This is a genomic window from Streptomyces sp. NPDC104307 (assembly GCF_055584045.1).
In genome coordinates this window covers 814,441-871,231 of the sequence record NZ_JBVJMU010000001.1, presented here as the reverse complement: position 1 = coordinate 871,231, position 56,791 = coordinate 814,441, and the positions used below count along the sequence as shown (strand labels likewise).

The 56,791-nt window shown below is 69.8% G+C and carries 53 protein-coding genes (2 of these 53 running past the window's edge); 32 read left to right on the top strand and 21 right to left on the bottom strand.

Translation table 11 applies throughout. From position 1 onward, the window contains the following. Positions 1–216, top strand: the 3' portion of a protein-coding gene (locus ACZ601_RS03575) for a winged helix-turn-helix transcriptional regulator (RefSeq protein WP_440575592.1). The gene continues 171 nt to the left of window position 1, outside the view; 216 of the gene's 387 nt are visible here — the last part of the coding sequence; its start codon lies off the left edge, out of view; it ends in the stop codon at positions 214–216. Positions 217–231: 15 nt separating this feature from the next. Here ACZ601_RS03575 and ACZ601_RS03570 read toward each other — a convergent pair whose 3' ends face one another. From ACZ601_RS03570 to ACZ601_RS03545, 6 genes are all read right to left on the bottom strand, one after another. Then, on the bottom strand, positions 232–2,304 hold the full coding sequence (locus ACZ601_RS03570) for an MDR family MFS transporter (protein WP_469532490.1): 2,073 nt from the start codon (positions 2,302–2,304) through the stop codon (positions 232–234). Positions 2,305–2,359: 55 nt separating this feature from the next. Further along, complete coding sequence (locus ACZ601_RS03565) at positions 2,360–3,187, bottom strand: ATP-grasp domain-containing protein (RefSeq protein WP_469532488.1); 828 nt, start codon at positions 3,185–3,187, stop codon at positions 2,360–2,362. Between the two features lie 114 nt (positions 3,188–3,301). Further along, the gene (locus ACZ601_RS03560; protein WP_469532486.1) at positions 3,302–4,531 is read right to left on the bottom strand and encodes an acyl-CoA dehydrogenase family protein; all 1,230 of its coding nucleotides are present in this window, start codon (positions 4,529–4,531) and stop codon (positions 3,302–3,304) included. Positions 4,532–4,535: 4 nt separating this feature from the next. Then, complete coding sequence (locus ACZ601_RS03555; RefSeq protein WP_440575588.1) at positions 4,536–5,009, bottom strand: SCP2 sterol-binding domain-containing protein; 474 nt, start codon at positions 5,007–5,009, stop codon at positions 4,536–4,538. Between the two features lie 91 nt (positions 5,010–5,100). Further along, the gene (locus tag ACZ601_RS03550; protein WP_440575587.1) at positions 5,101–5,364 is read right to left on the bottom strand and encodes a hypothetical protein; all 264 of its coding nucleotides are present in this window, start codon (positions 5,362–5,364) and stop codon (positions 5,101–5,103) included. Positions 5,365–5,581: 217 nt separating this feature from the next. Further along, positions 5,582–6,796, bottom strand: coding sequence for a PucR-like N-terminal domain-containing protein (locus ACZ601_RS03545; RefSeq protein WP_469532484.1), 1,215 nt, complete (start codon positions 6,794–6,796; stop codon positions 5,582–5,584). Between the two features lie 884 nt (positions 6,797–7,680). On the opposite strand from ACZ601_RS03545, the gene ACZ601_RS03540 reads away from it, so the two are divergent. From ACZ601_RS03540 to ACZ601_RS03460, 17 genes are all read left to right on the top strand, one after another. Then, positions 7,681–8,298 carry a hypothetical protein gene (locus ACZ601_RS03540; protein ID WP_440575585.1) on the top strand — a complete coding sequence of 206 codons (618 nt, stop codon included), beginning with the start codon at positions 7,681–7,683 and terminating at the stop codon, positions 8,296–8,298. 129 nt (positions 8,299–8,427) lie between these two features. Beyond that, positions 8,428–9,894, top strand: a complete 1,467-nt coding sequence (locus ACZ601_RS03535; RefSeq protein WP_469532482.1) for a DUF6801 domain-containing protein — start codon at positions 8,428–8,430, stop codon at positions 9,892–9,894. 78 nt (positions 9,895–9,972) lie between these two features. Then, positions 9,973–10,926, top strand: a complete 954-nt coding sequence (locus tag ACZ601_RS03530) for a hypothetical protein (RefSeq protein WP_440575583.1) — start codon at positions 9,973–9,975, stop codon at positions 10,924–10,926. 560 nt (positions 10,927–11,486) lie between these two features. Next, the gene (locus tag ACZ601_RS03525; protein ID WP_389206724.1) at positions 11,487–12,482 is read left to right on the top strand and encodes an ABC transporter ATP-binding protein; all 996 of its coding nucleotides are present in this window, start codon (positions 11,487–11,489) and stop codon (positions 12,480–12,482) included. Beyond that, on the top strand, positions 12,479–13,342 hold the full coding sequence (locus ACZ601_RS03520) for an MlaE family ABC transporter permease (protein WP_469532479.1): 864 nt from the start codon (positions 12,479–12,481) through the stop codon (positions 13,340–13,342). Before ACZ601_RS03525 ends, ACZ601_RS03520 begins: the two co-directional genes overlap by 4 nt. A gap of 3 nt (positions 13,343–13,345) precedes the next feature. Then, positions 13,346–14,149: an MlaE family ABC transporter permease gene (locus ACZ601_RS03515; RefSeq protein ID WP_073734361.1), complete on the top strand. Its 804-nt coding sequence runs from the start codon at positions 13,346–13,348 to the stop codon at positions 14,147–14,149. Next, complete coding sequence (locus tag ACZ601_RS03510; RefSeq protein ID WP_469532476.1) at positions 14,149–15,462, top strand: MCE family protein; 1,314 nt, start codon at positions 14,149–14,151, stop codon at positions 15,460–15,462. Before ACZ601_RS03515 ends, ACZ601_RS03510 begins: the two co-directional genes overlap by 1 nt. Next, the gene (locus tag ACZ601_RS03505; protein WP_440577433.1) at positions 15,459–16,490 is read left to right on the top strand and encodes an MCE family protein; all 1,032 of its coding nucleotides are present in this window, start codon (positions 15,459–15,461) and stop codon (positions 16,488–16,490) included. The genes ACZ601_RS03510 and ACZ601_RS03505 overlap by 4 nt, the downstream gene beginning before the upstream one ends. Further along, positions 16,487–17,506, top strand: a complete 1,020-nt coding sequence (locus ACZ601_RS03500; RefSeq protein ID WP_469532474.1) for an MCE family protein — start codon at positions 16,487–16,489, stop codon at positions 17,504–17,506. The genes ACZ601_RS03505 and ACZ601_RS03500 overlap by 4 nt, the downstream gene beginning before the upstream one ends. 1 nt (position 17,507) lies before the next feature. Further along, complete coding sequence (locus ACZ601_RS03495; protein WP_469532472.1) at positions 17,508–18,623, top strand: MCE family protein; 1,116 nt, start codon at positions 17,508–17,510, stop codon at positions 18,621–18,623. Further along, positions 18,620–19,783 (top strand): MCE family protein, encoded by a 1,164-nt coding sequence (locus ACZ601_RS03490; RefSeq protein WP_469532470.1) that lies wholly within the window; start codon positions 18,620–18,622, stop codon positions 19,781–19,783. Before ACZ601_RS03495 ends, ACZ601_RS03490 begins: the two co-directional genes overlap by 4 nt. Further along, on the top strand, positions 19,780–21,045 hold the full coding sequence (locus tag ACZ601_RS03485) for an MCE family protein (RefSeq protein ID WP_469532469.1): 1,266 nt from the start codon (positions 19,780–19,782) through the stop codon (positions 21,043–21,045). Before ACZ601_RS03490 ends, ACZ601_RS03485 begins: the two co-directional genes overlap by 4 nt. After that, positions 21,042–21,563 (top strand): hypothetical protein, encoded by a 522-nt coding sequence (locus tag ACZ601_RS03480; protein WP_469532467.1) that lies wholly within the window; start codon positions 21,042–21,044, stop codon positions 21,561–21,563. The genes ACZ601_RS03485 and ACZ601_RS03480 overlap by 4 nt, the downstream gene beginning before the upstream one ends. After that, positions 21,560–22,258: a hypothetical protein gene (locus ACZ601_RS03475; protein ID WP_469532465.1), complete on the top strand. Its 699-nt coding sequence runs from the start codon at positions 21,560–21,562 to the stop codon at positions 22,256–22,258. Before ACZ601_RS03480 ends, ACZ601_RS03475 begins: the two co-directional genes overlap by 4 nt. A gap of 75 nt (positions 22,259–22,333) precedes the next feature. Then, positions 22,334–22,864, top strand: a complete 531-nt coding sequence (locus ACZ601_RS03470) for a hypothetical protein (protein WP_440577439.1) — start codon at positions 22,334–22,336, stop codon at positions 22,862–22,864. Positions 22,865–22,905: 41 nt separating this feature from the next. After that, positions 22,906–23,646, top strand: a complete 741-nt coding sequence (locus ACZ601_RS03465) for a hypothetical protein (RefSeq protein ID WP_469532462.1) — start codon at positions 22,906–22,908, stop codon at positions 23,644–23,646. Between the two features lie 22 nt (positions 23,647–23,668). Further along, positions 23,669–24,907, top strand: coding sequence for a lytic transglycosylase domain-containing protein (locus tag ACZ601_RS03460; protein WP_469532460.1), 1,239 nt, complete (start codon positions 23,669–23,671; stop codon positions 24,905–24,907). Between the two features lie 16 nt (positions 24,908–24,923). Here ACZ601_RS03460 and ACZ601_RS03455 read toward each other — a convergent pair whose 3' ends face one another. After that, positions 24,924–25,991, bottom strand: coding sequence for an ATP-dependent DNA ligase (locus tag ACZ601_RS03455; protein ID WP_469532458.1), 1,068 nt, complete (start codon positions 25,989–25,991; stop codon positions 24,924–24,926). Positions 25,992–26,088: 97 nt separating this feature from the next. Between ACZ601_RS03455 and ligD the strand changes: the two genes are divergently transcribed. Both ligD and ACZ601_RS03445 read left to right on the top strand, forming a co-directional pair. Further along, positions 26,089–27,099, top strand: a complete 1,011-nt coding sequence (gene ligD / locus ACZ601_RS03450; RefSeq protein ID WP_469533817.1) for a non-homologous end-joining DNA ligase — start codon at positions 26,089–26,091, stop codon at positions 27,097–27,099. After that, on the top strand, positions 27,096–28,214 hold the full coding sequence (locus ACZ601_RS03445; RefSeq protein ID WP_469532456.1) for an ABC-2 transporter permease: 1,119 nt from the start codon (positions 27,096–27,098) through the stop codon (positions 28,212–28,214). The genes ligD and ACZ601_RS03445 overlap by 4 nt, the downstream gene beginning before the upstream one ends. Before the next feature lie 20 nt (positions 28,215–28,234). On the opposite strand, the gene ACZ601_RS03440 is transcribed toward ACZ601_RS03445, so the two are convergent. Then, entirely contained in the window at positions 28,235–30,478 is a 2,244-nt protein-coding gene (locus tag ACZ601_RS03440) for an OmpL47-type beta-barrel domain-containing protein (protein WP_469532454.1), read from the bottom strand. Further along, positions 30,475–32,964 carry a ThuA domain-containing protein gene (locus ACZ601_RS03435; RefSeq protein WP_469532452.1) on the bottom strand — a complete coding sequence of 830 codons (2,490 nt, stop codon included), beginning with the start codon at positions 32,962–32,964 and terminating at the stop codon, positions 30,475–30,477. Before ACZ601_RS03435 ends, ACZ601_RS03440 begins: the two co-directional genes overlap by 4 nt. A 263-nt stretch (positions 32,965–33,227) precedes the next feature. Here ACZ601_RS03435 and ACZ601_RS03430 point away from each other — a divergent pair, with 263 nt between their 5' ends. After that, positions 33,228–34,283, top strand: coding sequence for a multicopper oxidase domain-containing protein (locus ACZ601_RS03430; protein ID WP_469532450.1), 1,056 nt, complete (start codon positions 33,228–33,230; stop codon positions 34,281–34,283). A 48-nt stretch (positions 34,284–34,331) separates the two neighbouring features. On the opposite strand, the gene ACZ601_RS03425 is transcribed toward ACZ601_RS03430, so the two are convergent. Then, entirely contained in the window at positions 34,332–34,943 is a 612-nt protein-coding gene (locus ACZ601_RS03425) for a restriction endonuclease (RefSeq protein ID WP_469532448.1), read from the bottom strand. 297 nt (positions 34,944–35,240) lie between these two features. Then, entirely contained in the window at positions 35,241–37,466 is a 2,226-nt protein-coding gene (locus ACZ601_RS03420; protein WP_469532447.1) for a DEAD/DEAH box helicase, read from the bottom strand. Positions 37,467–37,651: 185 nt separating this feature from the next. Here ACZ601_RS03420 and ACZ601_RS03415 point away from each other — a divergent pair, with 185 nt between their 5' ends. Beyond that, positions 37,652–38,437 carry a VOC family protein gene (locus tag ACZ601_RS03415; RefSeq protein WP_469532445.1) on the top strand — a complete coding sequence of 262 codons (786 nt, stop codon included), beginning with the start codon at positions 37,652–37,654 and terminating at the stop codon, positions 38,435–38,437. 100 nt (positions 38,438–38,537) lie between these two features. Further along, positions 38,538–38,792, top strand: coding sequence for a WhiB family transcriptional regulator (locus tag ACZ601_RS03410; protein ID WP_469532443.1), 255 nt, complete (start codon positions 38,538–38,540; stop codon positions 38,790–38,792). Between the two features lie 85 nt (positions 38,793–38,877). On the opposite strand, the gene ACZ601_RS03405 is transcribed toward ACZ601_RS03410, so the two are convergent. The 4 genes from ACZ601_RS03405 to ACZ601_RS03390 all read right to left on the bottom strand — a co-directional run bounded on the left by ACZ601_RS03405 (position 38,878) and on the right by ACZ601_RS03390 (position 42,214). Further along, a complete protein-coding gene (locus tag ACZ601_RS03405) occupies positions 38,878–39,795 on the bottom strand; it encodes a chitosanase (RefSeq protein WP_469533814.1) in 918 nt (305 codons plus the stop codon). A 93-nt stretch (positions 39,796–39,888) separates the two neighbouring features. Next, complete coding sequence (locus ACZ601_RS03400; RefSeq protein ID WP_440576362.1) at positions 39,889–40,863, bottom strand: acyl-ACP desaturase; 975 nt, start codon at positions 40,861–40,863, stop codon at positions 39,889–39,891. 298 nt (positions 40,864–41,161) lie between these two features. Continuing rightward, the gene (locus ACZ601_RS03395; protein ID WP_406457269.1) at positions 41,162–41,353 is read right to left on the bottom strand and encodes a hypothetical protein; all 192 of its coding nucleotides are present in this window, start codon (positions 41,351–41,353) and stop codon (positions 41,162–41,164) included. A 9-nt stretch (positions 41,354–41,362) separates the two neighbouring features. Continuing rightward, positions 41,363–42,214, bottom strand: coding sequence for a Scr1 family TA system antitoxin-like transcriptional regulator (locus tag ACZ601_RS03390; protein ID WP_469532442.1), 852 nt, complete (start codon positions 42,212–42,214; stop codon positions 41,363–41,365). Between the two features lie 154 nt (positions 42,215–42,368). Here ACZ601_RS03390 and ACZ601_RS03385 point away from each other — a divergent pair, with 154 nt between their 5' ends. Then, positions 42,369–42,848: an ATP-binding protein gene (locus tag ACZ601_RS03385; protein WP_469532440.1), complete on the top strand. Its 480-nt coding sequence runs from the start codon at positions 42,369–42,371 to the stop codon at positions 42,846–42,848. 32 nt (positions 42,849–42,880) lie between these two features. On the opposite strand, the gene ACZ601_RS03380 is transcribed toward ACZ601_RS03385, so the two are convergent. From ACZ601_RS03380 to ACZ601_RS03370, 3 genes are all read right to left on the bottom strand, one after another. Further along, entirely contained in the window at positions 42,881–44,512 is a 1,632-nt protein-coding gene (locus ACZ601_RS03380) for an ABC-F family ATP-binding cassette domain-containing protein (RefSeq protein ID WP_469532438.1), read from the bottom strand. 306 nt (positions 44,513–44,818) lie between these two features. Beyond that, a complete protein-coding gene (gene ssgD, locus ACZ601_RS03375; RefSeq protein WP_469532436.1) occupies positions 44,819–45,235 on the bottom strand; it encodes a spore wall synthesis regulator SsgD in 417 nt (138 codons plus the stop codon). 138 nt (positions 45,236–45,373) lie between these two features. Then, on the bottom strand, positions 45,374–45,667 hold the full coding sequence (locus tag ACZ601_RS03370; protein WP_469532434.1) for a YciI family protein: 294 nt from the start codon (positions 45,665–45,667) through the stop codon (positions 45,374–45,376). Between the two features lie 100 nt (positions 45,668–45,767). On the opposite strand from ACZ601_RS03370, the gene ACZ601_RS03365 reads away from it, so the two are divergent. Both ACZ601_RS03365 and mmpA read left to right on the top strand, forming a co-directional pair. Then, on the top strand, positions 45,768–46,445 hold the full coding sequence (locus ACZ601_RS03365; protein ID WP_440574665.1) for an endonuclease V: 678 nt from the start codon (positions 45,768–45,770) through the stop codon (positions 46,443–46,445). A gap of 79 nt (positions 46,446–46,524) precedes the next feature. Further along, positions 46,525–46,668: a morphogenic membrane protein MmpA gene (gene mmpA, locus ACZ601_RS03360; protein WP_440574666.1), complete on the top strand. Its 144-nt coding sequence runs from the start codon at positions 46,525–46,527 to the stop codon at positions 46,666–46,668. Between the two features lie 63 nt (positions 46,669–46,731). Here the strand turns inward: mmpA and ACZ601_RS03355 are convergent, their stop codons facing one another. Next, entirely contained in the window at positions 46,732–47,922 is a 1,191-nt protein-coding gene (locus ACZ601_RS03355; protein ID WP_469532432.1) for a saccharopine dehydrogenase family protein, read from the bottom strand. A 232-nt stretch (positions 47,923–48,154) separates the two neighbouring features. Here ACZ601_RS03355 and ACZ601_RS03350 point away from each other — a divergent pair, with 232 nt between their 5' ends. Genes ACZ601_RS03350 through ACZ601_RS03335 form a run of 4 tightly spaced genes read left to right on the top strand, consistent with a single transcriptional unit; the run spans position 48,155 to position 53,951 of the window. Further along, a complete protein-coding gene (locus tag ACZ601_RS03350; RefSeq protein WP_469532430.1) occupies positions 48,155–49,315 on the top strand; it encodes a CaiB/BaiF CoA transferase family protein in 1,161 nt (386 codons plus the stop codon). Continuing rightward, entirely contained in the window at positions 49,315–50,457 is a 1,143-nt protein-coding gene (locus tag ACZ601_RS03345; RefSeq protein ID WP_469532429.1) for an acyl-CoA dehydrogenase family protein, read from the top strand. The genes ACZ601_RS03350 and ACZ601_RS03345 overlap by 1 nt, the downstream gene beginning before the upstream one ends. Positions 50,458–50,497: 40 nt before the next feature. Beyond that, positions 50,498–51,712: an acetyl-CoA C-acetyltransferase gene (locus ACZ601_RS03340; protein WP_469532427.1), complete on the top strand. Its 1,215-nt coding sequence runs from the start codon at positions 50,498–50,500 to the stop codon at positions 51,710–51,712. A gap of 31 nt (positions 51,713–51,743) precedes the next feature. Then, on the top strand, positions 51,744–53,951 hold the full coding sequence (locus ACZ601_RS03335; protein WP_469532425.1) for a 3-hydroxyacyl-CoA dehydrogenase NAD-binding domain-containing protein: 2,208 nt from the start codon (positions 51,744–51,746) through the stop codon (positions 53,949–53,951). Between the two features lie 24 nt (positions 53,952–53,975). On the opposite strand, the gene ACZ601_RS03330 is transcribed toward ACZ601_RS03335, so the two are convergent. Continuing rightward, entirely contained in the window at positions 53,976–54,707 is a 732-nt protein-coding gene (locus tag ACZ601_RS03330; protein WP_469532423.1) for a MerR family transcriptional regulator, read from the bottom strand. A gap of 156 nt (positions 54,708–54,863) precedes the next feature. On the opposite strand from ACZ601_RS03330, the gene ACZ601_RS03325 reads away from it, so the two are divergent. Further along, complete coding sequence (locus ACZ601_RS03325; RefSeq protein WP_469532421.1) at positions 54,864–55,772, top strand: aminoglycoside phosphotransferase family protein; 909 nt, start codon at positions 54,864–54,866, stop codon at positions 55,770–55,772. 212 nt (positions 55,773–55,984) lie between these two features. Then, positions 55,985–56,641 carry a TetR/AcrR family transcriptional regulator gene (locus ACZ601_RS03320; RefSeq protein WP_469532419.1) on the top strand — a complete coding sequence of 219 codons (657 nt, stop codon included), beginning with the start codon at positions 55,985–55,987 and terminating at the stop codon, positions 56,639–56,641. Between the two features lie 67 nt (positions 56,642–56,708). On the opposite strand, the gene ACZ601_RS03315 is transcribed toward ACZ601_RS03320, so the two are convergent. After that, positions 56,709–56,791 carry the end of an oxygenase MpaB family protein gene (locus ACZ601_RS03315; RefSeq protein WP_469532418.1) on the bottom strand. It continues 802 nt past the right edge of the window, so 83 of the gene's 885 nt are visible here — the last part of the coding sequence; its start codon lies beyond the right edge, outside the window; the stop codon is at positions 56,709–56,711.

The following is a 56,791-nucleotide window of genomic DNA, read 5'->3' as shown; positions in this document are numbered from 1 at the left end:
CTCACCGCGACGCTGCGGGCGATGGAACGCGACGGCCTGGTCACCCGCACGGCCCACGACGAGAACCCGCCCAGGGTCGAGTACGAGCTGACACCGCTCGGCCGCTCCCTGCTCACTCTGATCGACGCGGCCCGGAGCTGGAGCAGGGACCACCTGCCCGCGCTCCTCGAAGCCCGCAGGACGTACGAGCCGTCAGCCGGCCGCCGGGCGCCGTAGCTCGCCCGGCCCCGCTCAGACCGGGGCGCCGGCCGGGGCCGCCGGGGACAGTTCCTGGGTGAGGTCCTCCGCCAGCAGCCGCTTGGCGATGACGTCGACCGCGGCGCGCAGGCGGGCGTCGTCCGGGCGTTCGCCGTCGTGGCCCAGCTGGTCGTTGAGCCAGGCCGCCCAGGCGTCCGTGATGGTCGCGGCCTCCCGGCTGCCCGCCGCTGTGTGGGCGAACAGGTGACCGTCCCCGGTGAGGTAGCCCTCCTCGATCATCCGGTCGAAGACGGGCACCAGTACCTCCGGCGGAAGCCGGTGCCGGGCCGCGATCAGCCGGAGCCCGGCGTGGCCGACCATCCTGGTGAACAGCTCGACCTGCATCACCGCCCAGGCCCCCGCCATGTCGAGCCGGGTGTCCGACTCCGCGATGATCCGCCGGGCCGTGTCCGGGTCGACCCGGCTCAGGACCTTGGCCACCGAGAATTCGAGCAGCCGGGCCGAGTCCCCGGTGTTCGGTGAGGCGAAGCCCTCGCCCATGTCGGTCGAGCCGGCCCGCACCGTGTCCCGCAGCTTCACCTCCTTCAGGAAGAGCGCCACGACGAATCCGAGCACCGCGACCGGCACCGTCCACAGGAACACCGTGTGCAGGGTGTCGGCATAGGCCCGGGCCAGTGCGGCCGACTGCGCGCCGGGCAGTGAGTGCAGGCCCTCCGGGCTTTGCGAGGCCTTCACCAGCACCGCCGGATCGCCGCCCGCCCGCGCCGCGGCGGCGATCCCGTCCTTGAGGTTGGGGCCGAGCGTGTTGGCGTAGATCGTCCCGAACACCGCGGTGCCGAAGGCGCTGCCGAGGGTACGGAAGAACGTCACGCCCGAGGTCGCCGTGCCCAGGTCCGAGTAGTCGACGGTGTTCTGCACCGCGATCGTCAGTACCTGCATCGACAGGCCGATCCCGAGACCGAGCACCAGCATGTACAGCGACTCCAGCCACACCCCGCTGTCCGGGCCCATCCGGGAGAGCAGGAACAGGCCGACCGCCATGACCAGCGAACCGATGATCGGGAAGATCCGGTAGCGGCCGGTCTTGCTGACCACGTTGCCGCTGAAGATCGAGGCGACCAGCAGACCGATGACCATCGGCAGCGTGCGGACACCGGAGAGGGTCGCGGAGTCCCCGTCCACGTACTGCAGATACGTCGGCAGGAAGATCATCGCGCCGAGCATCGCGAACCCCACGATGAAGCTGAGGATCGAGCAGACCGTGAAGACCGGGTTGCCGAACAGCCGCATCGGCAGCATCGGTTCCTTCGCCCGGGACTCCACCAGGCAGAAGAGCGCGAGCGCGACCACGCCGAGCGCGAACAGGCCGATGATGACGGGGGAGCCCCAGGCGTACTGGTTGCCGCCCCAGCTCGTCGCCAGAATGAGCGAGCTGGCCCCGACCGTGACCATGGCGATGCCCAGGTAGTCGATGACCGGACGCCCCGCGGCCTTCACGGAGGGGATGGTGCGGGCCGCGGCGATGACCACCACGATGGCGATCGGCACATTGACGTAGAACGCCCAGCGCCAGGTCAGATGGTCGGTGAACAGCCCGCCCAGCAGTGGTCCGATGACGGTGGAGACACCGAACACCGCACCGATCGCACCCTGGTACTTGCCCCGGTCGCGCAGCGGGATGACGTCCGCGATCAGCGCCATCGCCGTGACCATCAGCCCGCCGGCGCCGACGCCCTGGAGACCGCGCCACACGATCAGCAGCGTCATGTTCGTCGCGAGGCCGCACAGGAAGGAACCGGTGATGAAGATGATCGCGGAGAGCTGGAAGACGACCTTCCGGCCGAACAGGTCGCCGAACTTCCCGACCAGGACCGTCGCCACTGTCTCGGCGAGCAGATAGGCCGTGACCACCCATGACATATGGGCCGCGCCGCCCAGATCCGAGACGATCGTGGGCAGCGCCGTACCCACGATCGTCTGGTCGAGCGCGGCCAGCAGGATACCCAGCACGATCGTGGCGAAGACGATGTTCCGGCGGCGTGGATCGAGCAGGGGCGGCGCGGCGGCACTCTGCGCGGCGGGGGCGGTCTCGCTGGCAGTGGTCACGTTTGCACCCTCACACCGCGCCCTGTCACCCGCATGCCGGGCGCCGCCGGATGTGTCAGGCCGGCAGGTCCCTGAGCGAGGCCTTCATCCGCGTGACGAACGCCTCCCGCACCGGCTCCGCCACCCGGTCCAGCGAGAGGTACGGGTTCAGGTCCTCCAGCTCGACGAGGAGCAGCTCACCGTCCGCCGTCCGGCACGCGTCGACCCGCTGGATCCCGTGATCGAGGGTGTTCCACGCCACGAAGGACCGGGCGAACTCCAGGTCCGCCGCACTCGCGGCGTAGGGCTCCAGCACCCACCGCCGCTCCGGGTGCGGCGCGTGCAGCGCGTACTGGAAGTCATGGTCCACGAAGTAGAAGGACACCTCGTAGCGGAAGTCGATCCGGGGCTGGATCAGCTGTGTCCCGTCCGCCTCCGGGCCCACGTCGGGACTCCGCACGAAGCGCAGACCGGCCGAGTCCGCGCCCAGCTTCGGCTTGATCACGTATCCCTCGGCCGCCGGCAGCAGTCCCAGGTCCGCGACCCGGTCCACGGTCGGGATCACCGGATATCCGGCCCGGCTCAGATCGACCAGGTACTGCTTGCCCGCCATGTCGCCTCGGCCGGTCAGCGGGTTGTAGACCCGGGCGTCCAGCTCCCGGGCCCGTGCGCGGAACGCGTCGTACGCCTTCTGGTAGTGCAGCACCGGGCCGCTGTTGCGTATGACGGCCATGTCGAATCCGGCCAGCAGCGCGGCGGCGTCGCGCGGATGGCACAGGGCCGTGTCGAAGTCCTCGCGCAGCCGTGAGGTCAGGAAGATGTCCTCGTCGCAGTAGCGGCGCCCGCGTGCCTCGTAGGCCAGGTCGGTGACGAAGAGGAGGGACGGGCGCGAGCCGGTGGCCATGGTGTTCCCCAAGGGGTGTGTGAGCGGACGGGTGGTCAATGACCTGGACGGCGTCGCCCGTCAGCGACCCTGGAGCGTCATGACGCGCGCGGACGGCGGGCGCCCCGCACCGGCTCAGCGTATGTGGCGCCCCGAGATCGCCCGCGCGATGACCAGCCGCTGGATCTCGCTGGTCCCCTCGAAGATGGTGTAGATCTTGGCGTCCCGGTACATCCGCTCGACGGGATGCTCGCGGCTGTACCCCGCGCCGCCGAGGATCTGCACGGCCTTCTCGGTGGCGGAGACGGCGAGTTCGCCCGCCCGGAGCTTGGACATGGAGCCCTGCCCCGCGTCGAAGGTGCGGTCGTTGCGGGCCATCCACGCGGCCTGCCAGATCAGCAGCCGCACGGACTCGATCTCGGTGCGGATGTCGGCGAGCGCGAAGGCGATCGACTGGTTCTCGATGATGGGGCGGCCGAACGCCTCGCGCTGACCGGCGTACTCCAGCGCGTACTCGTACGCGGCTCGCGCGATGCCGAGCGCCTGGGCGCCGACGGTGGGCCGGCTGACTTCGAAGGTCGCCATCGCCGCCTGCCCCTTGCCGCCCGAGCTCTTGCCGCCCGAGCCCTCGCGGGCGCGGGCGAGGCGGGCGTCCAGCTTCTCCTTGCCGCCGAGCAGGCAGTGCCCGGGGACCCGGACGTCGTCGAGGAAGACGTCCGCGGTGTGCGAGGCGCGCAGTCCGAGCTTCTTGATGGTGCGGCCCGCCTCCAGGCCCTTCGTGGCGGGCGGCACGATGAACGCGGCCTGTCCGCGGGCGCCGAGCGCCGGGTCGACCGAGGCGACGACCACATGGACCCCGGCGATCCCGCCGTTGGTGATCCACGCCTTCTGGCCGGAGAGCACCCATTCATCCCTGGCCTCGTCGTACCTGGCCTTCGTGGCCATCGCGGAGACGTCGGAGCCGGCCTGCGGCTCGGAGACGCAGAACGCCGCCACCTTGGGATCGTCCTCGTCCCCGTAGCACTGCGGAACCCACTCCGCGAGCTGGTCCGGAGTGCCGGAGGCGAAGATCCCGGCGACGGCGAGGGAGGTGCCGTAGAGCGCCATGCCGATTCCGGCGTCGCCCCAGAACAGCTCCTCGTTGGCTATCTGGAGGGAGAGCCCCGTCGGGTCGCCGTACATGTCGGCCAGTGACTCGAAGCCGTACAGACCGATCCGGGCCGCTTCCTGGATGACCGGCCACGGAGTCTCCTCGCGGGCGTCCCACTCGGCGGCCGCCGGGCGCACCACCTGGGCGGCGAAGCCGTGCACCCAGTTGCGCAGGTCCTGCTGCTCCTCTGTGAGGGCGAGGGAGAAGTAGCTCATCGGCTCAGGCCTTCGGGATGTCGAAGTAGCGGGTGAGGCCAGAGGCCAGGCCGACGTCGCCGGCCACCTTCAGCTTGCGCATCATGAACATCGTCACGGGATTGCCGTTGCCGGAGACGAGTTTGAGGAACTCCGCGTCGCCCATCACCAGCGTCGTGCGGGGTTCGGCGTCGGAGCGGCCCGCGCTGACGGTGCAGGTGCCGTCGGCTATCGCGGTCTCGTACACCTCGTCGGTGTCCCCGGTGATCTTCCAGCGGATCAGCGCCTTGAGCTGTCCGGCCGCCTCCGGGCGGAACTGCTGCCTCATCCGGCCGAAGACCTCGCCGAGCACCCGGGCGCGCAGTTCGCCGTGCATGACCTCGCCGAGCTGCCTGGCGGACAGGCCCTTCACGATCCGCGCGAACTCCGGCGGGGAGACGGCCGCGAAGTCGAGTGCGGCCAGTTCACCGGTGAGGTTGCCGCTGCTGTTGTCGGCCACGCCAGTTCCTTACTCTGGAGTAAACTTACTTTTGAGTAAGGTAAGCGTCCGGCCGCCCCTCCGCAAGCAGGTGGCGCCACTGCCCGAGCGGTCACCAGGCGCTGCCGGGGCGCACCGTCAGCAGGGGGTGGTGGGCGGCCAGGACCTTGTTGGCGCGGGCCAGCTCCGACAGGGCCTGCTCGCGGTCACCCTGGTCCTCGATGCCGAGCCGCGGGCCGCGGAACCTGCGGACCTCGCGCGCGGCGCACTCGGCGTCGAACTCCGCCTCCAGGATGTGCTGCGGGATGCAGGAGCCGATCAGTGCGGCGACCCGGTCCGGGATCGGCACGGGGACGAGCAGGTGTGAGGCGGTCATGGGGGTTCCCTCTCGAATGGTGGCCAGGAGGTCGAACGGTGCGGCCGCCGGGTGGGCGGTCGACTCCTCCGTATAACGGGACGCAGTTCCGGGTTTCTCGTTGAGAACGTCTCCGTGTGGCAACCGTTTGGGAGTGACCGGGTATTTCGCCTTACCCATAAGTAAGTTGACTCGACGTGAGGGCCGTGATCCGGCCGGAAACCGTTCTGCGGGACTTCTACAGTGTGGACTCCTGACTCCGGGACTGCAGTTGCAGCGCCCGCAGCACGGCCTCGGTGGAGAACCTGCTCTCGGGGTCGACCAGTTGCTCGCCGAAGATGGATTCAAGGTTGCGCATGCGGTAGCGGACGGTCTGCGGGTGGACGTCGAGCAGCTCGCCCATGTGGGCCGCGGTGCCGCGGGTGTCGAGCCAGATGCGCAGGGTCTCGACGAGGCGTTCCCGGCGGGTGGCGCTGATCTTGGCGATGGGTGCGAGCTCCCGCTGGGCGAGCTGGTCGAGCAGGACCGGGTCGGACAGCAGCCACAGGGTGATGAGGTGGTCCTCGCACAGGACGAACGGCGCGTCCTCGATGACACCCGCGTCCACGAGTTCCAGGACCCTCCTCGCCCAGCGGATCGAGTCCGAGGCCAGGGCGGTGGGGACGGTCAGGCCGATCGCGGCGCGGCTGCCCAGGAGCGACTGGCCGAGCATGGATCTTCGCGCGTCGTCGAGCGGGCCCGGGATCAGTAAGTGCGGCTGCGGATCGCTGAGATCGGCCAGGATGTCGCGGTCGGCGCTGACCCGGTCGAGCCCGGCGGGGGTGCGTACCGCGACGAGGGTGACCTCCTGGGGAAGCGTCCACCCGGTCTGCTCGCACAGCTCGGCGATGGCGGAACGGGGCACCGGGCGCCCGGCCAGGATCAGGTGGAGCAGGCGCCGGCGCATGGCCTCGCTCTGCTCGCCCGACTGCGACTGCACCTCCAGGAAGCCCTCGCGGGAGAGCGATTCGAGCTCGTCGACGTAGGTGAAGAGGGCGTCCGCGAAACTGAGCATCAGGGTCGGTGAGAAGTTGTAACTGCGGCCCACCTTCTTCGCCCGCCGCAGCGCGACACGGGCGCCGAGCCGGTAGGCGCCCTGGAGCGTTTCCATGGTGCGGCCCTCGTAAGCCTCGAACCGTCCGAACCTGCGGCACATGTCGTCACGCAACGAGGTCGAGGTGGACGGTTCTGCGACCAGATCGACGAACGAGGAAAGGCTCTGCTCGACGCCGACGCGAATGGCCTGGCCGTTGGGCCCGCTGAGCAGACGCGCGTATTCCGGATAGGCGCGGGTGACCTCGACGCCAATCTCCTTGATGAGGCTTGGCAGTTCGGGTCGCATGATCGCGGCGAACTCCTGGGGGAGCGGTCCCAGCGGATCCCCCGTGTCCAATGGCGAAATGACTTCTCGCATGACGTGTCCCCTTGCTCTCCAGCGCCCGGTGGGGGGTGAGGCAGTGGGGGAAAGCGCTCCCACAAACCGACAGGTGCGTACCAAGTCCGCGATGAAGATAGACCAAGTCAGCGGTCGAGCACATGACTTGCACAAGATCGAAGTGCAGGGGCCACACATCTTTGCCTCATCGTGGTGCTTTGGTGCAGGTGGGACGGGACTGCTCACTTTGAGACAACATTTTCGGCCGCGCGGATGGCGGGGAATGAGCCGGGGTGCCGGGACCGCCACGACCACGGCACAGGCCCGACGGGCGGGGCGCCAATCGGTGGTGTCGCCCTTGCTCAGAGAATGACAAGCCTTTACCACGTGGGGTCGGTCGCGTTGACGAGATACGGCCCTGACCGGGAACGGCGGGTAAGCACGGAGGGCTGACGGTTCGGCAGGAGCGCGTTCACCGGGCGAATGTCCCCGCTCGCCGTATACCCGCGGTGGTCATCCCTCGACGTCGGTGCCGCGTACTCGGCGGTCACCGGCGGCCGAGTCCGTCCTCCTGGGCGTCCGCCGTGGTACACGCGGGGTATCGCCGCCCCTTCGTGTGGCCCCGGCGCCGGCTGCCCGATGGATCCGCGAGCGTTAGTGCGCACAAAATGACAAGTGGTTCGGGAGAGTTAGTAAGCCGGGTACGAGAAAAGAACTCCGTGCGAGCAATTTCGACCAGCAGGATTGTGCTGGAAGTTTCTCGCAAGTAACGTCACGGCCTGTCACAGATTGAATGTGGCCGAGAGTGTACGTCTCCCCCCTCGGAGAAGTGGTTCGTAGGCGCGCTTCCTGCCCCTTGGGCAGCTGTGAAGCGCGTCCCCGCAAGCAGTGCCACCCGCATTGTCGAATCGGAGGAACTAACTGTGCGTAATACCCTCAAGAAGATCGCTGTCGCCACCGGCGTGGCTTCTGCGGCTGTCGTACTCGGTGCCACCCCGTCCATGGCCCTCGCGGCCACCACCTGGACGGTCGCGCCCAACCCCGCCCCCTTCACCGCCGTGTCGACCAACACGGTCCTGTCGGTGAGCGGGATCCCGCTGACGTGTCCGACGGCGGGCGCGGGCGGTTCCGCGTTCAGTGCCACCGGCAACCCCGCCACGGTCGGCAACATCACCTCGGCCACCTTCGGCACCTCGTCCAGCCCGTGCACGAGCGCCCTCGGTCCGGTGACGCCGGTCGCCACGACCACGCCGGCCTGGCAGCTCGTGGCGCAGGACTACACCTCCGGTGTGACGACCGGCTACATCAAGAACATCCAGGCCAAGCTCACCGTTCTCACCTGCAGCTTCAACGTCACCGGCGAGGTCAACGCCAAGTACACCAACAGCACCAAGAAGCTGTCGGTCTCCAACACCAGTGCTCACCAGCTGACCGTCTCGGGCGCCACCGCCGCCTGTGCCGGGATCGTCGCCAACGGGGCCCACCCGACCTTCACGGGCGACTACAGCGTCACCGGGATCACGAGCATCATCGGCACCTGACGGGCTGCCGGGCAGTCGAGCTTTCAGCAGACCGCACAGCGGGGACCCTGCCGTGCGGTCTGCGCCGTCGATGGAAGGAAATGACGAAGAATGATGACGCGCGGGACAGCGGGGCGGAGCCGTGGGCGTGTGACGGCACGGAGCGGAGCCGTTCTGGCCGCGGTCCTCATGGCCGGAATGATTCCTGGCGCACAGGCGTCCGCCGGTGATCGTGACGTCCACATCGACGTGAAGTACGGCTGCGACTTCCCCTCCGGGAACAGACCGGTCTCGGTCCGCGTGTCCGCGACGGTTCCGGAGGAGGGCGAGGTGGACAAGCCCGTCCAGCTCAGGGACGTGAGCACCGAGCTGATCCTGCCCGAGGACGGGCTGCCCGATCTGGCCGGCCTCGGGGAGGCGGGCGCCGAGGCCGAGACCAAGCTGACCATGGGTGTGGCGCAGGGCGATCACACTGCCGAGACCGTATGGATCGGGACCACCGACGACCCGGTGGCCGTTCCGGACGCGGGGGAGTTCGCCATCACCTCATCCGGTGACGTTCCCTCGGTGACCGCGGGCTCGTCCGGCGGCCTCACCTTCACGGCGGGGAAGCTCACCGCGCTGCTGACCTCACCGAAGACCGCCGACCCGGCCGCCGAGCCCTCGGCCGTGATGCTGAACTGTGTCCCGGAGCCGGACCAGGTCCTGGAGCTCGGCACGGTACGGATCGCCGGAGACCCGGAGTGGCCTTCGCCGCAGCCCTCCGAGACCGGAGAGGACACGGCCTCCGGCGACAGCGGCACCAGCCGTGACGAGGCGGCGCCGAAGGTGGACGACCTGGTGAAGCCGACCCTCCAGGACGGGAAGGCTCCGCCCTGTGTGGGCGACCAGGACGACCAGTTCAGTCTGAACGCCTACGTCACCGGCTACGCGAACGTGGCCAAGCTCAAGGCTGCCACGCTGTTTCCGGTAGCTTGCTCGCAGATCGAACAGGGTATGACGGAGGTCAAGATCCAGGACGGTCTCGTCCACATCTTCCAGGACTCGTCGGTGATCCTGGACTACCGGGGAAAGCCCCAACTTCCGCCTGCCGCAGGCACGTTCCTGACGTTCGGCTTCATGCCGACGACCGCGACCCTGGAGATGACCCAGATCCCGCCGGCCGACGGCCCGGACGGCAAGCCGTCGGCCAACATCCACTCCGACCTGAAGATCCTCAGCCCGGGAAACAGTGAGGGTACGACCACCATCGATCTCCAGCTCCAGTTGCGGCTGCACGACGTGAAGGTCAACGGCGTCCCCCTGGACGTCGGCGCCAACTGCCGTACCGCACGGCCCTTCAAGCTGCCGCTTCAGGGGAGCATGGTCCTCAAGGACGGCATCCAGACCGGCTACACACTGACAACCGGCGGTGTCCTCACCGGCCAGGTCACCCTTCCGCCGTTCTCCGGATGCGGTGTCGGTGAGGACCTGGACGACATCTTCACCGCCTCCATCTCCGGTGTCCCCGGTGCCGTGAAGCAGGTCCAGGCACCGCCCTGTGCGGCGGCCCAGCACGACCCGTCGGTGTGCACGGAGGACAACCAGCCGGTACATGTTCCCAAGCCGGAACGCTGAACCGGAATCTGTCCCCCCTTTCCCGCCGTCGCTACCGAACCACCCCATTCGCTCCGCCCACCATGAATTGAGGGAGTAATGAGAGCTGTCCCGAAGAGATGGCGTACCGGCCTGCTCGCCGCCGGCGCCGCCGCGGTGGTCGCGATCCCGCTGACCCCTCTGTCCGCCTCCGCCGCCTCCGCCGCGAACCTCAACGGGGACTGGGCGCCCTTCTCCCGCTGTCCCGTCGACGATCCCGCCATGCTCGCGGCGGACGGTCAGGACCTCGTCGCGTCCTGCGTGTCCTCGTACTCGCCAGGCGGCGCCATCAAGCTGGGCAGCACGGAGGCCACCACCGGCGCCAACGACATGCAGTTCGGCGTCATCCAGGACACCGCGGCCGGCACGTTCAAGGTCATTCCCCCGGCCGGCGGCTCGCTCGTGGGAGCGCCGACGACCATACCCGGCGGACTGATCGGGCTCATGTGCCCCAGTGACATTCCCGTGGTCACCGGCGTCTGCAACTCGATCACCAATGCCAGTCTGAACAAGGTGCAGGCGACGGTGGAGTCCGCCGGCACGCCCACCGAGTTCAACCTGACGTCCGGGCTCACCACCGGTCAGCAGATCGTCAAGCTGCCGGTCCGGATTCATCTGGAGAACCCGCTCCTGGGCTCCAACTGCTACATCGGTTCGGCCTCTGACCCGGTGATCCTGCGCCCGCAGAACACCACGGCTCCGGCCGTCGCCATCCAGCGGTTCGACGGCGATGGGACGCCCAACGCCGACGGCGGCGAGATGCTGAGGTTCGCGCTCACCGGAAACACCCAGGGCGACACCACGTTCTCCGTGCCGAAGGCCACCGGCTGCGGGCTCGGCGGAATCCTGAGCTGGGCGGTGAACCTCAAGACCGGCCTGCCGTCGACCTCCGGGAACAACCACCTCACGCTCAACAACGCCTCGACGTACAGCGGTGCGCTCACCGCCCCCGGGCTCGTCCTTCCCAACGCGGGCAAGGTGCTTTCCCAGAACTGGCACTCCGCGGTGAAGTAGGAGTACCGCGCAGTGAGGTAACACCGCTTTTCGACGCCGTTTGACGATGCCCGCCCCGTCCGGGATATCCGCCGGATGGGGCGGGCATCGTCATGGGCTGTTCCATACGAAAGTGAGCACATCGAAGGGCGACGAAGGCCTTCGAAAGACTCACTTTTCGCTAACTCCGCAGGGGCCCCTGCTCACCTCCGTACAAAAACAACCCCTACGTCGACACCCGTGCGAAAAGTTCAGGAACCGCTATTGCGGAGGCAGGTTACTGAGCCGTAGCGTCCCAGGACCAGGAGCGGCTCCGCTGCCGGGGGCCGGTTGCCCCGGCTCGGGCGCCAAAGATCTTGCGCAGATTTCGACAAAGCCGCCACATGGCTTTGTCACTCGGTGACAAGTGATCCACATCGAGCACCTTGTTCGTCGATCTCCGCTGTTCAACGGCTTGTCCTGGCGGTTTCTGCGGACATAACGTGCGCCTCCTGGTGCATGTGTGACGAGCCGCCATTGGATTTCTCAGAGCCGGAGCGCTGACAGATGACCACGTTCACCGATACGTCGAGGGAGGGCCGATGGGAATCGAAGTAGTCGTTGAAGGCCTAACGAAATCCTTCGGTAAGCAGAACATCTGGCAGGACGTCAGCCTCACCCTGCCCGCCGGCGAAGTCAGCGTGATGCTCGGCCCTTCCGGTACCGGAAAGACCGTCTTCCTGAAGTCGCTCATCGGTCTGCTCAAGCCGGAGCAGGGGCGCGTGCTCATCAACGGCGTCGACATGGTGAACAGCCCGGAGCGGAAGATCATGGAGACCCGGAAACTCTTCGGTCTCATGTTCCAGGACGGGGCGCTCTTCGGGTCGATGTCCCTCTTCGACAACATCGCCTTTCCGCTGCGTGAACACACCCGCAAAAAGGAATCAGAAATCCGCCGGATCGTCATGGAGCGGATCGACATCGTCGGACTCCTCGGCGCGGAGGACAAACTGCCCGGCGAGATATCCGGCGGTATGCGCAAGCGGGCCGGGCTCGCCCGCGCCCTCGTCCTGGACCCGCAGATCATCCTCTGCGACGAGCCGGACTCCGGTCTCGACCCGGTCCGCACCGCCTACATCTCGCAGCTGCTCATCGACCTCAACGCGCAGATTGACGCGACGATGCTGATCGTCACCCACAACCTCGACATCGCGGCCACCGTCCCGGACAACATGGGCATGCTGTTCTGCCGCAACCTGGTCACCTTCGGGCCGCGCGAGGTGCTGCTGACCAGCGATCTGCCCGTCGTCTCGCAGTTCCTCGCCGGCCGCCGCGAGGGACCCATCGGCATGTCGGAGGAGAAGGACGCCGCGACGCTCGCCGCAGAGGAGGTCAACGGCTACGGGCAGGGCATCAGTTCGGCCAACGCCACCCGTACCGTGGTCCCGCAGCTGGAGCCCTCGCCGGGGCTGCCCGTACGGCAGGGCGCGCTGCGCCGCCGGGAGCGGGTCATGTCGATGATGGGGCAGCTGCCGGAGGCCGCCCGTACGGCCATCCTGAACAGCTACAGCCCGGCGGCGGGCGGTGGACGCCCGTGACCGCCCCCATGCCGGTGCGGCCCCCGGAGCCCTCCGGGCCGCCCTCGGACCGGGTGCCGGAGAAGGCGAAGGCGCCCGAGCAGAGACGGCCGAGCCGGCTGTTCGCCCCGTTGCGCGAGACGGGCAGGCTCTTCACCCTCGCCGGGACCGTGTGCCGTGAGACCTTCCGCCGGCCCTTCCAGGTGCGGGAGTTCATCGAGCAGTTCTGGTTCGTCGCCAGCGTCACGATCCTGCCCGCCGCCCTCGTCTCCATCCCGTTCGGCGCGGTCATCGCCCTCCAGGTCGGCTCCCTCACCCAGCAGCTCGGCGCCCAGTCGTTCACCGGCGGCGCCAGCGTCCTCGCCGTCATCCAGCAGGCCAGCCCGATCATCGTGGCGCTGCTGGTCTCCGGGGCCGCCGGGTCCGCGATCTGCGCCGACCTCGGATCGCGCAAGATCCGCGAGGAGCTCGACGCGATGGAGGTCATGGGCGTCTCGCCCGTACAGCGCCTCGTCGTCCCCCGGGTGCTGGCGACCATGCTGGTGGCCGTGCTGCTGAACGGACTGGTCTCCGTCGTCGGCACCCTCGGCGGCTACTTCTTCAACGTGATCCTCCAGCACGGCACTCCCGGCGCCTACCTGTCCAGCTTCTCCGCCCTGGCCCAGCTGCCCGACCTGTACATCAGCGAGATCAAGGCCCTGATCTTCGGCTTCATCGCGGGCATCGTCGCCGCCTACCGGGGCCTCAACCCGCGCGGCGGGCCGAAGGGGGTCGGGGACGCGGTCAACCAGTCCGTCGTCATCACCTTCATGCTGCTGTTCTTCGTGAACATGATCCTCACGGCGATCTACCTCCAGATCGTCCCCGCGAAGGGGAGCTGACCGATGTCGATGCTCAGCTGGCTCGACCGATCCGGTGACCAACTCACCTTCTACGTAAGGGCACTGCTCTGGATCCCGCGGACCCTGCGGCGCTACCTCAAGGAGGTGCAGCGGCTGCTGGCCGAAGTCGCCTTCGGCAGCGGCGGCCTCGGCGTCGTCGGCGGCACCATCGGTGTGATGATCGCGATGACGCTGGCCACCGGCACGGTTGTCGGCCTCCAGGGGTACGCGGCGCTCAACCAGATCGGCACCGCCGCGTTCACCGGATTCATCTCCGCCTACTTCAACACCCGGGAGATCGCCCCGCTCGTCGCCGGACTCGCGCTCTCCGCGACCGTCGGAGCGGGCTTCACCGCCCAGCTCGGCGCCATGCGGATCAACGAGGAGATCGACGGCTTGGAGGCGATGGGTGTCCGCTCCATGCCTTACCTCGTCACCACCCGCATCATCGCCGGGGTCGTCGCCATCATCCCGCTCTACGCGATCGGGCTGCTCTCCTCCTACGTCTCCTCCCGCTACGTCACCGTCCTGTTCAACGGGCAGTCGGCCGGCACCTACGACCACTACTTCAACCTCTTCCTGTCCCCGCAGGACGTACTGCTGTCGGTGCTCAAAGTGCTGATCTTCAGCGTGATGGTGATCCTCGCGCACTGCTACTACGGCTTCCATGCCACCGGCGGACCCGCCGGGGTGGGGGTGGCGGTGGGCCGCTCCGTACGCAACGCGATCGTGCTGATCAGCGTCACCGACTTCTTCCTCTCGCTCGCCATCTGGGGCGCCACGACGACGGTGAAGGTGGCCGGCTGATGAGCAACCGGACCACGCAGTCCACCCGTCGCAGACTCTCCGGAGTGGCCTTCCTGCTCGTGCCCGCCCTGCTCATCTGGGTGTCGGTCGCCGTGTACAACAAGGACTTCACCGACGACGCGACCGTGACGGTACGCACCGGAAGCGTCGGGAACGAGATGCACGACAACGCCGACGTGAAGCTGCGCGGAGTCGTCATCGGGCAGGTCCGCGACATCTCCGCCGACGGCGAGGGTGCCCGCCTCACCCTGGCCATCCAGCCCGGCAAGCTCGACCGGATCCCGGCCGACGTCACCGCCCAGATGCTGCCCACCACCCTGTTCGGGGAACGGTTCGTGGCTCTCGTACCGCCCGCCGTACCCTCCGCGGACACGCTCCGGGCCGGAGCCGTCATCCCGCAGGACCGCTCCAGCAACGCCATCGAGCTGGAAGAGGTCCTCGACAACGTCCTCCCGCTGCTGACCGCCGTACAGCCGGAGAAGCTCTCCGCCACGCTCAACGCGGTCTCCCAGGCGCTCAAGGGGCGCGGCGAGAAGCTCGGTGACACCCTCGTCAGGCTCGACGCGCACCTGGCGAAGTTCAACCCCCAACTCCCCACGCTCAACGCCGACATCAAGGAACTCGTCAAGGTGAGCAGGGTGTACGGGGACGCCGCCCCCGACGTCCTGGACGCGCTCACCGACTTCACCACCACCAGCGGGACGCTCGCGGACCAGCAGGCAGAGCTCGCCGACCTCTACGGTGCCACCAACGCCTCCGCGCAGGACCTCACGACGTTCCTCCAGGAGAACAAGGACAACCTGATCCGGCTCTCCGCCACCGGCCGGCCGACGCTGGAACTCCTCGCGAAGTACTCCGACGAGTTCCCCTGCACCCTTCGGACCGTGGCCGGATTCGTCCCGGCGATGGACAAGGCGCTCGGCAAGGGCACCGGACAGCCCGGTCTCCACGTCACGCTCAAGTCCGTGAAGTCCAAGGGGAAGTACGTGGCCGGCAAGGACACCCCGGTCTACGACGCGACCGGCGGACCGCACTGCTACTCCGTGCCGTACGTCGGTACGACGGAGCCGACGGCGGCCGGGCGGGCCGCGGCCTCCCCGGCCCCCGGCGACAAGGCTGCCGCGGACTCGCCCGCAGAGAGCGGCCCGAAGGCGACGGACACCTCCCTCGGCATGCCCAACTCCCCGCAGGAGAGCCGGCTCGTCAACGAGCTGGTCGCTCCCTCACTGAAAGTCCAGCCGCAGAGCCTGCCCGACTGGAGCAGCGTGCTCATCGGCCCGGCCTTCCGCGGTGCGGAGGTGAAGCTCAAGTGAAGCGCCGCTCCCTCGCGGGACCGCTCGCGAAATCGATCGTCTTCATCCTGGTGACCGTCCTGGCCACCACCGTCCTGGGGTTGTCCATCGCCAACACCGGGGTCGGTGACACCACCTCGTACAAGGCGAGGTTCACCGACGCCACCGGGCTGATCGTCGGTGACAGCGTGCGGATCGCCGGGGTCAAGGTGGGACAGGTCGAATCGATCAAGGTCGCGGACAGGCGGCTCGCGGAGGTCGGATTCGCCGTCCGCAAGGGGCGCAGCCTCCCCGCCTCCGTGACCGCCTCGATCAAGTACCTCAACATGGTCGGCCAGCGCTACATCGACCTCGACCGGGGCGCCGGACCGGTCGGCCGGAACTTCCAGGCCGGAGCGACGATCCCGCTCTCGCGCACCACACCGGCCCTCGACCTCACCCAGCTCTTCAACGGCTTCCAGCCGCTCTTCGAAGGGCTCTCCCCGCCCGACGTCAACCAGCTGGCAGGCTCCATCGTCCAGGTGCTCCAGGGCGAGGGCGGCACCGTCGACAGCATCCTCCAGCACGTCGGCTCACTGACCACCACGGTCGCGGCCAAGGACAAGGTGATCGGCGAGGTGATCAAGAACCTCAACACGGTCCTGAAGACCGTGAACGACCGGGAGGCCGGCTTCAACGACCTCGTCGACACGCTCCAGAAGCTCGTCACGGGCTTCTCCGGCGACCGCAAACCCCTCGGGCAGGCGGTCACGGCGATGGGCGCGCTGACCACCGTCACCGCCGGACTGCTCCAGGACGGCCGCAAGCCCCTCAAGGACGACATCAAGCAACTCGGGCGCCTCTCGGACCAGTTGGGCAAGGGAACCCCGCAGATCGAGAACTTCCTGAAGAAGACCCCCGCCAAGATGGAGGCGATCAGCCGGCTCGCCTCCTACGGATCCTGGCTCAACCTCTACCTCTGCGAAGCCAAGGTCAGCGGTGTGACGACAGAGGACGGCAGCGCGCCGCCCACCGGCATCGCGATCACCCAGCCGAGGTGCCTGGCATGAGAATCAAACCCCTGCGGGAACGCAACCCCGTCGCCATCGGCATCGCCGGACTGCTCGTCCTGGCCCTCATCGGCTTCGGCGCCTACCGGGCCGACTCGCTGCCCTTCATCGGCGGCGGCACCACCTACACCGCCGACTTCACCGAATCCGCCGGACTCGGCTCCGGTGACGAGGTGCGGATCGCCGGCGTCAAGGTCGGAGAGGTCACGGGCGTCTCGCTCGACGGCGACAAGGTCAAGGTCAGCTTCCGGGTCAAGGACGCCTGGATCGGCAACTCCTCCACCGTGGGCATCGCCATCAAGACCCTGCTGGGCGACAAGTACCTCGCCGTCGACCCGCTCGGCACCGGGCCCCAGGACCCGGACCTGCGCATCGCCGCAAGCCGCACCACCTCCCCGTACGACGTCACCCAGGCGTTCAACGGACTCGGCGAGACCATCGGGGAGATCGACACCAAACAGCTCGCCAAGAGCTTCGAGACGATCTCCGCCACCTTCAAGGACTCGCCGCCCGACGTGAAGAGCGCCGCCGACGGGCTCTCCGCGCTCTCCCGGACGGTCTCCCAGCGGGACGCCCAGCTGGCCACGCTCCTCAAGGGCAGCAAGCAGCTGACGAAGACCCTCGCCCACAAGAAGAGCAGCTTCGAGACCCTGCTGGAGGACGGCAACCTGCTCCTCGGCGAGATCCAGGCCCGCCGCGACTCCATCCACCTGCTGCTCACCGGCACCCAGGACCTCGGCATCCAGCTCACCGGGCTGGTCGCGGACAACAACAAGCAGCTGAAGCCCACCCTGGAGTCCCTCGGCCGGGTCACCGCCGTCCTGGTCAAGAACCGCAAGAGCCTCGACAAGGTGCTGTCCCTGACGGGGTCCTACAACCGGCTCGTCGGCAACACCCTCGGCAACGGCCGCTGGCTCGACAACTACGTCTGCGGAGTCGTGCCCAGGGACTACCTCCCTGCCGGCACGCCCCCGGCGACCGGATGCATGCCACCCAAGCAGCAAGGCGGCCGCTGACATGAGAATCACGCGCATCGTCGGCATCGGCGCCGGACTCGCCGTCGTGGCCGTCGCGGCCACCTCGGGTGTGATGGCCATGGACGACGAGGGCAAGACGACGGTCACCGCTTACTTCGACCAGGCCACCGGCGTGTACGCCGGATCGGACCTGCGGATCCTCGGAGTGAAGGTCGGCACGGTCGAGTCCGTGCGGCCGAAGGGCGAGGAGGTCGAGGTCAGACTCCGCGTCGACAAGGGCGTCAAGGTGCCCAAGGGCGCGCACGCCGTCGTCGTGGCCCCCAGCCTGGTGGCCGACCGGTACATCCAGCTCGCCCCGGCTTACCACGGGGGACCCCAGCTGGCGGACGAGGCCGAACTGCCCGCGTCGCACAACGCCACCCCGGTCGAGGTCGACCAGCTGTACGCCTCCATCACGGAACTCTCCACCGCGCTCGGCCCCGACGGGGCCAACTCGGACGGGGCGCTGGCCAGGCTCCTGGACACCGGAGCGAAGAACCTCGACGGCAACGGAAAAGCGATAGGGAACTCCATCGAGCAGTTCGGAAAGGCGACGAAGACCCTCGACAAGAGCAGCGGGAACCTCTTCGACACCCTGTCCTACCTGCAGACCTTCACCACCATGCTGAAGGACAACGACGGCAACGTCCGCAAGGCCGAGCAGCAGCTCAACTCGGTCACCGGATTCCTGGCCGACGACAAGGAGAACCTCAGCGCGGCCCTGAAGGAACTGGGTACCGCCCTCGGCCAGGTCAAGACCTTCATCAAGGACAACAGAGGAGTCCTGAAGGCGAACGTGGACGCCCTGGTGCCGATCACCCAGACCCTGGTGGACCAGCGGGCCTCGCTGGCCGAGTCGATGGACACCCTGCCGCTCGCCGCGGACAACGTGATCAAGGCCTACGACCCGTTGAACCGCACCATCAACGGCCGCACCAACCTCAACGAACTCTCCATGGGCGGACCGCTCACCGACGAGTCCGCAGACCTGAGCGGCCTCAAGCCGGTGGACGCTACCCGGCAGAAGGCCCTGCCCTCGCTCCCGCTGCCCGCCGTGGGCACCGTCTACGGCACCCCGGAGAAGTCCGCCACGCAGAAGAAGGGGGCGAAGCGATGAGCCGCTCCTCGCGCCGGCCAGGCGTCCGCGCGACCGGCGTCGCCGCCGTGCTGGCGGTGGGCGTCGGCCTGGCCCTGATCGCCACCACGGTCGACCTGCCGACGTTCACCGGCATCGACCAGGTGCCGCTGCCCGGCGGCGCGGACCTCGGCGACCACCCGTACGAGATCACCGCCGAGTTCGGGGACGTGCTCAGCCTCGCCCCGCAGTCCTCCGTGAAGGTCAACGACGTGGCTGTCGGCCGGGTCACCAAGATCTCGCTGGCCTCGGGCAGCTGGAACGCCAAGGTGACCATGCGGGTCAACGGGGGGATCAGACTCCCCGCGAACGCGTACGCGCACCTGGAACAGTCCAGCCTGCTCGGCGAGAAGTACATCCAGCTCTCACCCCCCGCAGCCGGCACCGCCAAGGGCGCCCTCGCGGACGGCGACCGCATCCCGCTCACCCGGACCAACCGGAACCCGGAGGTCGAGGAGGTGTTCGGCGCCCTGTCGATGCTCCTCAACGGCGGCGGCATCAACCAGCTCAAGACCATCACCACCGAGCTCAACAAGGCACTGGCCGGACAGGAACCCCAGGTCCGCTCCATGCTCAAGCGGGTCAACACCCTCGTCACCAACCTGGACGACCACCGGGCGGACATCACCGACGCCCTCGACGGCGTCAACCGGCTGTCCGCCACCCTCGCCACCCGCAAACAGGACGTCGGCACGGTCCTCACCAAGCTCAGCCCCGGGATGAAGGTCCTGGAGAAGCAGCGCGGCTCGCTCATGACCATGCTGCACTCGCTCGACACGCTCTCCACCGTCGCCGTCGACACGGTGAACAAGAGCAAGGCCGACATCGTCGCGGACCTCAAGGCCCTCGCCCCCACCCTCCAGGCCCTCGCGGACTCCGGCCAGGACCTGCCCGACTCCCTCCAGGTGCTGCTCACCTACCCGTTCACCGATGAGGTGCTGCGCGGCGTCAAGGGCGACTACCTGAACGTCTACCTGGACATCACCGCACTGCCCGGCACCCAGATCGTTCCGCCGATCATCCCGGCCGGCGACGCCACACCCCCGGCTGTCCAGGGCGCTACCACCCAGAAGTCCGCCGCGGCACTGCCGCTGCCCCTCCCCTCGGTGACGGGCCCGGCCACGAAGGGGAGCAACCGATGATCACCCTGGCCATCCGGCTCAAGAACATCGCCTTCCTGATCATCGCGGTGCTCGTCCTCGGCTACCTCGGGGTGCGCTACGCCGACCTCGGCCACTACGTCGGCATGCGCAGCTACTACACCGTCAAGGTCCAGCTCCCGCGCACCGGCGGCCTGTTCACCCACTCCAACGTCACCTACCGGGGCGTGTCCGTGGGCCGGGTCGGTCCGATCGAGCTCACCGATGACGGCGTGGAGGCCGAACTCCGCATCGAGAAGGACGCCCCGCGCATCCCGGACGCGCTGAAGGCCGTCGTCGCCAACCTCTCCTCTGTGGGCGAGCAGTACGTAGACCTGCGGCCGACCCGCTCCGAGGGCCCGTACCTGGCGAACGGCTCCGTGATCGACCAGGCCGACACCACGGTCCCGGCCCCCGTCACCGACGTGCTCACCAGCGTCAACGACCTCGCCGGCTCCGTTGACCTGGAGTCCCTGCGCACCGTCGTCGACGAATTCGGCACCGCCTTCGAAGGGCGCGGCGACGACCTCCAGGTCCTGCTGGACACCAGCAGCGACTTCGTCCAGGCGGCCGACGACGCGCTGCCCGTCAACACCCGGCTGATGATCGACGGAGAGACCGTGCTGCGCACCCAGGCCGAACAGGGCGACGCGCTCAAGGGCTTCGCGTCCGGCGCCAAGGAACTCGCCGCGGAACTCAAGGGATCCGACACCGATCTGCGCAAGCTGATCGCCGTCGCCCCCGAGGCCACCGGCCAGATCAGCGGACTGCTGCGGGACATCGACCCGAGCTTCGGAGTCGTGGTCGCCAACCTCCTCACCACCTCGGACGTGGCCGTCACTCGGCAGCGCGGACTGGAGGAACTGCTGGTGAGACTCCCGGAGGTCGCGGCCGTTGGCTCCAGCGCGGTCGACGAGAACGGAGCCAGGTTCGGCATGTCCGTCACCTTCTTCGAGCCGCTGCCCTGCACCTCTGGCTACGGCGGTACGACCTACCGCAACGGCCTCGACGTCACGGCCGGACCGGCACTCAACACCAAGGCCCGCTGCGCCTCTTCGCCCGGAACGGGCATCAACGTCCGGGGCAGCGCGAACGCGCCGAAGGGCGGGGCCCTGCCCCCGCCGGCCAAGCCCGGCTCGATGCTCCTGGGCACCGACAAGGCGGCGGACCGGCTGCCGGGGGCGCTCGGTGTCACTCCCGACACCGCCCCGGCCGCCGACGGCATGGCCGGACTGCTGGGCCTCGGTCAGGGGGACGGATCGTGACCGCACGCACAAGGACCTCGATCGGCTGGGCCGCGCTGCTCGCCGCCGTACTCGTCTGCGCGCTCGGCGGCTGGTCGTACGCCCAGGCGCGCGGTGACGACGACCTGGCCTACGCCAAGACCCGGGACACCGCGCTGGCCGACGGGAAGGCCCACCTCGCCCGGCTCAACAGCCTGGACGGCAAGGACGCCAAGAGCGTGGACGCCGGACTCGCCGGCTGGCTCGGATCCTCGACCGGCCCCCTGCACGAACAGCTGAAGAGCACCCGGAGCAAGGACGCGAGCGAGCTGACGAAGTCCGGCTCGACGGCGCGCGGCAAGGTCACCGACGCGGCGCTCACCGCGCTCGACGAACGGACCGGAACGGCGCAGATGATCGCGACGGTCGATGTCCAGGTCACTCCGCGCACCGGAAAGGGCGGCACGGAACGCAAGCGTTTCGAGGCCACCCTCGACCGGACCCCGGACGGCTGGAAGGTCAAGGCACTGACGGCGATACCGGTCGGGAGCGGCACATGAGGCGACAGGGCGGGACGACAGCCGTGACCACCGGAACGGAGGTCCCGGCAGCGGAGGACCTCACCACGGAGGAACCGGTCGCGGAAGACCCCACGACGGACGAACCCGCGGCAGAGGGCCCGGCAACGGACGGCCCCGCGACGGAGGAAGCCGCAGCGCAGGAGCCCGGGACGGACGAGGCGCCGCCCGGCGCTGGCCGCCGCAGGCTGCGCATCGTCGTCTGGACACTGGTCGTGGCGCTGCTCGTCGCCGGGGGCGGGCTCTTCGTCATGGGCCGCCAGCTGCGCGACACGCCCGCCACCTCCAACGCGGCGCTCACCGACAGTGAGTCGACCACCCGGGTCGCGGGAGACGTCACCAACGCGCTCGGCAAGGTGTTCTCGTACAGCCCCTCGGCCACCGCCGTCACCAAGGAGTCCGCGAAGCAGCTGCTGGCGGGCAAGGCGCTCCAGCAGTACGCGGCGCTGTTCGGCCAGGTCGAGAAGCAGGCAGCCGATCAGAAGCTCACCCTCACCACCCACGTCGTACGGGCCGGGGTGACCCGGCTGACCGACGACAGCGCCCATCTGCTCGTCTTCCTCGACCAGGTCTACGAACGCCGGGGCAAGACCGCCAGCACGGCGGCCGCCCAGCTCTCCGTCACCGCCCAACTACGGGACGGACGCTGGACGATCGTCGAGATCACCTCCAGATAGCGCAGCAGTACGGAACACCCGACAGCACAGCACAGCACAGCACAGCACAGGGCCGGCCGGCAGGGAGAGGCAGCAATGGCACGGGTACGGATGACGGGGAATCCGCTGGTGGCGGCGGCGATCGTGCTGACGGTCGCGGCGGCGGGCGCGGCGGGCTGGGGCGGCGTGTCCCGGTATCAGGCATCGCACGACGACTCGGCGGCGTACGCGCAGACCCGCGACGACGCGCTGGCCGCGGGCGAGCAGGCCGTGCAGAACATGAACACGCTCGACCACCAGAAGCTCGTCCAGGGGCTCGACAGCTGGGAGGACTCCACCACGGGCGACCTGCACAAGCAGCTCGTGGACGGGCGGGACGCGTTCGTGAAGCAGATCAAGGAGGCGAAGACCGTCAGCACGGCCAAGGTGCTGTCCGGTGCGGTCACCGAGCTGGACGACCGGGCCGGCCGGGCCGGGGTCATGGTGGCGCTGCGGGTGACCGTGACCGCGCCCAAGGGCAAGCCCGCGGTGAAGGAGAGCCGGATGCTCGGGCAGCTCACCCGTACCTCCGAGGGGTGGAAGCTCAGCGCCCTCGGTCAGGCGCCCGTCGGCAACACCGCCGGCTGACGCCACCGACTCCCACCCCGCACCCGAGAGGACCCCCGGACATGTCGACGACCCGTCACCTCGTCAACCGGCAGCGCCGCCTGGCCACCGTCGCCGCGGCGGAACGCACCGCCACGACCACCACCACGCCCGAGCCAGCCGGGCCGGACACCGATTCCGGGGCTGAGTCCGAGGCTGAGTCCCGGTCCGAGGACGAACCGGCGGACGAACCGGAGGACAAGGAGAAAGAGGAGGAGGAGAAGGAGAATGCGCCCCGGTCCGCAGGTCCGCTGCGGGTCTCGCTGCCCGCGGTGCTCTGCGTACTGACCGTGCTGCTCGGTTCCTTCGCCGCCTGGTCGTTCACCTCCGCGGGCAGCCTGCGCGAGGAACCCGGCCGGCAGAACACCGCCCTCACCGACATCAGCCGCACCAGTGAGGTGAAGGGCCAGATCACCGAGGCGGTGGGCGCGGTGTTCTCGTACAACTACGCCTCGCCGGCCAAGGCCGACAGCGCGGTGAAGAGCTACCTGGTGGGCAAGGCGGTCCAGCAGCACAAGGACATGCTCGCGGAGGTACGGGCCCAGGCGCCCAAGCAGAAGCTCGTCCTCACCACGACCGTCACCGAGAGCGGTGTGGAGCTGCTCGACGGAGACCGGGCCCGGCTGCTGATCTTCGCCGACCAGAGCAACACCCGTACCGGCAAGTCGGAGGAGACGACCTACGCCGCGGCGATGTTCGCCGTGGACGCGGTCCGCCGGGGCGGCAGCTGGCGGATATCGGCCATCGACACGTTCTCCCGGTGACCCGGGGGAGAGGAGAGCACGCATGAGGTTCAAGGGCACCATGCGCCGCGGGCTCGGCGGCACCGCAGCCGCCGTCGCCGCCATGGCAGCGCTCACCGCCTCCCAGGGGCCGGGGCTCGTGGCGCACGAGGAGACGCCGAAGCAGCGCCAGAAGTCCGACGAGGTCAGGTGGTCGGAGGTCCCCAACGACGACTCGTACCACACCGAACTGCCGCCGTTGAAAAGCCCAGAGCCGCCGAAACCGGGCGTCAAGCGGAGCCCGGTCGTCGTCGCCTCGTGGGCCCAGGCAGGGATTCCGGCCACCGTGCTCGACGCCTACCGCAAGGCGGAGGCGGCCATGCGGCGCGGCGATCCGGGCTGTGGGCTGCCGTGGCAGTTACTGGCCGCCATCGGCAAGGTCGAGTCCGGACACGCGGGCGGCGGCAGGGTCGACGCCCATGGCACGACGCTCTCCCCGATCCTCGGACCGGTGCTCAACGGCGCGGGCTTCGCCAACATCTCCGACACCGACGGCGGGGCGTACGACGGGGACAGGACCTTCGACCGGGCGGTCGGCCCGATGCAGTTCATCCCCTCGACCTGGGCGCACTGGAAGCGGGACGGCAACGGTGACGGGCGCGCCGACCCGAGCAACGTCTACGACGCGGCCCTGGCGGCGGGGGCCTACCTCTGTGCCGGATCGCGCGATCTGACGGCACGGGCCGGTCTCGACGCGGCGATCCTGAGCTACAACCACTCGGACACGTATCTGCGCACCGTTCTGTCGTGGCTGGAGTTCTACCGCAAGGGCACCCATCCGGTCGCCGACGGCAAGGGCCCCGTGCCGAAGAGCCCCGGCGCCGGAAGCCCGAACGAGCCCAAGCACCCCGTGGGCGGGCCCGGCAGCGCGAAGGACGGCGACAACGGGGGCATCGAGGTCGGCCCCCAGCCGGGCCACACGAAGACCCCGTCCGCATCGGCGTCCCCGGACCCCTCGCCCGGCGGCTCCGGCTCCCCGGACCCCGGCGGCTCCACAGGGCCGGGCTCCTCACCCGATCCGACGGACAGCGGGTCCGCCACCCCGGACCCCGGCACCAGCCCCGACCCGTCCACCACTCCGGATCCGGACCCGAGCACCTCGGAGCCCGCTCCGGGCTGTACGACGGACGCCCCGTCGCCGGACCCGAGCGACACGGCCGGGGCCACCGAGTCGCCGTCTCCAGAGCCGAGCACCACCCCCGAGCCCTGCACCACGCCCCCCGAGCCGCCCGCCGCCGACTGAGCCCCCGGCTGCCCGCTCAGCCGCCCCCGGCCGACAGCACGGAGGCGAGGTCGTACCGCACCACTTCCTCCAGCTGCTCGTACGTGCAGCTGGAGGGGGCGCGGTCCGGCCGCCACCGGCGGAACTGGGCGGTGTGCCGGAACCGGTCACCCTCCATGTGGTCGTAACCCACCTCGCAGACCCGCTCCGGGCGCACCGGCACCCACGACTGGTCCTTCTTGCCGGACCACCGGCTCGGGGTGCCGGGCAGCCGGGCGTGCTCGTGCGCCTCCGCGTCCTGCCAGGCCCCCCAGGGATGGCCGGCGAAGTCCGTGACCAGTGGCTCCAGTTCGGCGACGAGCTCCGCGCGTCGCTTCATCGGGAAGGCCGCGCACACCCCCACGTGCTGGAGGACGCCCGCCCCGTCGTACAGGCCGAGCAGCAGTGATCCCACGACCGGGCCGCTCTTGTGGTGGCGGTAGCCCGCCACGACGCAGTCGGCGGTCCGCTCGTGCTTGATCTTGTACATCACCCGGGTGTCCGGCCGGTAGGGCAGGTCGAGCGGTTTGGCGACGACCCCGTCGAGACCCGCTCCCTCGTACCGGTCGAACCACTCCTGGGCGACGGCCGGATCGGTGGTCGCCGGGGCGAGGTGGACGGGGGCGGATGCGGCGGACAGCGCGGCCTCCAGCACTTTTCTCCGGTCCGACTGACGCGTGCCCATCAGCGAGTCGTCGCCCACCGCGAGGATATCGAAGGCGACCAGCGAGGCCGGGGTCTGCTCGGCCAGCAGCCGCACCCGGGAGTCCGCGGGGTGGATGCGCTCGCTGAGCCGCTCGAAGTCGAGCCGGTCCCCGTGCGCGAGCACGATCTCGCCGTCGATCACACAGCGCTCCGGCAGGTTGTCCCGGACCGCCGTGACCAGCTCGGGGAAGTACCGGGTGAGCGGCTTCCCGGTGCGGCTGCCGATCACCACGTCTTCGCCGTCCCGGTGCACGATCGCCCGGAAGCCGTCCCATTTGGCCTCGTACTGCATCCCCGGCGGAATCCGGGACACGGACTTGGCGAGCATCGGCTTCACGGGCGGCATCACCGGTAGATCCATGGATCGATTGTGGACCGTCCAGCGACCGGAGTCTCCCGATATGCGGCATATGTGCGCCCGGCCTACCGTGGCCGACATGGCAGCAGCGGGCAAAGCGGTGGAGCTGGACGCGGGCGGGCGGCCCGTCCGGCTGTCCAATCCGGACAAGGTCTACTTTCCGGAGAAGGGGTACACCAAGAGGGACGTGGCCGAGTACTTCCTCGCCGTGGGACCCGGTATCACCCGCGCCCTGCGCAACCGGCCGACCACCCTCCAGCGCTTCGTGGACGGCGTGGAGGGCGAGTTCTTCTACCAGAAGCGGGCCCCCAAGAACCTGCCCGAATGGATCCCCACGGCCCGCATCGCCTTCCCCAGCGGCCGCCCGGCCGACGAGATCTGCCCCACCGAGGTGGCCGCCGTCATCTGGGCCGCCAACCTCGGCACGCTCACCTTCCACCCCTGGCCGGTCCGTGGCGCCGACACCGACCACCCCGACGAGATGCGCATCGACCTCGACCCCCAGCCCGGCACCGACTACGCCGACGCGGTGCGTGCCGCCCACGAGCTGCGCTCCGTACTGGACGATCACGGACTGCGCGGCTGGCCCAAGACCTCCGGCGGCCGGGGCATCCACGTCTTCGTCCCCATCGAACCCCGCTGGACGTTCACCGAGGTCCGCCGGGCCACCATCGCGGCCGGCCGCGAGCTGGAACGCCGGATGCCCGAGCGGGTCACCACCGCCTGGTGGAAGGAGGAGCGCGGCGAGCGGATCTTCGTCGACTTCAACCAGACCGCCCGGGACCGCACGATCGCCTCGGCCTACTCCGTACGCCCCCGCCCGCACGCCCCGGTCTCCGCACCGCTGCGCTGGGAGGAGATCGACGACGCGGAGCCGCGCGACTTCGACATCCGGACCATGCCGGTGCGGTACGCGGAAGCGGGCGACGTGCACGCGGACATGGACGAGCACGCCTTCCGGCTCGACCGGCTGCTGGAGCTCGCGGACCGCGACGAGAAGGAGCGCGGCCTGGGCGACATGCCGTACCCGCCGGAGTACCCGAAGATGCCCGGCGAGCCCAAGCGGGTCCAGCCGAGCCGCGCCCGCCACGACGAGGACGACGAGGCATGAGCACGCCCGACGAGCCGACCCCGCCCGAATCCGTCCCCGGCGCGCCAGGACCGGAGTCGACGCCGCCGCACGGAGCGCACGGCCGGCCACTGACCCGGGGCCAGAAGTGGACGAAGTACAAGGGCTCGCCCTACTTCCCGGCGACCGTCCTCCTCTTCATCCTCGCGGCCGCCGCCGGGCTCTTCGCCGGCTCCTACACGTACGCGATGGCCAATCCGACCCCGCACCGGATCCCGGCCGCCGTGGTCAGCCTCCAGGAGACGGCCCGCGGCAAGGCGTTCGTCACCGCGATGGACGAGGCGCTCGACGCTTCCCTGGACGTCCACCGCTACGACACCGCCGCCGGGGCGCGCGAGGCCCTGGAGGAGCAGGAGGTCTTCGCGATCGTGCGGCCCAGCAGGGCGGGGGTGGCCCTCGACGTGGCCGGTGCCTCGGGGGCCGCCGTCGCCCAGGTGCTCGCGGAGTCCGCCGTGAAGGTGGGGGACAAGCTCGGAGTGCCCATCTCCGTCACGGACGTCAAACCGCTCCAGAAGGGCGACCCGCGCGGTCTCGCGCTCTTCTACATCTCGCTCGCGGCCGTGATCATCGGCTTCGTCGGTTCCATCCAGCTGAGCGTGCACGCCAGAAGCCTGATCCCGCTGGAACGGATCGCGTTCACGATCGCCTACTCGCTGCTGGGAGCCTTCTCCATCGCCGCGGTGGTGGACTGGCTGCTGGGCGCCATCGATCTGCCCTTCGCCGAGTCCTGGGCGATCCTGGCGTTCACGATGTTCACCTCTGGCATGGTCTTCACCATGTTCAACACCCTGATGGGGCGCTGGGCCATGCTCCCGACCTGGGGCCTGATGGTGATTCTGGGGAACCCGTCCTCAGGCGGAGCCGTGTCCTGGCCGCTGCTGCCCTCGCTGCTCGGCCACATCGGGCGCTGGCTGCCGCCGGGCGCCTCCGTCAACGCCCAGCACACCGCCGTCTACTACCAGGGGTATCAGCGGCTCTTCCCGTTCCTGGTGCTCGCGGCCTGGTCGCTGGCCTCCTGCACGGTCTTCTGGGTATGGCGCCACCGGCACCCAGGAGGCCGCGACCACATGCCTCAGCATGCGGCCGCGGCCGGTTGAACCCTTTCCCGCGGTAGTGCCTAGAGCTCCTGGATCCGGACGTCCCGGTAGGAGACCACGTCCGAGGTGCTGTGGACCTGGAGACCTATGTAGCCGGAGGCGTACCGCCGGCCGTCGGTGCCCGGGTCGTCGTCCCTCGGCGGCTCGAAGACCTGACCGCCGTTGTTGTCGAACTCATTCAGCAGGACACCGTTGCGGTAGATCGAGTAGTGCTGGTCCACCACCCGGATCTCGTAGTCGTTCCAGGTGCCCTTGGGCGTGACCCCGGCGCCGCCGAGACCCACCCGGTCGAATCCGTAGACGGAACCGGTCTTGTACATGTCGCCGTCCGGCCGGTCGTTGATCTGGATCTCATGGCCGTACTTGATGGCGACCCACTCCGGAGCGGACTCCTCCGGGTTGTCGTGGACGTTCGGGAACCGCACGAACACCCCGCCGTTGGCGTTGCCCGTGCCCGGGGCGTCGTCCCGGAACTGGAGCTTCAGCGAGAAGTCCCCGTACTGCCGGCCCGGGAACCACAGCATGCCCATGCCGTCCACCGTGGTGGAGCTGTTGAGCGAGCCGTCCTCCTCGTTCAGCGTGAACTTCCCGCCGCCGACCTGCTGCCACTTCGCGAAGGAGGCCGCGGTGCCGTCGAAGAGCTTGTGGTAGCCCTCGTCCTTGCCCGGCTTGCCGATGCCCGACTGCTTGGCCGCCTTGTAGATCTTCTTGACCTCGCGGGCGTCGACCACCCCGGCGGTGAGCAGTTGGTCGAGAACCTTGTCGACGTGCTTGAGGAACAGCGCGTGCGACGACCAGTCCTTCTCGTCCTCGATCAGCTCGTTGACCGTGCAGCGGTTGCCGGTGATCCGGTTGGGGACCCCGGTGTCGACGGTGCCCACGATGACGGTGAGCCGTTCGTCGAACTCCGGGCAGTTGGGCGCCGGCACGCCGCCGCTCTGCGCGACGGTGAACGACGTCTTCTTCGCCTCGGAGGTGTTGCCCGCCTTGTCCGTGGCCCGGTGGGCGACGGAGTGGTAGCCGACGCGGTCGACGATGACGGTGTCGGTGTACGCGAGGTACGGACCGCCGTCCAGCGAGTACTCGACCTTGTCGACGCCCGTGTCGGCGTCGGTCGCGGTGACCGTCACCTTGGCGCTGGTGAGGTAGGCGCCGTCGGAGTTCTTGTCGCCCGCGACCTTCGCGGAGGTCTCCGGCGGCGTGGTGTCCTTGGTCGGCGGCTCGACGACGGTGAACTCCACCGCCTGCTCCTCGGCGGCGTTGCCCGCCTTGTCGGTCGCGCGGTAGCGGATCTTCTGCGCGCCGAGCTCGTGCACCATCACGGGGCCGGTGTACGGCTGCCACTCGCCGTCCGCGCCGACCGCGTACTCGATGGTGTTGACGCCGGACCCGGTGTCGGAGGCGGTCACGGTGACCGTCGCCATGCCCAGGTACTGACCCTGGTCGTCCTTCTCACCGGAGACGGTCGCGGAGGTCTCCGGCGGCGTGGTGTCGTCCGTCGGCGGGGCGGCGACGGTGAACTCCGCCGTCTTCTCCTCTGCGGCGTTGCCCGCCTTGTCGGTCGCGCGGTAGCGGATGGCGTGCGCGCCGACCTCGTCCACGACGACGGGCGCGGTGTACGGCTGCCATTCGCCGTCGGCCCCGACCGCGAACTCGACGGTGTCGACGCCCGAGCCCTCGTCGGTGGCCGCGACGGTGACCGTCGCGGAGCCGATGTAGGCGCCGTCGGCGTTCTTGTCACCGTCGACCTTGACCGAGGTCTCGGGTGCGGTGGTGTCGTCCTCGCCGCCGCCCCCGTCGGTCACGGTCAGGATGCCCTGCATCGCCTCGTGCCCCGGCATCGTGCAGTGGTAGAAGTACCGGCCCGGGGTGAGCGTGACCTCCGCGGTCTGCTTGCCGCCCTTGTCGTCGCCCGGGTTGGCCAGCAGGTTCAGCGGGACGTCGTTGTTGAACTCCGGGTCCGAGACGCTGAAGGTCAGCGTGTGCGGCATCCCGCTGGTGTTCCCGGTCCCCTCACTGTTCTCGAAGACGATGGTCGCCTTGCCGGCCACCGCCGTCTTCGGTGCGGACAGGTAGTGGTCGATGGGGTTGCCGGCCGTCCAGGTGAGCACCTGGTCGGCCGCCGCCGCGCCCGCCGGGGCGGTGGTACGCCCGTAGGCCGCCGTCGAGGTCAGTCCCAGCACCATCAGGAACGACCCCAGCAGGGCGAGCCACAGCCGGGCGGGCCGTGACCGCCTTCGGAAGTAGATCGAACGGTGTCTCACTTCACTGCCGCCTTCCTGGCCAGGTCCTTGACGGCCGGGGTCGCCGCGCCGCCCTTGTACGTCACGCGCCAGAGCGCGGACTTGGAGTCGGAGGTGAAGAAGCCGCGCCCGTAGTCCAGTACGTACAGCGAACCGTCCGGGGCGAACTTCCAGTCCATCAGGTTGCGGATGCCGTCCGCGCCGACCGGGATGATCTCCTTGAGGGACTCGGCGTGCGTGGGCAGTCCGCCCTTGCCGACCGTCTTCGGGTCGGTGAGCACGGCGTGCCTGGGCTGGGTGTCGTCGTAGAAGTCACCGACGAACCACTTGCCGTCCCAGTAGGACGGCCACTTGTCGGCGCCGGCCTTCTCGTCGTACCGGTAGACCGGGCCGTTCATCGTGGCCTGGCCGCCGCCCTTGAGCCAGGGCAGCAGTTCCTTCTGGTCCTCGACCTTGTAGCTCGGGATGCCGTTCTCGTCGCGCGGGTAGTCCACGCCACCGCCCTGCGGCGAGTACCAGATGTTGTTGCCGGTGACGGGCGGCAGGTTCACCAGGCCGTCGTTGTTCGGGGACTCGTTCTTGGGGTGGTCGCAGTCGTACCAGCCGAGCGGCTTGCTCGGATCGGGCAGATTGCGGTCCCGGTAGGGCTGCTTGTTGCCCATGCAGTACGGCCAGCCGCGGTTGCTCGCCTGGGTGATCGCGGCGAACGTGTCGTACTTCGCCGGACCCCAGGTGGTGCTCGGCTCGCCCGCGTCGGGGCCGACCCAGCCCGCGTAGAGCGTGTCGGTCGACTTGTCGATGGAGATCCGGGCCGGGTTGCGCACGCCCATCACGTAGATCTCGCCACGGGTCTTGCCACCGCCCTCGTCGGTCTCCTTGCCGGTGAACAGATTGCCGGCGGGCAGCGTGTAGGTGCCGTCGTCCTCGGGGTGGATCCGCAGGATCTTGCCGTTGAGGTTGTTCGTGTTGCCCGCGGTGCGCCGGGCATCGGCGAACGAGACGCCCTTGTAGTTCGGCTCCGGGTTGTTGCCCGAGTAACCGTCGCTGAACTGCGAGGAGTTGTTGTCACCGGCCGCGATGTACAGGTTGCCCTTGGAGTCCCAGGCCATCCCGCCGCCCGCGTGGCAGCAGCTGTGGATCTGGACCGGCCAGTGCAGCAGCACCTTCTCCGAGGAGAGGTCCAGCTTGTTCGTGGCCAGGTCCAGGGTGAACCTGGAGACCTGACGGACCGCCATCTGCTTGTCGCGGTCGATCTTGTCGTGGGGTGTGTAGTGCAGGTACACCCAGCCGTTCTTCTCGAAGTCCGGGTCGAGCTCGATGCCGAGCAGACCCTCCTCGACCTTGACCAGCTCGTCGCCGCCGCCCTTGTTGCCGAAGACCGTCAGCGCTCCCGCGAGGGTGACCTTCTTGGTCTTCGGGTCGTAGACGTGGATCTGGCCCAGACCCTTGCCGACGTTCGGGTCCTTCCAGTCGGTGACGACCGGCACGCTGCTGTCGGCGCCGCCGCGGCCGATGTACAGCACGCGTCCGTCGGGGGCGGTCACCAGCCCGTGCGGTTCACCGATCTGGTCGTTCTGGCCGGGCTGGTTGGGCTCGGTGACCCGCTCCGCCTTGTAGTTGGAGGTGATCGTCGCCTTGCAGTCGGCCTGCGAGATCCGGGTCGTCCAGTCCAGCGCGCCGCGCAGGTGGTCGCGGAAGTCGGCCTCCGCGAAGCTGTCGACCGTACCGCCCATCGCGGTGTAGAAGGACCGGCCGCCGTCGTAGTCGCGGCACCAGGAGACCGGGTGGTCCCAGCCGTTGGCGCTGGCTCCCGGCTTGTACGTGATCTCCCGGACGCGTGCCACGGTGTGCACGTCGCCGGACGGGTTCTCCTTCCAGTTCAGCCACTTGTCGGGACGCTTCCACTCCAGCGGAAGGTTCTTGGTCGCCGGGTGCTGCCGGTCCCCGATCTCCACCGTCGCACGCTGTACGGCGGTGGGGCTGTCGGCCGCCGGACGGGCACCGACCAGCCCGGTGAACCAGTCGGAGTACGGCTCGGTGCGCGCCGCGTCGTGGATGCCGAGGAAGCCGCCGCCGGCCTCCATGTACGCCTCCAGACCGGCCTCCTGCTCCGGATCCAGGACGTCACCGCCGCCCGTCAGGAAGACGACGGCGTTGTACTTGCCGAGCTGCTTGCCGTTGGTGAAGACGGCAGGGTCGTCACTGGCCACCGTCTTGAAGCGGCCCGCCTCCGGACCGGTGAGCCCGATCTTCTCGATCGCCGCGATACCGGCGTCGACCGTCGGGGACTCGTCGGACGCGGAGGCGTGGAAGACCAGCACCTTCACGTTCGCGCCGCCGGGCGGCGTCGGCAGGGACAACGTTGTCGCCATGGACTCGTTCGGTCCGGGATACGGCCTGGCACTGGCGGCATTGCCGCCGAGCAGGGATGCGGTCAGTGCGCCGGCCGCTACGGCCGCCGCAATTCCGCGTCGCGATCTGGACCTGTGATGTGGTGTGCGCTGCATGTGGTCACCCACCCCTCTGTGGTCACTTCAACAGCGCATGAAGCTAGACCTCTTTTCGCGACTCGCCAATAGCTATGGCAGCAATCGCACGAACTTTGTCCTTAGTGTGGATAAACGAAGATCCCCGGGCTACGGTATGGCCCGTCCCCGAGGCCCACCCGTGCCCGGCGGTATTGACCGCCATGACCTGCGTATCTCTGTGCCGTGTGCCGTAGTTGCCTTGGGTTTCTCCGCAACACCCGTCCGAAAGTGGGGAGTTCGACATGGATCGACGTAGCTTCAACCGGCGGATTCTGATGGGCGGCGGGGTGGCGGCGGCGACCGGGGTGACATCGTTGTCCCTCGGTGCGATCGAGGCCACCTCCGCCGAGAACCCGCCCCGCACCGCGCCGGCGGGAGGAGTGGTGCGCCACCTCAAGATGTACGCGGAGAAGCTGCCGGACGGTCAGATGGGGTACGGCTTCGAGAAGGGCAAGGCGTCCATCCCCGGCCCCCTCATCGAGATCAACGAGGGCGACACCCTGCACATCGAGTTCGAGAACACGATGGACGTGGCGGCCAGCCTCCACGCGCACGGCGTCGACTACGACATCGCGAGCGACGGCACCCGGATGAACAAGAGCATCGTCGAACCGGGCGAGACCCGTACCTACACCTGGCGCACCCACGCCCCGGGCCGGAGGAAGGACGGCACCTGGCAGGCGGGCAGCGCGGGTTACTGGCACTACCACGACCACGTCGTCGGTACCGATCACGGCACGGGCGGCATCCGCAAGGGGCTGTACGGTCCGGTGATCGTCCGGCGCAAGGGCGACATCCTGCCGGACAAGACGATCACGATCGTCTTCAACGACATGCTGATCAACAACAAGCCCGCCGACAAGAGCCCCGACTTCGAGACCACGGTCGGGGACCGGCTCGAAGTCGTCATGATCACGCACGGCGAGTACTACCACACGTTCCATGTCCACGGTCACCGCTGGGCGGACAACCGTACGGGCCTGCTCACCGGCCCCGACGACCAGAGCCGGGTCATCGACACCAAGATCGTCGGGCCGGCGGACTCGTTCGGCTTCCAGGTCATCGCCGGCGAACACGTGGGCGCGGGCGCGTGGATGTACCACTGCCATGTGCAGAGCCACTCCGACATGGGCATGGCCGGGATGCTGCTGGTCGCCAAGGCCGACGGGACGGTGCCGGGGCACGAGGCGCACTCGATGTCCTCGCACGGCGCGAAGCCTTCCGACGCGAAGTCGCCGGACGCGGAGTCGCCGGACGCGAAGACATCGGAGAAGGCGGCGTCGCACGACAGCCACTGACGGGTGAGGGAGCCGGGCCGCGCGCATCCCGAGCGGGCCGCGGACCGCTCAGGACAGGGCGGTCGGCCTGCGTGGCGGCGGGACGGCCCGGAGCAGCTTCCAGAGCGGACGGGAGCCGGACGCCCAGCTTTCGAGGGTCTGCCGGTCGACGACGTGCAGCCGCTGCTGTTCGGCGAAGACCACGGCCGGTGCGGTCACCCTGCCGTTCGTCACGATCACCGCGATGTCGGCGCCGTGCACCTGGCGGGCGGTGCCGTTGAGGACCTGGAGATCCGGTGTTCCCACCGCGGAGCCGGCCGGCCCGGCGCGCCGGTGCTTGCACTGGATCACCCAGCGCCGCCCGAAGGGGTCGGTGGCCTTCACATCGGCGCCCAGGTCACCGCCGCCACCGACACGGAGCGCGTCCCGGCAGCCGTCACGGTGCATCAGGTCCCGTACGGCGTCCTCGAACCGGGCGTGGTGCAGGGCGTCCAGCTGGGCCAGCTCGTACCGCAGGCCCCGCACGCGGACCGCTTCCCACCGCGCGTTCCGCCGCCGCTGGTGGAGCAGTCCGCCGCCGGTCAGCGCCGCGACCGAGCCGAGGACGAGCAGGACCCACCAGTGGGCCAGCAGCCAGTTGACCAGGGTCACCACCACAACGGCGGCCAGGACCACGGCCACGAGGCGGCCGGCCAGCCGGTCGTCCGTGCGCCGGCTCCGCCTTCCGGGCCTGCCGGCACGGCGCCGTACCGGCGGGCGCCTGCTCGTCGCCCGGCCTCTACGCGGCCGGGGGCTCACCGCTCTGCCCGCGTGACCAACAGCAACTGCCGGACCTCCCACCAGAACACGGCCGCCTCCAGGAGAGCAGCGGACGCCGGTCCGAGCCCCCCTCTTGTTTAGCCGGGCCCGGCCGGTGCCGTGACCGGGTTGCCGGTGAATGGCAGTAAAGCGATGCCCCTGGCCGAATCGCCGCAGTCGTCAGGAACCGTCCCGCGCGTCCACCGCTCTGTCCGACACCGCCCTCGACTCCGCGGCGAGGCGCTGCTGTTCCTCCTCGACGATGCGGCGGGCCAGCGAGCCGTCCGACACGTCCACGGCGTCCGGCGTCGTCTCCGCGACATCGCTGCGCCGTGCGTACGCGTCGAACAGCCGTTCCTTGCGGGCCAGGATGTCCAGCATGCGTTCGTCGACGCTGTCCGCCACGAGCAGCCGGTGCACCTGGACCGGGCGTATCTGGCCCATCCGATGGGCGCGGGCCACCGCTTGGTGCTCCATCGTCGGCTTGATCTGCGGCTCGCAGAGGATGACGACCGAAGCGGCCTGCATGTTGAGCCCGATCCCGCCGGCCTGGATCTGGCTCAGCAGGACCGCGTGGCCGTCGGCCGCCGTGAAGGCGTCGATCATCTCCTGACGCCGGGCGGCCGGCACGCTCCCGGACACCGGGCCGAACACCTCCTCGTCCAGGGCCCGCCGGACCGTCTCCAGCACCTCACGGAAGTACGAGAACACCACGACCTTCAGCCCGTTGCCCGCCGCCTCCGCGACCAGCTCGCGCAGCCGGTTCAGCTTCGCGGAGGTGGCCGGACCGGCGTACGCGGCCCGGCGCATCCGCATGAACTGCCCGGCGGCCACCGCCTCCCGGTAGGCCAGCAGATCGGCCTCGCTGAACTCCTCCCACTCGTCGACCTGCACCAGCGCCGGGAGTTCGGTGAGGACGTCCTGCTGGTTGCGGCGCAGATAGGCGGGGGCGACGGCCCGGCGGAACGCCTGGGACCCGGCGGCGCCGTGGCTGATGCTGATCAACGGGGCCAGCTCGGGCTGGAGCTGGCTGACGAGGCTGCGGAACTCCGCCACCCGGTTCTCCATCGGCGTGCCGGTCAGGAACAGCACCCGCTCGGTCCGCCGCGCCCAGCCGGACACCGCCCGGGAACGCCGGGTGGCGGGATTCTTGACGTAGTGCGCCTCGTCGACCACGAGCATGCCGGGCCGTACGCCGCAGTCGGCCGCGACGGGCAGGGTGTGCAGGGCGTCGTACGTGGTGAGCGCGACCCCGCCGCCCTCGCGCCACTCCGCGAACGCGCCCTGCCGGTCCGGACCGTGCACCGGCAGCACCCGCAGCGTCGAGCGGGCCCGGACCTCCCGGGTCCAGTTGATCAGCACGCTCGCCGGGCAGACGACCAGGAAGTGGGTCTCGCCCCCGGCCGCGAGATGGGCCAGCGCGGCGATGGCCTGGACCGTCTTGCCGAGCCCCATCTCGTCCCCGAGGATCACCCGCTTCTGCGCGAGCGCGAAACGGGCGCCGAAGGACTGGTAGCCGCGCAACGACACCCGCAGCCTGGCGTCGTCCAGCCGCAGACCGCGCACCCGGTCGGCGATCCCGGACGGCAGGAACCCCTCGGCCGCGTCCCGGTCCGGTCCGGTGCCGGACATCTCGGCGAGCAGGCTGTAGTACTCGGCGGAGCGCACCTCGAAGTCGACCCAGGCCGCGATCGGGGAGTCCGGATCGCGCAGCAGATCGGCCGAGACCTGCCCGAACAGCAGCGGGAGTTCACGCTCCCGCGCATCGGCCAGCACCGCGCGGGCGGCGACGACGGCGGCCAGCGCCCGCGTCCGGGCAGGGCGCCGCGTGAAGACCATCCGCAGCCGCCCCCGCGCGGGCGCCGCCGTGACCAGCAGGGGGTCCAGCCGCTCGGCCAGCCCGCGGGCGCCGTCCACCGCCCGGCGGACGTCCGGTCCTGCCTCGACCAGCCGGTACAACGCCGTGACCAGGGCCGTCGTGGCGTCGTCCGGGGATTCGACCGCTATCCGCACCGTGACCGTGTCCCGCACGGCGTGGGCGATCTGGCCCGCCGCCGCGAGCGCCTGGTCGGCGGTCTGCGCACCGACGCCGGGGATCTGGCGGAGCTCGTAGCGGCTGGCCCCGTGCACCTGCCCGACGGTGGTGAATCCGGCCTGCTCGATGGCGCCGATGCGGAGCCGGCCCTCGGTGACGTCCTTGAGCCGGGACGCCGGGATGGCCGACAGCTCGTCCCGGACGAGCGCGTCGAGCAGGGGGTCCAGGGCGGTGCGTACGGCATCGACGGCACGGCCGTGATCGGCCAGCACCGCGCGGGCCGCGCCCAGCAGCTCCTCGGCCCGCACGAGCAGCTCCCTGGCCGCCCGCCCGGTCGTCGCCCCGCCCTCCGTGGACCCGGCCTCAGTCATGTACGTCCTCTGTCCCCGCGGCCTCACCGCCGCTCCGCCCGGCAGCCGGCCGGAGCGACTCGTATCGTCCCATGCGCTGCTGACAGGGGTCCGACGGACTGCGGTTGTCAGTGCCCGGTGCAAGACTCGGACACATCAGGAGAAAACCTGTTCGTACGGGAACGGGACCACTGAAGGAGCGCACCATGCTCACCACCCGATTTGTCGACGGAGCCCCCAACTGGCTGGATCTCGGCACCCCGGATCTCGATGGGGCCGCCGCCTTCTACACCGCTCTCTTCGGCTGGGGGTACGAGGCCGGGGGCCCCGAGACCGGTGGCTACGGCATGTTCACGCTCGACGGGAAGTCGGTCGGTGGTGTGATGACCGTGCCGGAGGAGCAGGCGAAGACATCCTGGTCGGTGTACTTCCAGTCGGCGGACACCGATGCCACCGCGCGGCTCGTGGAGAAGTCCGGCGGTTCGGTGCCGTTCGCGCCGATGGACGTGCTGGAGTTCGGCCGGATGGGCGGGTTCGCGGACCGGGGCGGGGCGTACTTCGGCGTCTGGCAGCCGAAGCGGCTCCCGGGACTCGGAGTCGTGGGGGACACCGGCAGTCTGTGCTGGGCGGAGCTGTACACCCCGGACGTTCCGGCCGCCGCGGCGTTCTACGGCGCGGTCTTCGGCTGGGAGAGCAGCCAGGTGCCCTATCCGGAAGGCGGCGGATCGTACACACTGGTCCGGACCGGGGGCGGCGGCGAGGCGGCCGGCTTCGGCGGGCTCGTGCCGCTCGACGCCGTACCGGTCAGGGCGGTCGTGGGCCCGCACTGGCTGCCGTACATCGAGGTCGACGACTGCGATGCCACGGCGGCGGAGGTGGAGCGGCTGGGCGGCAAGCTGACGCTGGAGCCGCTGGAGATGGACGGTGTGGGCAGGTTCGCCAACGTCACCGATCCCTACGGCGCGCCGTTCGCCGTGATCAAGAGCGCGTAGGGCGTGTCCGCACCCCTGCCGGCCGGGCCCCGGTGGTCCGGGACGGGGGGTTGATGCATCGTTGATCAGTCGTTTATCGCGGCAGGGCACTGTGTGCGGCATGCTGATCAACACCCCGACCGAGCCCGCTCTCGCCTGGCAGGAGACAGCGCTGTGCGCGCAAGCGGGGCCCGAGTTCTTCTTCCCCGCCCCCGGCAGCTCCACCCGGGAGGCCAAGCAGCTCTGCAACGCCTGCGAAGGGCGTGTGGCCTGCCTTGAGTACGCCCTCGACAACGACGAGCGCTTCGGCGTGTGGGGCGGCCTCTCGGAGAAGGAGCGGGACCGACTGCGCAGAGCGGGGCGCGACCGGGCGTGACCGCGGGCGCCGGGCCGGCCGGCCCGGCCCGGCCGGTCAGCCGACAGGGCGCCCGCGTCAGGGGATCCGCGTCAGGGCGTCCGCGTCAGGACGCGACGTGGAAGGTCTCGCCGTACATCTTCCAGGTCAGCGGCGGTTTCAGCGCCAGGTTTCCGTCGTACAGGAACTGCCGCTGCGCCGTGTCGATGCGTGAGGTGTCGTGCTGGTTCTTCTTCGACTTCATCACGGCTCGCGCGGCGTCCAGGAACGCGTCCAGGTAGACCTTCTCGTCCCCGCCCTCGTCGACCGTGTCGGCCTCGGCGAGTGCTGCCTTCCGGATTCCGTAGAAGGCGTCCGGCTCCGTTCCGGGGCCCTGCAGCACCATGGCGTCGAAGTAGATGAACTGGCCCAGGGTGCCGAGCCCGTCCAGTTTGGCCAGCCGTACGGCCGGCTCGAAGTACTGCTTGTCCCTGACCCGGTCCTGCGCGGCACGGAACACCGGATCCTCGGCCGACTTCTTCCACGCGGCGGTGAAGCCGGGGCCCAGGCCCTCGTGCGAGCCGGTGCCGTCCACCTTGCGCAGCGCGGGTACGTACGGCTTCAGCGGGCTGTCCGGATGGTCCTTGGCGAACGCCTCGACGAACGTGAGCATGTCGTGCGTTCCGGAGCAGAACCCGACGGTCCCGGCGGTGTAGCCGGTGCCGTCGCCGTTGTCGTCGATCATGCCGTACTGGCCCCGCCAGTCGAGCGTCGAGCTCTCCGAGGTGGCCAGCAGCTTCCAGGCCAGTTCGCGTTCGGCCGGCGCGGCCAGCCCGGCGGGCATCGCCTCGACACGCTCGTCCAGCTGCCGTCGCCCCTGGTCGTCCGCGGCGGCGTACGGGTCGGGGCCCACGGCGGAGTCGGCCGGGTCCGCAGCGGCGGCGGCGGGGGAGTCGTCGGGCGGTTCGGGGTCGTCGCCGCCACCGTTGAAGACGATGGAGGCGGCGATGGCTAACGGCGCGGCGAAGAGAACGAAACGCGTCACAGGTTTCACCGGCACAGAGTACGGTCCGGGCGCCGGTGGTGAGGGCTCATCCCGCCCTGCGGTGACGGGGCACCGCAGGGCGGGGCAGGGCCGTCAGGCCTGGGCGCGGGCCGCCATCCGCTCCTTGCGGGCGGCCAGCTTCGCGTCGAACTTCGACGCCTCGCCGTCCAGCCCGTTCATGTACAGGCCGAGCTCCTCCTGCGCCTTCAGACCCTCCGGGCCCAGCCCGTCGATGTCCAGCACCTTCAGATAGCGCAGCACCGGCTGGATGACGTCGTCGTGGTGGATGCGCATGTTGTAGATCTCGCCGATCGCCATCTGCGCGGCGGCCCGCTCGAAGCCGGGCATGCCGTGGCCGGGCATCCGGAAGTTCACGACGACATCGCGCACGGACTGCATGGTCAGGTCCGGTGCGAGCTCGAAGGCCGCGCCCAGGAGGTTGCGGTAGAACACCATGTGCAGGTTCTCGTCGGTGGCGATCCGGGCCAGCATCCGGTCACAGACCGGGTCGCCCGACTGGTGGCCGGTGTTCCGGTGGGACACCCGGGTGGCCAGCTCCTGGAAGGCGACATAGGCCACGGAGTGCAGCATCGAGTGACGGTTGTCGGACTCGAAGCCCTCCGCCATGTGCGCCATCCGGAACTGCTCCAGCTTGTCCGGGTCGACCGCGCGCGACGTGAGCAGGTAGTCGCGCATCACGATGCCGTGCCGGCCCTCCTCGGCCGTCCAGCGGTGCACCCAGGTGCCCCAGGCGCCGTCGCGGCCGAAGAGGGAGGCGATCTCGTGGTGGTAGCTGGGGAGGTTGTCCTCGGTCAGCAGGTTCACGACCAGGGCGATCTTGCCGATGTCGGTGACCTTCGACTGCTCGGACTCCCAGGCCTGGCCGTCCTCGAAGACGCCGGGGAAATTCCGGCCGTCGGAGAACGGCACGTACTCGTGCGGCATCCAGTCCTTGGCGACCTTGAGATGGCGGTTGAGTTCCTTTTCCACCACCTCTTCCAGCGCGTACAGCAGTTGGGCGTCAGTCCACGCCTGTGAACTGCCGAGGTGGGGAGAGGTGATAGTCACGGGGGGCTCCTGGGGACGGGAGAATTACCTACGGCTTCGTAGGTTACGAGACCGTAGGTTAAAGCGGCAGTAAGGCCGGAGCCAAGCCCGTCCGGGCAATATTCCGTTACGTTATGTCATGTTCGCAGGTCAAGTGCGTGTACGGAGGGTCAGGACGGCTGTGGGGGAGGGGGTCACGAGGGGGCTCAGATGGCTCAGATGGTGAAACGGCCGGGCCCGGTCCCCGGTGGCGATGCGCTCTGAACAGTCGGCGTACTCGGAGCGCGGCGGCACGGGGGACTCGGCCGGTCGGTCGGGGTCAGAGCAGATGGTCCGCCGCGCCGGACTTCACCGCGAAGATCAGTGCCCGCAGCGCCTCCATGGAGTCGCTGACGTAGGTCGCGGTGTCGGTGGTGGAGCCGATGTAGGCGCGGCCCTGGTCGTCCAGTCCGAAGCGGAAGCAGTTAGCCCCCTCGCTGCAGAACGCCTCGTCCCAGCAGATGTCGTTCATGGTCTCTCCTCAGAGGTCCTTGGCTATGCACCGGATGAAATCGCGTGATTCCGCGACGGGCAGTGCGAGCGTACGAAGTCGCCCCAACAGCCCTCGATAGCGCCGCAGTTGCATGTCGGCGTCGAGCAGCATCGAGCCGTGCGAGGAATCGAGCTGTACGGTATCGAGCTGAGGTACCGCCGCGCCGACATAGGTGAAGGACTGTCCGGCGCCGGGGAATCCGCCGGCCGCGAACGGGATGACCCGGACGGTCGTCCGGTCCCGTTCGGACTGGCCGAGAATGTGTTCCAGCTGCGCCTTTGTGACCTTCGGTCCGCCGAACCGCATCCGGAGGGCGGCCTCGTGGATCACCGCCTCGTACAGGGGTGGCCGGTCCCGTTCGAGCACCTCCTGGCGGCGCAGCCGCAGGGAGAGCCGGGCCATCAGGTCGGGACGCGGCAGCTGGGGGTCGGCGGTGTCGAAGACCGCCCGCGCATGCTCCTCCGTCTGTAGCAGGCCGGGGATGTGCGTGGTGGTCGCGGTGTTCAACTCCATGGCGTGGAACTCCAGTTCGGCGATGTCCAGCAGGCTGGGCAGCAGGAGTCCGCGATGCTCCTCCCACCACCCCCTGGCCCGCTCCTGCGCCATCTCGGCCAGCAGGTCCACAAGACCGGTGTCGGGGCAGCCGTAGTTGAAGGCGAGGGTGCGGACCCGCTCGGCGCTGATGCCGAACCGGCCCGACTCGATGTTGGGGATCCGGGTCCGGTCGACGCCGAGCAGTGCGGCGGCCTGCTGCGCCGTCATTCCGGACTGCTCGCGCAGCTTGCGCAGTTCGTACCCGAGTCGTTGCTGCCGGGCGGTCGGGGTGCTCCTGGGAGGCACGGCCGGTGTCCTTCCGGGTGTGGGGCGTCAGTGAAATGACCGGAACCACACAAGTAGTAGCACTGTGCTCCACTTGTGGGCTACGGTCGGTAGCGTAAGTCTCACACGGGGCGACCATGCCTCTGTGTGGCCGTCGTCACATGAACCGGGAATTGTGAGTACCTTGATGAAGGGCGCACTGCGTTGCCTCCCCGCCCTCGCCCCCACCGGGCCCCGTCCGCATCCGCCCGGAGCGGACAATCTGAGCTATTCGTTCGCTCTGCCCGGTGGCGCCTTCTGCGCAGGCCTTGCCCGCCGTGTCGTCAGTGAACTGCTCACCCGGCACGACCTCACGGAACTCCGCGACACCGCGGTGCTCGCCACATCCGAACTGGTCTCCGCGGCCTACCGGTTCACTCCGGACCGGGAGATGCTGCTGCGGATTCACTGGCAGTTCGGCGCGCTGCGGATCGTCCTCTATGACCAACACCCATGCCACGGAACGCCCGAGAGGGCCGAGGAGTGCAGGGAGCGCCGCAGCGCGGACATGTGGCTGCTGGCGGCCGCCGTCGAAGCGCAGGGCGGAGACTGGGGGCTCGCCCCCGCACTGGCGGCCACCGGCGGTTCGAAGACCTGGGCGTTACTCCACCCGTAGCCCCGCACGGCCCTGACCCGCGCCCCCGCACCTCACATGCCCGCACGCACCTCGTCCGCCGTGGTGCTCCGGAGTTCGCCGTCGAGCAGCAGCCAGCGCGTGATTCCGAGTGACTCCAGGAACGGCACGTCGTGACTCGCCACGACGAGCGCCCCCTCGTACGCGTCCAGCGCCGCCGTCAGACGGCGCACGCTCGCCAGGTCCAGGTTGTTCGTCGGCTCGTCCAGCATCAACAGCTGAGGAGCCGGTTCCGCGAGCAGCAGCGCGGCCAGAGCCGCACGGAACCGCTCCCCGCCCGACAGCGTTCCCGCGGGCCGGTCCGAGCGTGCCCCCTTGAACAGAAAGCGTGCCAGCCTCGCCCTGATGGCGTTGTCCGTGGCATCCGGTGCGAACCGCGCCACGTTCTCCACCACGCTCAGCCCGTCGTCGAGCACGTCCAGCCGCTGCGGCAGGAACCGTGCCGGTACCTCCACCGCGGCCTCTCCGGACACCGGCGCCAGCTCACCGACGAGCGTCCGCAGCAGCGTGGTCTTGCCCGCCCCGTTACGCCCCACCAGCGCGATGCGCTCCGGACCGCGCACCTCGAACGAGCCCTGGACCCGGGCCCCGTAAGCCAGTTCCAGATCGCGCAGCACCAGCACCCCACGGCCCGGATGGACCTTGGTGTGCGGGAGCTCGACCCGGATCTCGTCGTCGTCACGCACCGCCTCCTCCGCGGCGTCCAGACGCTCCCTCGCCTCGGCCAGCCGCTCGGTGTGCATGATGCGGTGCTTGCCCGCGGACTCCTGCGCCGCGCGTTTGCGGGCACCCATGACGATCTTCGGCTCGCGCTTCTGATCGTTCATCTTCTGCCCGTAGCGCTTGCGCCGGGCCAGCTTGACCTGGGCGTCCGCGAGTTCGCGCTTCTGCCGGTGCACATCGGCCTCCGCGACCCGCACCATGCGCTCCGCCGCCTCCTGTTCCACGGCGAGCGCCTCCTCGTACGCCGAGAGGTTTCCGCCGTACCAGGTGACCTCGGAACCCCGCAGATCCGCGATCTGGTCGACCCGTTCCAGGAGTTCCCGGTCGTGACTGACGATGACCAGGACCCCGCTCCACGCCTCGACCGCGGCGTACAGCCGCTGCCGGGCGTACAGGTCCAGGTTGTTCGTCGGCTCGTCGAGCAGCAGCACGTCCGGCCGGGCCAGCAGCAGCGCGGCCAGCCGCAGCAGCACGCATTCGCCACCGGACATCTCACCGATGGTCCGGTCGAGCCCGATGTGCCCGAGGCCGAGCTGGTCGAGCGTGGCGCGGGCCCGCTCCTCCACGTCCCAGTCGTCCCCGACGGCCGCGAACCGCTCCTCGTCGACGTCACCCGCCTCGATGGCGTGCAGCGCCTCACGGGCCGCGGCGATGCCGAGGGCCGCGTCGACCCGCAGCGCGGTGTCCAGGACCAGGTTCTGCGGCAGGTACCCGACCTCGCCCGTGGCCCTGATCCGGCCCTCGGCCGGGGTGAGGTCGCCCGCGATCAGCCGCAGCAGGGTCGACTTGCCGGCGCCGTTGACGCCGATGAGGCCCGTACGGCCGGGCCCCACGGTCAGATGGAAGTCATCGAACACCTCGCTGCCGTCGGGCCAGGCGAAGGACAGCGACGAGCAGGTGATGTGTGCGAGCGGAGCTGACATCAGGAATCTCCCGGTTGCGAGGAAGGTCAGGGGCAACGGGATGAGACACCGGTCACTGGCGTTCCACGGAAGGATTCCGGGGGTGTGGGGGAAGGCCCTGGTCACGGAGGACGGCTCGAAGAGCTGAGGTCACACTCGGGCACGCGGGCATGTACGGACATGGCACGGCGCGCAACGCGGTGTCTCAAGACCTCAGACGAGCAACGTCCTACTCCGATCGGCGACGACAAGGACACCGAAGACGCTACGCCCGGCCCCGGGGGACCGGCAAACGAATTACCGGCAGACGACTGACCGGCAGACGAATCAGCAGGAGCCGTCGAGCAGATCCGTCAGGCTCCGGTCCAGGTCAAGGAACCGGCGCTCCGTGCCGACGGGCACCAGCTGCTGGGTCCGGCGCAGGAACCGGCGCAGCTCCGCGGTGCGCACGTGCACCATCGCGATGCCCTCCGGGGCGTGGAACTCCAGCACCGTACGGTCGTACCCGAAGGGCCTGATCCGTACGTCACCCAGCCCTGCCGGTGCGTCCATGCCCTCCGCGAGCAGCTCCCGGGAGAACTCCCAGGACACCTCGGTGCCCTCCAGCGTCGCGGGCGCGGGGAAGGCCATGCGGATCGCGAAGGGGTCCGTGCGGTCGTAACTCAGGATGGCGGGAAGCGTCTCCATCCGAGGTGCGGACGCCACCATGCGGGCCTGTACGGACTGCTCGATAACGATGGACAAGACCTGCTCCCTCTCGCGACCGGATGAACGGGTTCCCGGCACTGGTACAGACGACGGATGCCGCCGATCCGTGCACCGGGACACCGCGTGAGCTGCGTCACCGCCCGCCACCCACCGTTCACCGGACTCAGGGCGCGGTCACAACTGCTGACGGTGGGGCGCGAGGGCGTCCGACGTCCTGGTCGCGATGAACTCCGTGATTCGGTAGACGCAGACACCCTGCACGGCGAACGGATCGGTCGCCGTGAGCCGCTCCATCTCGGCCCGGTCGTCCCCGACCGCGAGAATCACCCCGCCGTCCCTCGGGTTCTTGCGCCCGGAGGCGATGAAGACCCCGGCCGCGTACTGCGTGTCGAGCCAGCCGGCGTGGTCCTTCATCAACGCGTCGACACGGTCCAGCGGGGCGGCGTAGGAAAGCTCCAGTACGAACATGATCTCCAGGCTACGTGAGCGGCGGGGCGGCTACGGGAGGTCAGGTACCCCTCCCTCCGGCCGTCATGCGCCAGGGACACGGCCTAAGCTGGTCGCCACCATGACAAGTCTTCAGATGCCCGCCGACGAGGCCGCTGCGCGCGCCCTGCAGGACTCCCTGCGCGCCCGGGTGGTGCTCGACGAACCGGGGCCGCCGCCCGGCACCGGCCGGGTGACCGGTGTCGACGTCGCCTACGACGACGAGCGCGATGTCGTCGTGGCGGCGGCCGTCGTGCTCGACGCGGCCACCCTGGACGTGGTGGCGGAGTCCACCGCCGTCGGCCGGGTCACCTTTCCGTATGTCCCCGGACTCCTGGCCTTCCGCGAGATCCCCACGGTGTTGTCCGCGCTGGAGTCCCTGCCGGTCGACCCGGGCCTCGTCGTCTGCGACGGATACGGGCAGGCGCACCCGCGCCGCTTCGGGCTCGCCAGCCATCTGGGGGTGCTCACCGGGCTGCCGGTCATCGGCGTGGCGAAGAACCCGTTCACCTTCTCGTACGAACAGCCCGGCCCGCGTCGCGGCGACTGCTCGCCACTGCTCGACGGGGACGAGGAGGTGGGCCGGGCGCTGCGTACCCAGGACGGCACCAAACCGGTGTTCGTCTCCGTCGGCCACCGCACCGGCCTCGACAACGCCTGCGCGCACACCCTGCTGCTCGCCCGGGACTTCCGTCAGCCCGAGACCACCCGCCGGGCGGACGCGCTCTGCCGGCGGGCGCTGCGCGAGGCGACCGGCTGAAGGCGGTGCGGGCGGGGGCGAGGGCGTCTGAGTATCCGTACGGATAGCGTTCGACGATCATGGTCGGCACTCTGGACACATGAACGTACCTCGCACACCCACCCGAACCGCACCCCTTCATCCCATCCGGCGCCGAGCCGAGGCGGGCATGCTGATCGGGGGTGCGGTGGCGTCCGTCTGGGCCGGGGCGATGCTCTACACACTCGCCTCCTGGATCTTCTAGGGCGTGTTTCGAAGGCAGCACCGCCCGCCCGGAGGGGCGGCCCCTCCCGGCTGCCGCGGCGCGTCAGCGGACCGCCGCCACCCGGAAGCGCAGACCGGACGCCCGAAGACGTTCCCCCAGCGCGTCGCCCATCGCGACGGCAGTCGTGACCTGCCCCGACACCGCCGGCAGCTCGTCCAGCGCCAGGCACAGCGAGGCCTCCGCGAGCATCCGGGCCGTCTCCCCGTAGCCCGGATCGCCGCCCGACACCTCGGTGAACACCCGTCGGCCGCCGCCCTCGCCGACGAACCGGACCGTGAACCAGCTGCGGTGCCTGCGCTCCGCGTCCGGGCCCGCGCCTGGCTCGTACCGGCTCATCAGCCACGCCCGCGCGGCCGGGACCTGCGCCGCGCCCAGCAGGGCACCCATCGCCGCCGTGCCGCCCAGGGCCACCGGAAGGTGCTTGACCGAGGCGTAGTGGCGGTAGCGGAAGTCGGGTCCGTAGCGGGGCAGCGCGCGGGCGGAGCGCTTCACCAGCTGCCCGTCGATCGTCGGCAGCGGCAGCGCCCAGGTGCCGGTCTCCGTGCTGAAGCGCGGCCCGCCGAGTGGTGCGCCGGCGCGCCGGCCGACCAGTCGCGGCTCGTGCAGCCGGCGCTCCCGCGCGGCGCGCACCATCTGGGGGCCGCGGCTCATCGTGTTGAGCGCGGAGGCGAACGTACCCCCGGAGAAGGCCGCGTTGCTCCGGACGAAACCATCGACGCGCAGGGGCACGCCCTCGGGCAGCTGCTGCACCGTGTAGTACACGCCGAGGTCGTGGGGCACGGAGTCGAAGCCGCAAGCGTGCACGATCCGGGCGCCGGTCTCGCGCGCCCGTGCGTCGTGCTCCAGGTAGACCCGGTCGATGAACTCCGGCTCGCCGGAGAGGTCCGTGTAGTCCGTCCCCGCCTCCGCGCAGGCCGCGACCAGCTTCTTGCCGTACCAGATGTACGGGCCGACCGTCGTGGCCACCACATGGGTGGACTCGGCCAGTTCGCGCAGTGATCCGGCGTCGTCCGCGTCGGCGTGCAGCAGGGGGATGTCCGCACAGGCGGGATCGAGGGAGGCGAGGTGATTGCGCAACTGCTCCAGTTTGGCGCGATTACGACCGGCCAGGGCCCACCGGCAGCCCTCCGGCGCGTGTGACGCCAGGTATTCGGCGGTGAGGACTCCCACGAATCCCGTGGCGCCGAAGAGGACGACGTCATAGGGGCGTTGCGCCCCGCTCTGCCTGTTCACGAGTGCCTCCGCACGGGCCGGCGCCGATGTAGCAGCCAGAGGTTAGCGGAGGCGGCCGTGGCGGTGTGCGGCCGGGAGGGTCTCGTGGGGGAGGATCGGCCGAAAAGAACCAAAGAGAGCCCCCGATGACCGGGCCCTCTAAGCGCTTGCTCGCCGAAAGGGTTGTGCGGAGCGCGGTCCGTTCTTAGCATCATCGGTGTTACATCAGTTGTGTCATACCGCTGGGGGCTCGATGGCAACAGCAGGGAACAGTGCGCACGGCACCCGGGGCCCGCTCGCCGGAGTACGGGTGGTCGAGCTGGCGGGCATCGGGCCCGGTCCGTTCGCCGCGATGCTCCTGGCCGATCTGGGCGCCGACGTGGTGCGGGTCGACCGCCCCGGCGGCGCCGGGCTCGGCATCGATCCGGCCCACGACCTCACCAACCGCAACAAGCGCTCCGTCCTGGTCGACCTCAAGGCCGAGGGCGGCCCGGACACCGTCCTGGACCTGGCCGGACGGGCGGACATCCTGATCGAGGGCTACCGGCCGGGCGTCGCCGAGCGGCTGGGGGTAGGCCCCGACGCCTGCCTGGCCCGCAACCCGCGCCTCGTCTACGGGCGGATGACCGGCTGGGGCCAGGACGGGCCGCTGGCCGAGCGGGCCGGCCACGACATCGCCTACATCGCCCTCACCGGCACCCTCTCCATGATCGGGAAGCCGGACGAGCCGCCCACCGTCCCGGCCAACCTGCTCGGGGACTACGCGGGCGGCTCGCTCTACCTCGTCGTCGGCGTCCTCGCCGCCCTGCAGCACGCCCGTACCCCCGGCGGCTCGGGCCAGGTCGTGGACGCGGCGATCGTCGACGGGACCGCCCATCTCGCCATGATGATCCACGGGATGCTCGCGGCCGGCGGCTGGCAGGACCGGCGCGGCTCCAACCTGCTGGACGGCGGCTGCCCGTTCTACGGTTCGTACGAGACCGCCGACGGCGAGTACATGGCGGTCGGCCCGCTGGAACAGCGGTTCTACGCCGAGTTCTCCGAGCTCCTCGGCATCGCGGAGACGGCGCCGGACCGAGGCGACCTCTCCCGCTGGGACGAACTGCGCGAGGTCGTCGCCGCCCGCTTCCGCACCCGCACCCGCGCCGAGTGGACCGAGGTCTTCGACGGCTCCGACGCCTGCGTGGCGCCCGTCCTCTCGCTCCGCGAGGCACCGCAGCACCCGCACCTCGCCGCCCGCGCCACCTTCGTCGAGCACGGCGGACTCACCCAGCCCGCACCCGCGCCCCGGTTCTCGGCCACGCCCGCCTCGGTGCACAGGGGCCCGGCGCTCCCGGGCGCCGACACCGAAGACGTCGCCGCCGACTGGGACGTACCAACCCTGCGGACCACCCGGAAGGACACCACCGACTGATGCAGCGGCAGATCTTCACCGAAGAGCACGACGCGTTCCGCGAGGCCGTCCGCACCTTCCTGGCCAAGGAGGTCCTCCCGCACTACGAGCAGTGGGAGAAGGACGGCATCGTCTCGCGCGAGGCCTGGCGCGCGGCCGGCCGGCAGGGGCTCCTCGGCCTCGCGGTGCCCGAGGAGTACGGGGGCGGCGGCAACACCGACTTCCGCTTCAGCGCCGTCCTCGCCGAGGAATTCACCCGCGCCGGCGCCCCCGGGCTCGCGCTCGGACTGCACAACGACATCATCGGCCCCTACCTCACCGGCCTCGGCACCGACGAGCAGAAGCGGCGCTGGCTGCCCGGCTTCTGCAGCGGCGAGACGATCACGGCCATCGCCATGACCGAACCCGGCGCTGGATCCGACCTCCAGGGCATCCGCACCACGGCAGAGGACAAGGGCGACCACTGGCTGCTCAACGGTTCCAAGACCTTCATCTCCAACGGCATCCTGGCCGACCTGGTCGTCGTCGTGGCGAAGACCACCCCGGAGGGTGGCGCGAAGGGGCTCTCGCTCATCGTGGTCGAGCGCGGTACGGAGGGCTTCGAGCGCGGCCGCAACCTCGACAAGATCGGCCAGAAGTCCCAGGACACCGCCGAGCTGTTCTTCAACGACGTCCGCGTGCCCAAGGAGAACCTCCTCGGTGAGCTGGACGGCGCCTTCATCCACCTGATGACCAATCTGGCCCAGGAGCGCATGGGCATAGCCGTCGCCGGTATCGCCGCCGCAGAGCACCTGCTGGAGATCACCACCGCGTACGTCAAGGAGCGCGAGGCCTTCGGGCGGCCGCTCTCCAAGCTCCAGCACATCCGGTTCGAGATCGCGGAGATGGCCACCGAGTGCGCCGTCACCCGCGCCTTCCTCGACCGGTGCATCGTCGACCACTCGCAGGGCACGCTCGACGCCGTGCACGCCTCGATGGCCAAGTGGTGGGCCACCGAACTGCAGAAGCGGGTGGCCGACCGCTGCCTCCAACTGCACGGCGGCTACGGATACATGACGGAGTACCGGGTGGCCAAGGCGTTCACCGACGGCCGCATCCAGACCATCTACGGCGGCACGACCGAGATCATGAAGGAGATCATCGGCCGCTCGCTGCTCGCCTGACCCCGCACCGGGCCGAAACCACCCCCGAAAGGCAGCTGTCTTGAGTACCGAAGCATTCGTCTACGACGCGATCCGCACCCCGCGCGGCCGAGGCAAGGCCAATGGCGCCCTGCACGGCACCAAGCCCATCGACCTCGTCGTCGGCCTGATCCACGAGCTCCGCGACCGCTTCCCCGGCCTGGACCCGGCGGCCATCGACGACATCGTCCTCGGCGTGGTCAGCCCGCTCGGGGACCAGGGCTCCGATATCGCCCGCATCGCCGCCATCGCGGCCGGTCTGCCGGACACCGTCGCGGGCGTCCAGGAGAACCGCTTCTGTGCCTCGGGCCTCGAAGCCGTCAACCTGGCCGCCGCCAAGGTCCGTTCGGGCTGGGAGGACCTGATCCTCGCGGGCGGCGTCGAGTCGATGTCGCGGGTGCCGATGGGCTCGGACGGCGGCGCGTGGGCGATGGACCCGATGACCAACTACGAGACCGGCTTCGCGCCGCAGGGCGTCGGCGCCGACCTCATCGCGACGATCGAGGGCTTCTCGCGCCGCGATGTCGACGAGTTCGCCGCGCTGTCGCAGGAGCGGGCCGCGGAGGCGTGGAAGGACAACCGCTTCGCGCGCTCCGTCGTTCCCGTCAAGGACCGCAACGGACTCGTCGTCCTCGACCACGACGAGCACATGCGGCCCGGCACCACGGCCGACTCCCTCGCCGCGCTCAAGCCGTCGTTCGCGGGCATCGGTGAGATGGGCGGCTTCGACGCGGTGGCGCTCCAGAAGTACCACTGGGTGGAGAAGATCGACCACGTCCACCACGCGGGCAACTCCTCCGGCATCGTCGACGGCGCGGCCCTGGTCGCGATCGGCTCGAAGGAGATCGGGGAGCGGTACGGCCTCACGCCGCGCGCCCGGATCGTCGCCGCGGCCGTCTCCGGCTCCGAGCCCACCATCATGCTCACCGGACCGGCGCCCGCCACCCGCAAGGCCCTCGCCAAGGCCGGGCTCACCATCGACGACATCGACCTCGTCGAGATCAACGAGGCCTTCGCCGGCGTCGTCCTGCGCTTCGCCAGGGACATGGGGCTCTCCCTCGACAAGATCAACGTCAACGGCGGCGCCATCGCGCTCGGCCACCCGCTCGGCGCCACCGGCGCGATGATCCTCGGCACCCTCATCGACGAACTGGAGCGCCAGGACAAGCGCTACGGACTGGCCACCCTGTGCGTCGGCGGCGGCATGGGCGTCGCCACCGTCATCGAGCGTCTCTGACCGTTCCCCTTCCTACGGAGAAGACAGACACATGACCGAGAGCACGACCATCCGCTGGGAACAGGACGAGACCGGCGTCGTCACCCTCGTACTCGACGACCCCAACCAGTCCGCCAACACGATGAACCAGGCCTTCAAGGACTCCATCGCGGCGATCGCCGACCGCGCCGAGGCCGAGAAGGACACCATCCGGGGCATCATCTACACCTCCGCGAAGAAGACCTTCTTCGCGGGCGGCGACCTCAAGGACATGATCAAGATCGGTCCTTCGAGCGCGCAGCTCGCGTTCGACACCGGCACCGCCATCAAGAGCTCGCTGCGCCGCATCGAGACCCTCGGCAAGCCCGTCGTCGCGGCCATCAACGGGGCCGCCCTCGGCGGCGGTTACGAGATCGCCCTCGCCTCGCACCACCGCGTCGCCCTCGACGCGCCCGGCTCCCGGATCGGCCTGCCAGAGGTCACCCTCGGCCTGCTCCCCGCGGGCGGCGGCGTCACCCGCACCGTACGCCTCATGGGCATCGCCGACGCGCTGCTGAAGGTCCTCCTCCAGGGCACCCAGTACACCCCCCGGCGCGCCCTGGAGAACGGGCTGGTCCATGAGGTCGCCGCCACCCCGGAGGAGATGCTGGTGAAGGCCCGCGCCTTCATCGACGCCAACCCCGAGTCCCAGCAGCCCTGGGACGTCAAGGGTTACCGGATCCCCGGCGGCACCCCGTCGAACCCCAAGTTCGCCGCCAACCTGCCGGCCTTCCCGTCCAACCTCAAGAAGCAGCTGAACGGCGCCCCCATGCCCGCGCCGCGCAACATCCTGGCCGCCGCCGTCGAGGGCTCCCAGGTCGACTTCGAGACCGCCCTGACCATCGAGGCCCGGTACTTCACCGAGCTGGTCACCGGCCAGATCTCCAAGAACATGATCCAGGCGTTCTTCTTCGACCTCCAGGCCGTCAACTCCGGCGCCAGCCGCCCCAAGGACGTCGAGGAGCGCCAGGTCCGCAAGGTCGCCGTGCTCGGCGCCGGGATGATGGGCGCCGGCATCGCCTACTCCTGCGCCCGCGCGGGGATCGACGTCGTCCTCAAGGACGTCTCCACGGAGGCCGCCGCCAAGGGCAAGGCGTACAGCGAGAAGCTGCTCGACAAAGCGCTGTCCCGGGGCCGTACGACCGAGGCGAAGCGCGAGGAGCTGCTGGCCCGGATCACCCCGACCGGCGACCCGGCAGACCTCGCGGGCTGCGACGCCGTCATCGAGGCCGTCTTCGAGAACACCGAGCTCAAGCACCAGGTGTTCCAGGAGATCCAGGACATCATCGAGCCCGACGCGCTGCTCTGCTCCAACACCTCGACGCTGCCCATCACCGCCCTGGCCGAAGGGGTCACGCGCCCGGCGGACTTCATCGGGCTGCACTTCTTCTCGCCCGTCGACAAGATGCCGCTCGTCGAGATCATCAAGGGCGAGAAGACCGGCGACGAGGCCCTGGCCCGCGCCTTCGACCTGGTCCGCCGGATCAAGAAGACCCCGATCGTCGTCAACGACTCGCGCGGCTTCTTCACCTCACGCGTCATCGGCCAGTTCATCAACGAGGGCGTCGCGATGGTCGGCGAGGGCGTCGAGCCCGCCTCCGTCGAACAGGCCGCCGCCCAGGCCGGATACCCGGCCAAGGTGCTCTCCCTGATGGACGAGCTGACGCTCACCCTGCCCCGCAAGATCCGCGACGAGACCCGCAGGGCCGTCGAGGAAGCGGGCGGCAGCTGGGCCGGCCACCCCTCGGATTCGGTCATCGACCGCATGGTCGACGAGTTCGGGCGCCCGGGGCGCAGCGGCGGCGCGGGCTTCTACGAGTACGACGAGAACGGCAGGCGCACCCGCCTCTGGCCCGGACTGCGCGAGCACTTCGGGGGCTCCGGGGGTCGTCCCCCGGGTGGGAACAGCGCGAAGCCCGACACGGACATCTCGTTCACCGACATGCAGGAGCGGATGCTCTTCTCGGAGGCCCTGGACAGTGTCCGCTGCCTGGAGGAGAACGTCCTGATCACCGTCGCGGACGCCAACATCGGCTCCATCATGGGCATCGGCTTCCCGCCGTGGACCGGCGGCGTGCTCCAGTACATCAACGGGTACGAGGGCGGCCTGCCCGGCTTCGTGGCCCGCGCCCGGGAACTCGCCGGACGGTACGGGGACCGGTTCCTGCCGCCCGCGCTGCTCGTGTCGAAGGCGGAGAAGGGCGAGACCTTCCACGACTGAGGCCGCCGCGGGCCGCGTTCACCGTCACTCGGCGGTGAACGCGGCCCGCAGCTCCTCCTTGAGCGACCGCTGGAAGGCGGTCACCAGCGCCTGGAGCACCATCGGCTGCATGTGCGCCGACAGCGACTTCATCGCCTTGACGTGCTCCGGGTCCGACTCCCGCTCCCGGTACGGACTCCACACCTCGTCCCGGAAGAGCCGGGTCAGCTCCTGGGCGGCCGAGCGGGTGTGCTCCAGCAGGACCGTACGGGCGGCCAGGATCGTCTCGTGCGCGATCGGCACGTCGAGCAGCTCCACCCCGAGCCGCAGCAGCCCCGGATCCACCCGGTAGGGGGCCTCGCCCGGATCGGCCCGTTCCAGCACCCCCATCGCGGCCAGCCGGTCGAGGTCCTGCCCGGTCAGCGCCCGCCCCGCGCGGCGCTCCAGCTCCGCCCGGCTCACGTCCTCCGCCGAATCCGGCGCCCAGGAGGCCACCAGAGCCCGGTGGATCGCCAGGTCCTGGGCGCTCAGATCGGGCGGCAGTTGCTCCAGGTAGCGTTCGATCGCGGCGAGCGTCATGCCCTGGTGCTGGAGCTCCTCGATCAGCGCGAGACGGGAGAGGTGGTCGTGTCCGTAGTGCCCCACCCGGCGCGGTCCGATGACCGGCGGCGGCAGCAGCCCCCGGGTGCTGTAGAAGCGCACCGTGCGCACCGTCACCCCGGCGCGAGCGGCCAGCTCGTCGACCGTGAACGTCGGCTCCTCTGTCCCGGTCGCCATCTCTGCTCCTCGTGTCCGACCCCGCGGATGAACTGCCGGGCGTGTGCGTCGATCAGGTTCAACAGTATTGCTGTCTCACCACTGTTGTGAAAGTGCCCGGCGCCGGAGCACGGTATTTCGCTGGCGGCGGCGGAGACCGCGCACCAGGCTGTCGCCGTGACACTTCACGAGAACGAGATCGATGCGGACGAGTCCGTCGTCCGGGAGCTGCTGCGGGAGCAGCACCCGGAGTGGGCCGCCCTCCCCGTCTCGCCGGCCGGTGCGGGCACGGACAACACGATGTACCGGCTCGGCGACCAACTGCTCGTACGGCTGCCGCGCACCGCGGACAACGCGAAGGCGGTACGGAAGGAACAGACGTGGCTGCCCCGGCTGGCGCCGCATCTTCCCTGCCGCATCCCGGAGCCGGTGTACGCCGGCTCACCGAACTCCGCCTTCCCGCTCGACTGGTCGGTCTACCGCTGGATCGACGGCGAGGAGGCCGGCCCCGGATCGGTCACCGACTGGCCCCGCTTCGGGGCGGATCTGGCAGCGGTCGTGCGGAGGCTGCACTCCATCCCCCTCATGGGAGCCGCTCGTGAGGGCGCGCTCAGCTGGTACCGCGGCGGCGGCTTGCGGGAGTGCGAGCGGTCGGTCAGCGGGTACTTCGACGACTGCCGGTCGATCCAGGGCCTCGGCCTCGACCTCGCACGCCTGCGAGACCTGTGGCGCAGCGCGCTCGAACTGCCCGAGCCGTCCGGCCGGCAGGTGTGGCTGCACGGCGACCTCAAACCCACCAACCTCCTGGTCCACCGGGGCAGGCTGCACGCGGTCATCGACTTCGGAGCCCTCTCGGTCGGCTTCCCCGATGCCGAGCACGCGCCCCTGTGGGATTTTCCAGCCCCGGCCCGACAGGCGTACTGGGACGCGATGGGCCTCGACGACGTGACGTGGTCGCGCGCCCGCGCATGGGCCATCGCCGTCGGAATCAGCGGGGTGCCGTACTACTGGCACACCTTCCCCGCCTTCGCCCGCGAGTGCCTGTCGCGGCTCCATGCGGTTCTGGAGACGGCCGACGAGCGGTGAAGCAGCCCCGGACGGGCCTCCCCGCGGACTCCGGTTTCGCAGGGTGGTTGTTCCGTCTGCCCGAACCCTTACCGGACAACAGCTGTTGAGCCGAGGGGGCGAGTTGACGGTGTACGACTTCGACTGACGCGGGAGCGACAGAGTGACAGGACCAAGCTCTCTGTCGCGACGCCACTATGGTGGACCCGAACCGGCGCAGAGCGGGAGGTCCCATGGCCGCACGGAGCACGGACGAGGCGCTGCTGGCCCGTGCGCTGGACGGGCCGCCGCCCTCCGACGCCCTGAGCGAGCAGATCCTCGACGCGGCGCGTGAGCAGTTCATGACCTTCGGGCTGCGCCGCTCCACCGTCGACGACGTCGCCAAACGGGCCGGGGTCTCGCGCGTGACCGTCTACCGGCGGATCGGCAACAAGGACAGCCTCGTCTCCGCCTGCCTGCTGCGTGAGTACCGCCGCTTCCTCGTGGAGGTGGACGACGCGGTGGCCGCCCTGCCCACGACGGAGGACCGGCTCGTCGAGGGCTTCACCGCGGTGCTCCGGCACATCCGTGAGCATCCGCTCATCGGCGGTCTGCTGAGGCTGGAACCCGAGACCATGCTGCCGTTCCTGACCCTGGAGAGCGGACCGGCCCTCCTCGCCATCCGCGGCTACCTGGCCGACCGGCTGCGTGACGCCCGGCGCGCGGAGGGCCGCCCGGCCAGGGATCCGACACCGGTCGCCGAACTGATGGTGCGGATCACCGTCTCCTTCCTCCTCAACCCCGTCAGCTGCTTCGAGCTGGACGACGACACCCAGGTGCGGGAGTTCGCCCGGCGCTATCTGGTGCCGCTGCTCGCGACCCGTTCCGCGGACCGTCCACGGGGTGGCTGAGGCGCCGGGACCGCGGTCAGTCAGCCGATGCCGGGCGCGCGGCGGCCCGGTCGCGGGGCCGGGCGGCTCAGGCGGCGGCCGTCTCGTCGGGCAGCGGCTCCAGGGGGCGGCTGCCCGCCCAGTGCGGTCCGAGGTCGTCCAGCCGCCAGC

Bases quoted from the DNA above. Each gene is read 5' to 3' on its own strand.
- ACZ601_RS03380 (WP_469532438.1), bottom strand. From the start codon at position 44,512: ATGTCAGCTCCGCTCGCACACATCACCTGCTCGTCGCTGTCCTTCGCC.
- ACZ601_RS03430 (WP_469532450.1), top strand. From the start codon at position 33,228: ATGGATCGACGTAGCTTCAACCGGCGGATTCTGATGGGCGGCGGGGTG.
- ACZ601_RS03435 (WP_469532452.1), bottom strand. From the start codon at position 32,964: ATGCAGCGCACACCACATCACAGGTCCAGATCGCGACGCGGAATTGCG.
- ACZ601_RS03445 (WP_469532456.1), top strand. From the start codon at position 27,096: ATGAGCACGCCCGACGAGCCGACCCCGCCCGAATCCGTCCCCGGCGCG.
- ACZ601_RS03550 (WP_440575587.1), bottom strand. From the start codon at position 5,364: ATGACCGCCTCACACCTGCTCGTCCCCGTGCCGATCCCGGACCGGGTC.
- ACZ601_RS03525 (WP_389206724.1), top strand. From the start codon at position 11,487: ATGGGAATCGAAGTAGTCGTTGAAGGCCTAACGAAATCCTTCGGTAAG.
- ACZ601_RS03345 (WP_469532429.1), top strand. From the start codon at position 49,315: ATGCAGCGGCAGATCTTCACCGAAGAGCACGACGCGTTCCGCGAGGCC.
- ACZ601_RS03490 (WP_469532470.1), top strand. From the start codon at position 18,620: ATGAGCCGCTCCTCGCGCCGGCCAGGCGTCCGCGCGACCGGCGTCGCC.
- ACZ601_RS03455 (WP_469532458.1), bottom strand. From the start codon at position 25,991: ATGGATCTACCGGTGATGCCGCCCGTGAAGCCGATGCTCGCCAAGTCC.
- ACZ601_RS03500 (WP_469532474.1), top strand. From the start codon at position 16,487: ATGAGAATCAAACCCCTGCGGGAACGCAACCCCGTCGCCATCGGCATC.
- ACZ601_RS03320 (WP_469532419.1), top strand. From the start codon at position 55,985: ATGGCCGCACGGAGCACGGACGAGGCGCTGCTGGCCCGTGCGCTGGAC.
- ACZ601_RS03530 (WP_440575583.1), top strand. From the start codon at position 9,973: ATGAGAGCTGTCCCGAAGAGATGGCGTACCGGCCTGCTCGCCGCCGGC.
- ACZ601_RS03475 (WP_469532465.1), top strand. From the start codon at position 21,560: ATGAGGCGACAGGGCGGGACGACAGCCGTGACCACCGGAACGGAGGTC.
- ACZ601_RS03330 (WP_469532423.1), bottom strand. From the start codon at position 54,707: ATGGCGACCGGGACAGAGGAGCCGACGTTCACGGTCGACGAGCTGGCC.
- ACZ601_RS03470 (WP_440577439.1), top strand. From the start codon at position 22,334: ATGGCACGGGTACGGATGACGGGGAATCCGCTGGTGGCGGCGGCGATC.
- ACZ601_RS03335 (WP_469532425.1), top strand. From the start codon at position 51,744: ATGACCGAGAGCACGACCATCCGCTGGGAACAGGACGAGACCGGCGTC.
- ACZ601_RS03560 (WP_469532486.1), bottom strand. From the start codon at position 4,531: ATGAGCTACTTCTCCCTCGCCCTCACAGAGGAGCAGCAGGACCTGCGC.
- ACZ601_RS03350 (WP_469532430.1), top strand. From the start codon at position 48,155: ATGGCAACAGCAGGGAACAGTGCGCACGGCACCCGGGGCCCGCTCGCC.
- ACZ601_RS03460 (WP_469532460.1), top strand. From the start codon at position 23,669: ATGAGGTTCAAGGGCACCATGCGCCGCGGGCTCGGCGGCACCGCAGCC.
- ACZ601_RS03495 (WP_469532472.1), top strand. From the start codon at position 17,508: ATGAGAATCACGCGCATCGTCGGCATCGGCGCCGGACTCGCCGTCGTG.
- ACZ601_RS03485 (WP_469532469.1), top strand. From the start codon at position 19,780: ATGATCACCCTGGCCATCCGGCTCAAGAACATCGCCTTCCTGATCATC.
- ACZ601_RS03510 (WP_469532476.1), top strand. From the start codon at position 14,149: ATGAGCAACCGGACCACGCAGTCCACCCGTCGCAGACTCTCCGGAGTG.
- ACZ601_RS03370 (WP_469532434.1), bottom strand. From the start codon at position 45,667: ATGTTCGTACTGGAGCTTTCCTACGCCGCCCCGCTGGACCGTGTCGAC.
- ACZ601_RS03565 (WP_469532488.1), bottom strand. From the start codon at position 3,187: ATGGCCACCGGCTCGCGCCCGTCCCTCCTCTTCGTCACCGACCTGGCC.
- ACZ601_RS03420 (WP_469532447.1), bottom strand. From the start codon at position 37,466: ATGACTGAGGCCGGGTCCACGGAGGGCGGGGCGACGACCGGGCGGGCG.
- ACZ601_RS03365 (WP_440574665.1), top strand. From the start codon at position 45,768: ATGACAAGTCTTCAGATGCCCGCCGACGAGGCCGCTGCGCGCGCCCTG.
- ACZ601_RS03415 (WP_469532445.1), top strand. From the start codon at position 37,652: ATGCTCACCACCCGATTTGTCGACGGAGCCCCCAACTGGCTGGATCTC.
- ACZ601_RS03515 (WP_073734361.1), top strand. From the start codon at position 13,346: ATGTCGATGCTCAGCTGGCTCGACCGATCCGGTGACCAACTCACCTTC.
- ACZ601_RS03395 (WP_406457269.1), bottom strand. From the start codon at position 41,353: ATGAACGACATCTGCTGGGACGAGGCGTTCTGCAGCGAGGGGGCTAAC.
- ACZ601_RS03465 (WP_469532462.1), top strand. From the start codon at position 22,906: ATGTCGACGACCCGTCACCTCGTCAACCGGCAGCGCCGCCTGGCCACC.
- mmpA (WP_440574666.1), top strand. From the start codon at position 46,525: ATGAACGTACCTCGCACACCCACCCGAACCGCACCCCTTCATCCCATC.
- ACZ601_RS03410 (WP_469532443.1), top strand. From the start codon at position 38,538: ATGCTGATCAACACCCCGACCGAGCCCGCTCTCGCCTGGCAGGAGACA.
- ACZ601_RS03545 (WP_469532484.1), bottom strand. From the start codon at position 6,796: ATGCGAGAAGTCATTTCGCCATTGGACACGGGGGATCCGCTGGGACCG.